Origin of the sequence: Flavobacterium sp. LC2016-12, from assembly GCF_015351595.1 — a bacterium.
Taxonomy (GTDB): Bacteria; Bacteroidota; Bacteroidia; order Flavobacteriales; family Flavobacteriaceae; genus Flavobacterium.
Genome location: NZ_JADKPT010000001.1, coordinates 230,685 through 287,867 on the forward strand (window position 1 = coordinate 230,685; position 57,183 = coordinate 287,867).

General features: G+C 32.5%; 59 protein-coding genes and 1 pseudogene (2 of these 60 running past the window's edge). 28 read left to right on the forward strand and 32 right to left on the reverse strand.

The window, feature by feature from the left end; genetic code table 11:
• The 6 genes from IRZ99_RS00995 to IRZ99_RS01020 all read left to right on the forward strand — a co-directional run.
• A protein-coding gene (locus IRZ99_RS00995) for an NADPH-dependent FMN reductase (RefSeq protein WP_194655498.1) crosses the window boundary here: on the forward strand, positions 1-520 show its 3' portion. It extends 5 nt beyond the left edge of the window; only the last 520 of its 525 coding nucleotides appear in the window; its start codon lies off the left edge, out of view; it ends in the stop codon at positions 518-520.
• An 88-nt stretch (positions 521-608) separates the two neighbouring features.
• Positions 609-1,505: a transglutaminase domain-containing protein gene (locus IRZ99_RS01000; protein ID WP_370527651.1), complete on the forward strand. Its 897-nt coding sequence runs from the start codon at positions 609-611 to the stop codon at positions 1,503-1,505.
• A 90-nt stretch (positions 1,506-1,595) separates the two neighbouring features.
• Positions 1,596-2,774 carry a nicotinate phosphoribosyltransferase gene (gene pncB, locus IRZ99_RS01005; protein ID WP_194656124.1) on the forward strand — a complete coding sequence of 393 codons (1,179 nt, stop codon included), beginning with the start codon at positions 1,596-1,598 and terminating at the stop codon, positions 2,772-2,774.
• 158 nt (positions 2,775-2,932) lie between these two features.
• Positions 2,933-4,807, forward strand: a complete 1,875-nt coding sequence (locus IRZ99_RS01010; RefSeq protein ID WP_194655500.1) for a DNA topoisomerase IV subunit B — start codon at positions 2,933-2,935, stop codon at positions 4,805-4,807.
• An 80-nt stretch (positions 4,808-4,887) separates the two neighbouring features.
• Entirely contained in the window at positions 4,888-5,487 is a 600-nt protein-coding gene (locus IRZ99_RS01015) for a hypothetical protein (RefSeq protein WP_194655501.1), read from the forward strand.
• Positions 5,488-5,535: 48 nt separating this feature from the next.
• Entirely contained in the window at positions 5,536-8,259 is a 2,724-nt protein-coding gene (locus IRZ99_RS01020) for a DNA gyrase/topoisomerase IV subunit A (protein WP_194655502.1), read from the forward strand.
• A 57-nt stretch (positions 8,260-8,316) separates the two neighbouring features.
• Here IRZ99_RS01020 and IRZ99_RS01025 read toward each other — a convergent pair.
• Positions 8,317-8,970, reverse strand: a pseudogene (locus tag IRZ99_RS01025) (AAA family ATPase); the annotation flags it as partial.
• Here IRZ99_RS01025 and IRZ99_RS01030 point away from each other — a divergent pair.
• Complete coding sequence (locus IRZ99_RS01030; RefSeq protein ID WP_228518986.1) at positions 8,901-9,773, forward strand: hypothetical protein; 873 nt, start codon at positions 8,901-8,903, stop codon at positions 9,771-9,773. The pseudogene IRZ99_RS01025 and the gene IRZ99_RS01030 sit on opposite strands and share 70 nt — an antisense overlap.
• 56 nt (positions 9,774-9,829) lie before the next feature.
• On the opposite strand, the gene IRZ99_RS01035 is transcribed toward IRZ99_RS01030, so the two are convergent.
• From IRZ99_RS01035 to murQ, 11 genes are all read right to left on the reverse strand, one after another.
• The gene (locus IRZ99_RS01035) at positions 9,830-11,614 is read right to left on the reverse strand and encodes a cytochrome-c peroxidase (RefSeq protein ID WP_194655503.1); all 1,785 of its coding nucleotides are present in this window, start codon (positions 11,612-11,614) and stop codon (positions 9,830-9,832) included.
• Between the two features lie 70 nt (positions 11,615-11,684).
• Positions 11,685-13,163: an alkaline phosphatase PhoX gene (locus tag IRZ99_RS01040; protein WP_194655504.1), complete on the reverse strand. Its 1,479-nt coding sequence runs from the start codon at positions 13,161-13,163 to the stop codon at positions 11,685-11,687.
• A gap of 175 nt (positions 13,164-13,338) precedes the next feature.
• A complete protein-coding gene (locus IRZ99_RS01045; protein WP_194655505.1) occupies positions 13,339-13,965 on the reverse strand; it encodes a PolC-type DNA polymerase III in 627 nt (208 codons plus the stop codon).
• 2 nt (positions 13,966-13,967) lie between these two features.
• Positions 13,968-15,887, reverse strand: a complete 1,920-nt coding sequence (locus IRZ99_RS01050) for a DUF294 nucleotidyltransferase-like domain-containing protein (protein WP_194655506.1) — start codon at positions 15,885-15,887, stop codon at positions 13,968-13,970.
• A gap of 94 nt (positions 15,888-15,981) precedes the next feature.
• Positions 15,982-16,353: a DNA topoisomerase IV gene (locus IRZ99_RS01055; RefSeq protein ID WP_194655507.1), complete on the reverse strand. Its 372-nt coding sequence runs from the start codon at positions 16,351-16,353 to the stop codon at positions 15,982-15,984.
• A gap of 281 nt (positions 16,354-16,634) precedes the next feature.
• Positions 16,635-17,210: a DUF1572 family protein gene (locus IRZ99_RS01060; protein WP_194655508.1), complete on the reverse strand. Its 576-nt coding sequence runs from the start codon at positions 17,208-17,210 to the stop codon at positions 16,635-16,637.
• A 223-nt stretch (positions 17,211-17,433) separates the two neighbouring features.
• On the reverse strand, positions 17,434-18,006 hold the full coding sequence (locus IRZ99_RS01065) for a pentapeptide repeat-containing protein (protein WP_194655509.1): 573 nt from the start codon (positions 18,004-18,006) through the stop codon (positions 17,434-17,436).
• A 50-nt stretch (positions 18,007-18,056) separates the two neighbouring features.
• Positions 18,057-18,257, reverse strand: coding sequence for a hypothetical protein (locus tag IRZ99_RS21275; protein WP_370527653.1), 201 nt, complete (start codon positions 18,255-18,257; stop codon positions 18,057-18,059).
• Positions 18,258-18,293: 36 nt separating this feature from the next.
• The gene (locus tag IRZ99_RS01070) at positions 18,294-18,524 is read right to left on the reverse strand and encodes a hypothetical protein (RefSeq protein ID WP_194655510.1); all 231 of its coding nucleotides are present in this window, start codon (positions 18,522-18,524) and stop codon (positions 18,294-18,296) included.
• A 27-nt stretch (positions 18,525-18,551) separates the two neighbouring features.
• Positions 18,552-18,770, reverse strand: coding sequence for a DUF6095 family protein (locus tag IRZ99_RS01075; RefSeq protein ID WP_194655511.1), 219 nt, complete (start codon positions 18,768-18,770; stop codon positions 18,552-18,554).
• Positions 18,771-18,939: 169 nt separating this feature from the next.
• Positions 18,940-19,752 (reverse strand): N-acetylmuramic acid 6-phosphate etherase, encoded by an 813-nt coding sequence (gene murQ / locus IRZ99_RS01080; protein WP_194655512.1) that lies wholly within the window; start codon positions 19,750-19,752, stop codon positions 18,940-18,942.
• Positions 19,753-19,858: 106 nt separating this feature from the next.
• Here murQ and IRZ99_RS01085 point away from each other — a divergent pair, with 106 nt between their 5' ends.
• Positions 19,859-21,001: an AraC family transcriptional regulator gene (locus IRZ99_RS01085; protein WP_194655513.1), complete on the forward strand. Its 1,143-nt coding sequence runs from the start codon at positions 19,859-19,861 to the stop codon at positions 20,999-21,001.
• A gap of 153 nt (positions 21,002-21,154) precedes the next feature.
• Entirely contained in the window at positions 21,155-23,542 is a 2,388-nt protein-coding gene (locus IRZ99_RS01090) for a TonB-dependent receptor domain-containing protein (protein WP_194655514.1), read from the forward strand.
• Between the two features lie 166 nt (positions 23,543-23,708).
• Here the strand turns inward: IRZ99_RS01090 and IRZ99_RS01095 are convergent, their stop codons facing one another.
• Complete coding sequence (locus IRZ99_RS01095; RefSeq protein ID WP_194655515.1) at positions 23,709-24,377, reverse strand: ZIP family metal transporter; 669 nt, start codon at positions 24,375-24,377, stop codon at positions 23,709-23,711.
• A gap of 93 nt (positions 24,378-24,470) precedes the next feature.
• Complete coding sequence (locus IRZ99_RS01100) at positions 24,471-25,235, reverse strand: bifunctional 2-polyprenyl-6-hydroxyphenol methylase/3-demethylubiquinol 3-O-methyltransferase UbiG (protein WP_194655516.1); 765 nt, start codon at positions 25,233-25,235, stop codon at positions 24,471-24,473.
• Positions 25,236-25,370: 135 nt separating this feature from the next.
• Here IRZ99_RS01100 and IRZ99_RS01105 point away from each other — a divergent pair, with 135 nt between their 5' ends.
• The 3 genes from IRZ99_RS01105 (at position 25,371) to IRZ99_RS01115 (ending at position 27,571) form a co-directional block, all read left to right on the forward strand.
• Positions 25,371-26,534: a class I SAM-dependent RNA methyltransferase gene (locus tag IRZ99_RS01105; protein ID WP_194655517.1), complete on the forward strand. Its 1,164-nt coding sequence runs from the start codon at positions 25,371-25,373 to the stop codon at positions 26,532-26,534.
• A gap of 93 nt (positions 26,535-26,627) precedes the next feature.
• Positions 26,628-26,864, forward strand: coding sequence for a hypothetical protein (locus IRZ99_RS01110; RefSeq protein WP_056185923.1), 237 nt, complete (start codon positions 26,628-26,630; stop codon positions 26,862-26,864).
• Positions 26,865-26,878: 14 nt separating this feature from the next.
• Positions 26,879-27,571: an aspartate/glutamate racemase family protein gene (locus IRZ99_RS01115; protein WP_194655518.1), complete on the forward strand. Its 693-nt coding sequence runs from the start codon at positions 26,879-26,881 to the stop codon at positions 27,569-27,571.
• A gap of 72 nt (positions 27,572-27,643) precedes the next feature.
• Here the strand turns inward: IRZ99_RS01115 and IRZ99_RS01120 are convergent, their stop codons facing one another.
• The 3 genes from IRZ99_RS01120 to rlmD are packed head-to-tail and all read right to left on the reverse strand — an operon-like array spanning position 27,644 to position 30,413.
• Positions 27,644-28,459, reverse strand: a complete 816-nt coding sequence (locus IRZ99_RS01120; protein WP_194655519.1) for a DUF6048 family protein — start codon at positions 28,457-28,459, stop codon at positions 27,644-27,646.
• Entirely contained in the window at positions 28,431-28,988 is a 558-nt protein-coding gene (locus IRZ99_RS01125; RefSeq protein WP_194655520.1) for a DUF6452 family protein, read from the reverse strand. The genes IRZ99_RS01120 and IRZ99_RS01125 overlap by 29 nt, the downstream gene beginning before the upstream one ends.
• A 12-nt stretch (positions 28,989-29,000) precedes the next feature.
• Entirely contained in the window at positions 29,001-30,413 is a 1,413-nt protein-coding gene (gene rlmD / locus IRZ99_RS01130) for a 23S rRNA (uracil(1939)-C(5))-methyltransferase RlmD (protein WP_194655521.1), read from the reverse strand.
• Positions 30,414-30,572: 159 nt separating this feature from the next.
• Here rlmD and IRZ99_RS01135 point away from each other — a divergent pair, with 159 nt between their 5' ends.
• Positions 30,573-31,622, forward strand: a complete 1,050-nt coding sequence (locus IRZ99_RS01135; protein ID WP_194655522.1) for a sensor histidine kinase KdpD — start codon at positions 30,573-30,575, stop codon at positions 31,620-31,622.
• Here IRZ99_RS01135 and IRZ99_RS01140 read toward each other — a convergent pair.
• The 5 genes from IRZ99_RS01140 to epsC all read right to left on the reverse strand — a co-directional run bounded on the left by IRZ99_RS01140 (position 31,619) and on the right by epsC (position 35,539).
• Entirely contained in the window at positions 31,619-32,065 is a 447-nt protein-coding gene (locus IRZ99_RS01140) for a hypothetical protein (protein ID WP_194655523.1), read from the reverse strand. The genes IRZ99_RS01135 and IRZ99_RS01140 overlap by 4 nt on opposite strands.
• Before the next feature lie 93 nt (positions 32,066-32,158).
• Positions 32,159-32,566, reverse strand: coding sequence for a hypothetical protein (locus IRZ99_RS01145; RefSeq protein WP_194655524.1), 408 nt, complete (start codon positions 32,564-32,566; stop codon positions 32,159-32,161).
• 152 nt (positions 32,567-32,718) lie between these two features.
• Positions 32,719-33,705: an aldo/keto reductase gene (locus tag IRZ99_RS01150; protein WP_194655525.1), complete on the reverse strand. Its 987-nt coding sequence runs from the start codon at positions 33,703-33,705 to the stop codon at positions 32,719-32,721.
• 153 nt (positions 33,706-33,858) lie between these two features.
• Entirely contained in the window at positions 33,859-34,746 is an 888-nt protein-coding gene (gene cysM / locus IRZ99_RS01155; protein WP_194655526.1) for a cysteine synthase CysM, read from the reverse strand.
• A 1-nt stretch (position 34,747) separates the two neighbouring features.
• Entirely contained in the window at positions 34,748-35,539 is a 792-nt protein-coding gene (epsC, locus tag IRZ99_RS01160; protein ID WP_194655527.1) for a serine O-acetyltransferase EpsC, read from the reverse strand.
• Between the two features lie 191 nt (positions 35,540-35,730).
• Between epsC and IRZ99_RS01165 the strand changes: the two genes are divergently transcribed.
• Positions 35,731-36,432 carry a DUF1003 domain-containing protein gene (locus IRZ99_RS01165; RefSeq protein ID WP_194655528.1) on the forward strand — a complete coding sequence of 234 codons (702 nt, stop codon included), beginning with the start codon at positions 35,731-35,733 and terminating at the stop codon, positions 36,430-36,432.
• Between the two features lie 11 nt (positions 36,433-36,443).
• Here the strand turns inward: IRZ99_RS01165 and IRZ99_RS01170 are convergent, their stop codons facing one another.
• Positions 36,444-36,710: a DUF2752 domain-containing protein gene (locus IRZ99_RS01170; RefSeq protein WP_228519012.1), complete on the reverse strand. Its 267-nt coding sequence runs from the start codon at positions 36,708-36,710 to the stop codon at positions 36,444-36,446.
• Between the two features lie 123 nt (positions 36,711-36,833).
• On the opposite strand from IRZ99_RS01170, the gene IRZ99_RS01175 reads away from it, so the two are divergent.
• The gene (locus IRZ99_RS01175; protein ID WP_194655530.1) at positions 36,834-37,019 is read left to right on the forward strand and encodes a hypothetical protein; all 186 of its coding nucleotides are present in this window, start codon (positions 36,834-36,836) and stop codon (positions 37,017-37,019) included.
• Positions 37,009-37,560 (forward strand): Smr/MutS family protein, encoded by a 552-nt coding sequence (locus tag IRZ99_RS01180; protein ID WP_194655531.1) that lies wholly within the window; start codon positions 37,009-37,011, stop codon positions 37,558-37,560. Before IRZ99_RS01175 ends, IRZ99_RS01180 begins: the two co-directional genes overlap by 11 nt.
• A 148-nt stretch (positions 37,561-37,708) precedes the next feature.
• Here IRZ99_RS01180 and IRZ99_RS01185 read toward each other — a convergent pair whose 3' ends face one another.
• Positions 37,709-38,698 (reverse strand): hypothetical protein, encoded by a 990-nt coding sequence (locus IRZ99_RS01185; RefSeq protein WP_194655532.1) that lies wholly within the window; start codon positions 38,696-38,698, stop codon positions 37,709-37,711.
• An 87-nt stretch (positions 38,699-38,785) separates the two neighbouring features.
• Here IRZ99_RS01185 and IRZ99_RS01190 point away from each other — a divergent pair, with 87 nt between their 5' ends.
• Entirely contained in the window at positions 38,786-39,910 is a 1,125-nt protein-coding gene (locus IRZ99_RS01190) for a cysteine desulfurase family protein (protein ID WP_194655533.1), read from the forward strand.
• Between the two features lie 85 nt (positions 39,911-39,995).
• On the opposite strand, the gene IRZ99_RS01195 is transcribed toward IRZ99_RS01190, so the two are convergent.
• Both IRZ99_RS01195 and IRZ99_RS01200 read right to left on the reverse strand, forming a co-directional pair.
• Positions 39,996-40,568 carry an L-threonylcarbamoyladenylate synthase gene (locus IRZ99_RS01195; RefSeq protein WP_194655534.1) on the reverse strand — a complete coding sequence of 191 codons (573 nt, stop codon included), beginning with the start codon at positions 40,566-40,568 and terminating at the stop codon, positions 39,996-39,998.
• A 35-nt stretch (positions 40,569-40,603) separates the two neighbouring features.
• Positions 40,604-41,680, reverse strand: a complete 1,077-nt coding sequence (locus IRZ99_RS01200; protein WP_194655535.1) for a DegT/DnrJ/EryC1/StrS aminotransferase family protein — start codon at positions 41,678-41,680, stop codon at positions 40,604-40,606.
• Positions 41,681-41,941: 261 nt separating this feature from the next.
• Here IRZ99_RS01200 and IRZ99_RS01205 point away from each other — a divergent pair, with 261 nt between their 5' ends.
• The 6 genes from IRZ99_RS01205 to IRZ99_RS01230 are packed head-to-tail and all read left to right on the forward strand — an operon-like array spanning position 41,942 to position 46,713.
• A complete protein-coding gene (locus tag IRZ99_RS01205) occupies positions 41,942-42,172 on the forward strand; it encodes a phosphopantetheine-binding protein (protein WP_194655536.1) in 231 nt (76 codons plus the stop codon).
• Between the two features lie 4 nt (positions 42,173-42,176).
• Positions 42,177-43,232 carry a 3-oxoacyl-ACP synthase III family protein gene (locus IRZ99_RS01210; RefSeq protein WP_194655537.1) on the forward strand — a complete coding sequence of 352 codons (1,056 nt, stop codon included), beginning with the start codon at positions 42,177-42,179 and terminating at the stop codon, positions 43,230-43,232.
• Complete coding sequence (locus tag IRZ99_RS01215) at positions 43,229-44,317, forward strand: aromatic ring-hydroxylating dioxygenase subunit alpha (protein WP_194655538.1); 1,089 nt, start codon at positions 43,229-43,231, stop codon at positions 44,315-44,317. Before IRZ99_RS01210 ends, IRZ99_RS01215 begins: the two co-directional genes overlap by 4 nt.
• On the forward strand, positions 44,317-45,060 hold the full coding sequence (locus IRZ99_RS01220) for an SDR family NAD(P)-dependent oxidoreductase (RefSeq protein WP_194655539.1): 744 nt from the start codon (positions 44,317-44,319) through the stop codon (positions 45,058-45,060). Before IRZ99_RS01215 ends, IRZ99_RS01220 begins: the two co-directional genes overlap by 1 nt.
• Positions 45,035-46,078 carry a 3-oxoacyl-ACP synthase III family protein gene (locus IRZ99_RS01225; protein WP_228518987.1) on the forward strand — a complete coding sequence of 348 codons (1,044 nt, stop codon included), beginning with the start codon at positions 45,035-45,037 and terminating at the stop codon, positions 46,076-46,078. The genes IRZ99_RS01220 and IRZ99_RS01225 overlap by 26 nt, the downstream gene beginning before the upstream one ends.
• Positions 46,078-46,713 carry an acetyltransferase gene (locus tag IRZ99_RS01230; RefSeq protein WP_194655540.1) on the forward strand — a complete coding sequence of 212 codons (636 nt, stop codon included), beginning with the start codon at positions 46,078-46,080 and terminating at the stop codon, positions 46,711-46,713. The genes IRZ99_RS01225 and IRZ99_RS01230 overlap by 1 nt, the downstream gene beginning before the upstream one ends.
• 35 nt (positions 46,714-46,748) lie before the next feature.
• Here IRZ99_RS01230 and IRZ99_RS01235 read toward each other — a convergent pair whose 3' ends face one another.
• Genes IRZ99_RS01235 through IRZ99_RS01245 form a run of 3 tightly spaced genes read right to left on the reverse strand, consistent with a single transcriptional unit; the run spans position 46,749 to position 49,513 of the window.
• Positions 46,749-47,558, reverse strand: a complete 810-nt coding sequence (locus IRZ99_RS01235; protein ID WP_194655541.1) for a glycosyltransferase — start codon at positions 47,556-47,558, stop codon at positions 46,749-46,751.
• Between the two features lie 10 nt (positions 47,559-47,568).
• Positions 47,569-48,540 carry a hypothetical protein gene (locus IRZ99_RS01240; RefSeq protein ID WP_194655542.1) on the reverse strand — a complete coding sequence of 324 codons (972 nt, stop codon included), beginning with the start codon at positions 48,538-48,540 and terminating at the stop codon, positions 47,569-47,571.
• A gap of 4 nt (positions 48,541-48,544) precedes the next feature.
• Positions 48,545-49,513 carry a hypothetical protein gene (locus tag IRZ99_RS01245; RefSeq protein WP_194655543.1) on the reverse strand — a complete coding sequence of 323 codons (969 nt, stop codon included), beginning with the start codon at positions 49,511-49,513 and terminating at the stop codon, positions 48,545-48,547.
• A gap of 459 nt (positions 49,514-49,972) precedes the next feature.
• Here IRZ99_RS01245 and IRZ99_RS01250 point away from each other — a divergent pair, with 459 nt between their 5' ends.
• Both IRZ99_RS01250 and IRZ99_RS01255 read left to right on the forward strand, forming a co-directional pair.
• Positions 49,973-50,758 (forward strand): DUF5672 family protein, encoded by a 786-nt coding sequence (locus IRZ99_RS01250; protein ID WP_194655544.1) that lies wholly within the window; start codon positions 49,973-49,975, stop codon positions 50,756-50,758.
• Positions 50,759-50,776: 18 nt separating this feature from the next.
• Complete coding sequence (locus IRZ99_RS01255; RefSeq protein ID WP_194655545.1) at positions 50,777-51,544, forward strand: Kdo domain containing protein; 768 nt, start codon at positions 50,777-50,779, stop codon at positions 51,542-51,544.
• Here IRZ99_RS01255 and IRZ99_RS01260 read toward each other — a convergent pair.
• From IRZ99_RS01260 to IRZ99_RS01270, 3 genes are all read right to left on the reverse strand, one after another.
• Complete coding sequence (locus IRZ99_RS01260; protein ID WP_194655546.1) at positions 51,525-52,310, reverse strand: glycosyltransferase family 2 protein; 786 nt, start codon at positions 52,308-52,310, stop codon at positions 51,525-51,527. The two genes, IRZ99_RS01255 and IRZ99_RS01260, sit on opposite strands and share 20 nt — an antisense overlap.
• Complete coding sequence (locus tag IRZ99_RS01265) at positions 52,307-53,383, reverse strand: glycosyltransferase family 9 protein (RefSeq protein WP_194655547.1); 1,077 nt, start codon at positions 53,381-53,383, stop codon at positions 52,307-52,309. Before IRZ99_RS01265 ends, IRZ99_RS01260 begins: the two co-directional genes overlap by 4 nt.
• 105 nt (positions 53,384-53,488) lie before the next feature.
• Complete coding sequence (locus IRZ99_RS01270) at positions 53,489-54,304, reverse strand: 2,3,4,5-tetrahydropyridine-2,6-dicarboxylate N-succinyltransferase (RefSeq protein WP_026982140.1); 816 nt, start codon at positions 54,302-54,304, stop codon at positions 53,489-53,491.
• Positions 54,305-54,587: 283 nt separating this feature from the next.
• Here IRZ99_RS01270 and IRZ99_RS01275 point away from each other — a divergent pair, with 283 nt between their 5' ends.
• From IRZ99_RS01275 to IRZ99_RS01285, 3 genes are all read left to right on the forward strand, one after another.
• A complete protein-coding gene (locus IRZ99_RS01275; RefSeq protein ID WP_194655548.1) occupies positions 54,588-55,217 on the forward strand; it encodes a PAS domain-containing protein in 630 nt (209 codons plus the stop codon).
• A gap of 119 nt (positions 55,218-55,336) precedes the next feature.
• On the forward strand, positions 55,337-55,753 hold the full coding sequence (gene ruvX, locus IRZ99_RS01280) for a Holliday junction resolvase RuvX (RefSeq protein WP_194655549.1): 417 nt from the start codon (positions 55,337-55,339) through the stop codon (positions 55,751-55,753).
• A 122-nt stretch (positions 55,754-55,875) separates the two neighbouring features.
• On the forward strand, positions 55,876-57,183 hold the 5' portion of the coding sequence (locus tag IRZ99_RS01285) for a malate:quinone oxidoreductase (RefSeq protein WP_194655550.1). Its footprint extends 192 nt past the window's final position; the window shows 1,308 of its 1,500 coding nt (coding positions 1-1,308); its start codon is at positions 55,876-55,878; the stop codon falls past the right edge of the window.

Genomic DNA, 57,183 nt, shown 5'->3' on the forward strand with positions numbered 1-57,183 from the left:
AATAATAGCCTTTGGAGGAAGTAATAGTACGCAGTCAATCAATAAACATTTAGCGACTTATGCAGCAAGTTTATTCGAAAATGCAGAAGTTGAAATTTTAGATTTAAATGATTTTGCGATGCCTTTATTCAGTGTTGATCTTGAAAAAGAAGTTGGGCAGCATGATCTTGCAAAAGCATTTCTGGCTAAACTGGGAAGTGCAGATATTTTAGTAGTTTCTCTGGCAGAGAATAACAATAACTATTCGGCAGCATTCAAAAATCTATTCGATTGGTGCTCCCGAATTGCGAAAGAAGTTTTCCAGCAAAAGCCTATGTTGTTATTAGCGACTTCACCGGGCTCAAGAGGAGGTGCTTCTGTTTTAGAAATCGGACGTAACGCTTTGCCACGATATGGTGCAGATATAAAAGCGACTTTTTCATTGCCTGCTTTTAATGCCAATTTTGATTTAAATCAAAATAAAATCACAAATGCTGAGTTAGATAAAGAACTCAGAAACCTTATTAAAGAATGTTTCTAATCCCATGAAAATAAAAAAGATTTTTTTTCTGTTCCTTTTTTTGAGTGTATTTTTCCTCCAGTATTCTCACGCGCAAAAATATAGCGCTGTGGATAAGGCTGTTTTAAAGTATCCAAAAAGTTTTGATTCCACCGAAGAACTAGCGCAGAGAATCGATAAAGATTTTAATTCAGATTATGACAAAGCGAGGGCTATTTACAGTTGGATAGCCTTCAATATTAAATATGATTTTAATGCTTATCTTAATCCTCCAAGAACACAAAGCTTTTCTTATCGCAATGAGGCTGAAAAGCAGAGAAAAATACAAGAATTGAATGATAATATGCTTCAAAAAACATTCAAATCTCAGAAAGCTGTTTGCGAAGGATTCACACTTTTATACCAGCATTTGGCAGCCTTAGTTGGAATAAAATCCGAAATTATTCGTGGCGATTCCAAAATCAGACTCGCAGACATTGGTCGAAAAAATACCACCTCAAATCATGCCTGGAATACCGTTTTAATTGATGGGAAATGGCGTTTGGTTGACGTTACCTGGGGGCAGGGTTATTATGATAATTCTAAAGGCAGAATGGTAAAAGATTTTGAATCTGCCTATTTCGATACGGAACCAGATTACTTTTTTGCAAAACATTACCCGGATTCTGGCTCTTATTTAGGCCATAGATTAAGTAAAGATGATTTTCTGGACGGACCTTTAATTTATAATAAAACAATAGCCGGAGATAATAAAATTATTGCTCCTGAAACTGGAATTATTGAAGTTAATAAAGGGCATAAAATCACATTTCAGATAAAAAATATTTCAAAATCTAGTCAGTTTTTTTATTTGAACAAAAGAAATCAGGCTGTTAGAGTTGTGAATGCAAAAGAAAAAAGAGGAGGTTTGGAATTTCAAATTACGTTTGACAATACGATAGGAGATTATATCACATTTTTTCTGGATACCAATAGTATTGCTTCTTTTAAAGTAGTTTCGAAATAGATCGTCTTCACATCTTTGCTTAGACAATTTTATTATTTTGTGAAATTGGCGTATATTAGCATTCACTGAAAAATGAAAGAGAACTGGCTTATGGAAACAACTTTTTTGAAATCAATCTTAGATAATGATTTCTATAAATTTACGATGCAGCATGCTGTAATCAGGCTTTTTCCTAAGGCAAAGGTTCGTTATGGTTTCATTAATCGTGGTAAACACATTTTTCCAGCTGGTTTTTCAGATTTACTTCGGAAATCGGTAGATGCAATGGCCGATTTACGATTAACAAAAGACGAAAAACATTATTTATCACATCATTGTCCTTACCTTGATCCTACTTATTTAGATTTTTTGCAAGGATATAGTTATGATCCGTCTGAGGTTCATATTTCTCAGGAAGGTTCTGAAATAAAAGTTATAATTGAGGGTTTTTGGTACCGTACTATTTTATGGGAAGTGCCTTTAATGGCTTTAATATCTGAACTTTTTTACAAATCAAATCATTTAATTCGTTTAAATGATGAAGCAGTAAAAGAACTGACGAAAAACAAAATTGACAATTATAATAAAATTGGAGTTTCTATTTTAGAATTTGGCACAAGACGCCGCCATTCTTATGATGTTCATGTTTTGGTGAACGAAACTTTAAATACATACGGTTCTCAAAGTTTTATTGGTACAAGCAATGTACATTTTGCCATGGTCAATAATAAAAGACCTTTAGGTACCCATGCACACGAATGGTTTATGTTTCATGCTGCACAATATGGTTTTAAGATGGCAAATTTAATGAGCCTGGAACATTGGACGCAAGTATACGGCGGCGACCTCGGAATTGCCTTAACTGATACTTATACTACTGAAGTTTTCTTCAATCAATTTGATAAAAAATATTCTAAACTTTTTGACGGCGTGCGACATGATAGCGGCGATCCGATTGAATTTGCCCAAAAAGTGATTATGCACTATACAAAAATGGGAATAGATCCAAAATCTAAGATTATTGTTTTTTCGGATTCTCTTAATTTTGAGAAAGTAAAAACGATAGCTGATTTCTGTAAAGACAAAATTAAAATGTCCTTCGGCATCGGAACCAATTTTACTAATGACGTTGGGCTTCCTTCTATGAATATGGTTATTAAATTAACCGATACAAAACCCGATAATACACATTGGCAAGGCGTTGTAAAACTCTCTGACGAAAAAAATAAAAATACGGGAACGCCCGAAATGATTGCTTTGGCAAAAGAAGTACTCGGAATCAAGTCGTAATTTTTTGTTTTAAAACTGATTTTTTCTACTTTTAAAGCTTGTATTTTTTTAAAATCAATTTAAATAGAATTAAAAGCTGTTATTATTCATAACAAAAAAAAAATACGCTTTTATTTTTTGTGTAGAAATGGTACATTAGCCAAAAATCCAATTCATTTATGCTAGAGCAAAATCAATATAACGAAGATAATATCCGATCACTCGATTGGAAGGAGCATATTCGTATGCGTCCTGGAATGTACATCGGGAAATTGGGAGATGGATCTTCGCCGGATGACGGTATTTATATTCTTTTAAAAGAGGTTTTAGACAACTGTATCGATGAGTTCGTAATGGGCTCGGGAAAAACTATTGAAGTGACTATCAAAGACAAAACGGTTTCGGTTCGTGATTACGGACGTGGAATTCCGTTAGGAAAAGTAGTTGATGTAGTTTCGAAAATGAACACCGGTGGAAAGTACGATTCTAAGGCTTTCCAGAAATCAGTTGGTTTGAACGGTGTCGGAACAAAGGCGGTAAATGCTTTGTCCAATTATTTTCGTGTAGAATCAGTTCGTGATGATAAACAAAAAGCAGCTGAATTTTCAGGTGGAAATCTGGTTTTAGAAGAAGATGTAATCGAAACAACAAAGCGAAAAGGAACAAAAGTAACTTTTACGCCAGACGAAACGATCTTCAAAAACTACAAATTCCGTATGGAATATGTAATTAAAATGGTTAAAAACTATTGCTACCTAAACAATGGTTTGACGATTATTTTTAATGGAGAAAAATATATTTCTGAGAATGGTCTTCGTGATTTATTAGAAGAAACCATCAGTGAAGAAGATTTAGAATATCCAATCATTCACTTGAAAGATCATGATATTGAAATCGCTCTAACGCACAGTAAAACACAGTATAGTGAAGAATATCACTCTTTTGTAAATGGTCAGAATACAACACAAGGAGGAACTCACTTAGCCGCTTACAGAGAAGCACTTGTAAAAACTATTCGTGAGTTTTACAATAAAAACTTTGAAGCATCTGATGTTCGTAAATCGATTGTGAGTGCGATTAGTATAAAAGTGATGGAACCTGTTTTCGAATCTCAAACGAAAACCAAATTAGGTTCTACAGATATGGGTTCTGATGATGGGACACCAGCAGTTTCAGTTCGTACTTTTGTAAATGATTTTGTGAAGAACAAACTAGATAATTATTTACATAAAAATCCGCAGACTGCAGAAGCTTTATTGCGTAAAATTCTACAGGCCGAAAGAGAGCGTAAAGAGTTATCAGGAATTAGAAAACTCGCAACAGATCGTGCTAAAAAAGCGAATCTTCACAATAAAAAATTGAGAGATTGTCGTGCACATCTTCCGGATACTAAGAATCCCAGAAACTTAGAAAGTACCCTTTTTATTACCGAGGGAGATTCGGCTTCCGGATCGATTACAAAGTCGCGTGACGTAAATACACAAGCCGTGTTCAGTTTGCGCGGTAAGCCTTTGAATTCCTACGGAATGACGAAGAAAATCGTGTATGAAAACGAAGAATTCAATTTATTGCAAGCTGCATTAGATATAGAAGATGGTTTAGAGAAATTAAGATATAACAACATTGTAATTGCAACCGATGCCGATGTCGATGGTATGCACATTCGTCTATTGTTGATTACATTTTTTCTTCAATTTTTCCCAGAATTAATAAAAGAAGGGCATTTGTATATTTTACAAACGCCACTTTTCAGGGTTCGAAATAAAAAAGAAACCATTTACTGTTATTCTGAAGAAGAAAGAAAAGATGCAATCGAAAAACTAAAACCAAAACCTGAAATTACCCGATTTAAAGGTTTGGGAGAGATTTCGCCAGATGAGTTCAAGAATTTCATTGGAGAAACCATTAGATTAGACCCAATTATGATGGATAAAAACACTTCAATTGAGCAGCTTTTGTCTTTTTATATGGGAAAAAACACTCCGGACAGACAAGAGTTTATTATCAAGAATTTGAAGGTGGAGCTGGATGCAGTTGAAGATGTTGCTATTTAAAAAATAACATTAAAAAAACCGCATCCTCTGATTGCGGTTTTTGAAATTTATGCTTTTATAATTAGAAATTGAATAACTATATGAAGAGAATACTGTTTTTGATCATAATGTTAGGTTTAATTTCGTGTAATAAGAATAAAGATTCTGAGGGAAATGTTGAAGTTGACCAAATAATAGATTATTCGGATAATATTGATTTCGAGCTTGAACAAATTCAAAAGATAGAAATATTTTCTTATCCAGACAGATTATCATGGGATACACTGAGGCATAGGGAAGAAATTATTAGAAACAATAAAATTGATTTTGATACTTCAATGATTAATGAAAAAATAACATTATTGAAGAAACCAAAAATCAAAGAATTATTTGATTTGATAAAAAATCATTGTAAAATTGAAGGGGATGTTGCTCCTTACTCTACATGCTATATGCCTAGAAATTTGATGCTTTTTTATAATAACAAAAATGAAATAATTGCTCATATTGAACTTTGTTTTACGTGTGGAACCTCAAGTAGTTCTAATAACTTAAAAGAAAATTGGGATTATTGTAAAGATGATTTAAAAGTTTTTTTGAAAAAAGAAGGAATCAAATATTTTGTTGATACCGAAGAATTGGAGAAAAAAGAAATATTATTTTTAGATAGCTTAAAAGCAAAGAAGAAAATAGTTGACTAAATAATATAAAGTTATACATATAAATACTGAAATAATTCAGCATATAAAATGAAAGACGAAGAAGACGATAACATAATTCCAAACGACGACGAGAATAATTCAGATGAAAATCCGCTTGATGAAAATCAGGAAGGAGATGATAGTGAAGAAATTATCAACGTAGATGCTAAACATTTTGAAGGACAGCATTTTTACGAAAATCAGGAAGAAGAAGGTGAAGACGTAATTACGAAAGTAACCGGGATGTACAAAGACTGGTTTTTGGATTATGCTTCGTATGTAATTCTGGAACGTGCAGTTCCGGCGATTGAAGACGGATTCAAACCGGTTCAGCGTCGTATTATGCACTCTTTAAAAGAGCTAGATGATGGTCGTTATAATAAAGTTGCCAATGTTGTAGGTCACACCATGCAGTATCACCCACACGGGGATGCCAGTATTGGTGACGCCATGGTGCAAATTGGTCAGAAAGACTTATTAATTGACTGCCAGGGAAACTGGGGAAATATTTTAACAGGCGATGGAGCGGCAGCTTCTCGTTACATTGAGGCACGTTTATCTAAATTTGCTTTGGAGGTTTTATATTCTCCAAAAATTACCGATTGGGGAGTTTCATACGATGGTCGTCGTGCAGAACCAAACAATCTTCCGGTAAAGTTTCCGTTGCTTTTAGCACAAGGAGCTGAGGGAATTGCGGTTGGTTTATCGACTAAAGTTTTACCGCACAACTTCAATGAATTAATTGATGCTTCTGTTAAAATTTTAAAAGGAAAGCCATTTACATTATATCCTGATTTCATGACACAAGGTATTGCCGATGTGTCCAATTATAATGACGGATTACGTGGTGGACGTGTGCGAGTGCGTGCGAAAATTGCCCAATTAGATAAAAATACATTGGTAATTACGCAAATTCCGTTTTCGACCAATACAACGACTTTGATTGACAGTATTTTGAAAGCCAATGATAAAGGCAAAATCAAAATCAAGAAGATTGAAGACAATACCGCAGCTGATGTAGAGATTTTAATTCATCTTTTTCCAGGCGTTTCTCCAGATAAAACAATTGATGCTTTATTTGCTTTCACTGCCTGTGAAACTTCTGTAGCGCCGTTAGGTTGTGTTATTGAAGACAATAAGCCATTGTTTATTGGAGTTTCTGAAATGTTGAAAATTTCGACTCATAGAACTGTTGATTTACTTAGACAAGAATTAGAAATTCAGTTAGAAGAATTAAAAAACAAATGGCATTTCTCTACTTTAGAGAAAATCTTCATTCGTGAAGAAATGTACATCGATTTCAAATTATATTCTGATAGAGAATCGCTGTACAAATATTTATACGATCGTTTTGAGCCTTTCAAAAAATCATTTGTCAGAGAAATTAACGATGATGATTTACAAAGACTGACTCAGATTCCGATGATTCGTATTACCCGTTTTGACTCTGATAAAGCCGATGATTTTATCTCTAAGTTAGAAGAGGAAATGAAAGAAGTCGAGCATAATTTGGCTAATTTAACCGATTTTGCGATTGCTTACTTTACTAAATTAAAAGAGAAATATGGAAAAGGCCGCGAACGTCAGACAGAACTTCGTGTTTTTGATAATGTTGAAGCTACAAAAGTAGTTTTAAGAAATACAAAACTTTACGTAAATCGCGAAGAAGGTTTTGTTGGAACAAGTTTGAAAAAAGACGAATATCTTACTGATTGTTCTGATATTGATGATGTAATTGTGTTCTTGCGAGATGGTAAAATGATCATTACTAAAGTAGATGCGAAGACGTTTGTAGGGAAAGATATTATACACGTTGCGATTTTCGATAAGAGTGATAAACGTACGATTTACAACATGATTTATCGTGATGGAAAATCAGGACCTTCATACATTAAACGTTTCAATGTAACGGGTGTAACGCGTGATAAGCCATATGATTTAACAAATGAAACTGCTGGTTCGCAAGTAGTTTATTTTTCTCATAATCCAAATGGAGAGGCTGAGGTAATTACTATTTTATTGCGTCAGGTGGGAACGATCAAGAAATTGAAATTCGATATTGATTTTGCCAAGCTAGCCATTAAAGGACGTGCTTCAAAAGGAAATTTAGTTACCAAATATCCAATCAAGAAAATCGAATTAAAAGAAAAAGGAATTTCGACCTTATTGCCAAGAAAAGTTTGGTTTGATGATACCGTAAAACGTTTAAATGTTGATGCAAGAGGAGAATTACTTGGCGAATTTAAACCAAGCGATAAAATCTTAATCATCAATCAAACAGGAAAACTGAAAGTTATAATTCCGGAATTATCGACTCACTTTGATGAAGATATGATTGTGCTGGAAAAATGGAATCCAAAGAAACCTATTTCGGCAATTTATTATGACGGAGAAAAAGAACGTTATTTCTTAAAACGCTTCTTAGTTGAAAGTGAAGGAAAGGAAGAAAGCTTTATTACCGATCATCCAAATTCGCAATTAGAAATTGTATCGACAGATTATCGTCCGTTGGCACAATTGGTTTTTGCAAAGGTAAAAGGAGTTCAAAAAGAAGATTTACACATAGATGTTGAAGATTTTATAGCTGTAAAAGGTTTTAAAGCTTTAGGAAATCAACTAACAGCCGATAAATTAAAACAAGTTAATTTACTAGAGCCATTGCCATATGAAGAACCTGTTGAAGAAGTTCCGGAAACACCAGAGTTTTCAGATGATGATTCAGTTGAAACAGAATTAGATGATGACGGGCAAATTGGGCTAGTTTTAGAATAAAAAAGCAAAAACCGCTAGGAGAATTTCTTAGCGGTTTTTTTAGCTCATTTTTTAAATTTAATGATCAAGTAAAACTTCTTCTTTAATCCATTTTATGATATCATTTTCAATTGTAACGATCATTTTATCTCCATCTTTTACTTCTCCTGAAATGATTTTTTTAGCCAACGGTCTTCTCAAATGACTTCTTATGATACTCTTTATTGGTCTTGCCCCGTATTGAGCATTGTAGCCATTTTGAGCTAAATAAAGCTTGACTTCCATCGGAATATCAACTTCTATATTAATGTTTCTAAGCAAGTCTGTAAATTCTTTTTTAAGATGTATTTCAAAGATCTTCAAGGCATTCTCTTTGCTGATAGGCGCAAAGGGTACAGTCTCAGTCAATCGTCCTAAAAATTCAGGTCTAAAATAATTTCCCATAATTTCCATTAAGGAATTTGAATTCGGAATTTGACCATTATTAAATGTTTTTACAATATGATCGGCACCAATATTAGAGGTAAAAAGAATTATAGCATTTGAGAAATCGCCTTCTTTCCCAAGTCGGTCATGTAGTTTTCCTTCATCCATAATTTGAAGAAATACATCGAAAACAGAAGGGTGGGCTTTTTCTATTTCGTCGAATAAAACAATTGAATATGGTTTTTGGCGAATTTTATTTACAAGAACGCTGCCTTCGTCATAGCCTACATAGCCTGGCGGTGAACCGGGATGTTGACTCTGTCGTTGATTTCTTAAACTACCATTATGAAATAAAGGAGTTTAAGGATGATATTAGTGAAGAAGGATGTGCTGTTTTGAGAACAGGAGGAGTTTCAAGATTTGATTCAAGAAGTGCTTCTGAACTCCTGCAAAATGTACTTGATTTGCTAAAAGATGAGAGTTCCGCATTTTCTGGTTTAGGGAAAGATTTTATGAATAGTTCTTTGAACCAAATAAACCAACTACTTTCTTCTATTCAACAGCAAGCTAAAGAGAATAGCTTTTCTAAAAATAATGATCCTTATTTAACGATAAAACCCAAAAATGATGAAACTGTTGGTAAATCATTTACAATAAATTATTGGTCAACTTGTGCAGAACAAGCAAATGATATCAAAACCGGAACTATTTTAGAATCGAAGGATGATCTGTTTTTTATAAGTCAGACGCTTACGTTAATGACAAATACCGTTGGAGGTTTAAGTAAACAGAATAATAAAGACCGAATTTTAGCTTACAGAAATGCACTGTTAACAAGAGGCAGAATCGTAACTTTTGCCGACATTAAAGCATTTGGCTATGATCATTTTAAAAACTCAATTTTAAATATTAAAATACAAAAAGGAACGCGAAAAGAAATCTCGGTAAAAGCTGGTTTTAGTCGAACTGTGGACATCTTTCTTGCAAGAAACCCTGAAGAAATTGGACATTTGTCAAAAAATGAGTGGAATTATTTATGTGATAGCTTTTTGAAAAACCTTAAAAATAGATCTTCAAATGTATTTCCCTATCGAATATTTGTAGAGTAAAATCAAAAATGCCAGAAAATTTTAATTCTGGCATTTTTAATTGCATTTATTTGGTTTTACTGGTATTGTTTGTCCGTTAACGTTTTCATAAATGCAACAAGGGCTTGTTCTTCTTTCACGGTTAAATTTAACTTATCAAAAGGTAATGTTTGATTTTCTACTTCATAACCTAAACCTTGCCCACCTCCTTTATTGTAAAAGGAAACAACTTCTTCTAACGTTTTAAAAACTCCGTTATGCATGTATGGAGCAGTTACAGCTATATTTCTAACTGTTGGTGTTTTGAACGCACCAACCAACTGTGGCATTTTATTGTATAGATATCTTCCCAAATCAGGACTAAGTTTTTTGCCTGATGCTTCGTTCGGAGTTCCTATAACTTCATGCTCGGTTTTAGAATAACTTGGCGGAACAGTTCCATTAAATATTGGTGTGAAATGGCAGGTAGCACATTTCGCTTTTCCCATAAAGAGATTCATTCCTTCAATTTCCTGATTATTCAGAGTGCTTTTTTCTCCTCTCATATAAATATCGAATCTGGAGTCGAAAGAATTCAGAGACCGCACATAACTTGCAATGGCATTTTGAATTTGCCAGGCTTCTGTTTTTGTAGTTTTCGGGAAAGCTTTTTTAAATAGTTTTATATACTCCTTATCTACTAAAATTTTAGCGTGAATATTTTCCATTGATCCATGCATTTCGTCTTTGTTCTGAATTACATCAACACTTTGTTTTTCTAAATCTAATTGACGCATATCCCAAAACTGTGCATTCTGCAATGAGGCGTAAGATAGAGTAGGAGTGTTTCTTGCTAAATTAGATCCGGTTAAGGAAACATTTGTTTTTAAACCGTCTGTAAATGCTTTTTCAGGGTGATGGCATGTCGCACAACTTCTGTCATTATTTTTAGAAAGACTTTTGTCATAAAACAATTTTTCTCCTAAAAGAGATTTATCTTGTGTAAAATTATATTCATCTGAAAGAACAAAGCCATTTACGTCAAAAGCATTTTTATCAAATAAAGTTTCAATAGTTGGTTTTAACGGACTGTTTTTCTTTACGTTTTTAATGTTTTCTTCTTTCTGAAAAGCTTTTATTTTTTTCGAAATAGGATTTAAATACTCGGTTATAAAAAAGGCTCTGTTAAAAGCATTGAAATTATTATTATCAGCACAGTAGGCTTGTGCTTTTTGTGTCAATTTTTTTATGTCGGACAATGATTTGTTCTTAGAATTGATTTTTTCCAAAGATTCAGGAATCGCAATCAGACTTTCGCCAGCTTCTAAAATCGAAGATTGTAAAATTGGACTATCAAAACCTGTAATTCCTAACGATATAACTCTGAAAACATTTTGCTGTATTGCATCCAGAACATAATCATCACTTATTGTTATTACTTCAAAAGTGGTTGTGATCTGCTTAATATTCGATTGAAAAATATGTAGTTCTCTGATCATATTTTCCTTATTTTCGATTGGATACTCTGGATAAATCATTTCTTCGATAACCTGAAAACCATGAGGTTCAAAAGATTTATTTTCTTCTAATTCCATTTCATCCAATGCTGGCCCATTCATAAAACGAGCAGTTTCCGGAATAAAATATTCAATTGCCCATTCGACTTTTTTATAAGCTAATCGTGACTTCTTAAATTGAGTTAAAATTTCTTTTTGTGATGAATTGCTATTTACCAACTTTTCAAGCTGAGTAATTTCATTATTTAGCTTGGTTAAATCAATCAGTAAATCTTGTTTAATCGTTGTTTCTGAAACTTCATTTTTTTGGCATGAAAAGAAAAAACAAAGCGTTAAAAGTAGGAATGTAAAGTGTTTTAATTTCATAATAAATTGTAATAGAAGCAACCCTTATTGAAAAATAAGGGTTGCTTTTAATTTTATTTTGGCTGAATTATTATCGTTGTACGTTTCTAATAATTACAGTTTGACCACCTTCTTTATTAGTGTTAATTCCAGAGCCATCAGCATTTTTAAATGCATCAGTTTGCCAGGTGTGTGGGTGAATATTTACTGTGAATGTATCTGGAACACCAATGATATCTGAAATGTCCTGCATTGCACCAAATTCCCAGCTTCCGAATCTCATCTCACCAGTCTGATTATATAACGTATTCCAAGCAGTATCCGTTCTTTTATGGTTCATGTTTAACCATGGCTTATTTTGTTTTGTTGCGATGTTAAATTGCCAGATATATGAATCATGTTTAGCATCAGCATAATAACTGTCACCGTCTTCCTGAATATAAACGTAGTTCTCAGTTACACATAAATTATCTGGATTAATGATTCCCGTTCCAGGAGTACTATCTCCTTCTACAGCTAATTCTAAAGTACCTTTAAGAGGGTCATTAGCATCCATTTTTAACCTGTAAACACGTCCCCACATAGTGTAACCTTCAACAGGTGCATTTGAAGTTGCTTGTCCTGTAGCGGTAAAGTAAATTTCTCTATTATTGCTTGCGCTTCCTTTTCTGTAATCAACATCTTCAACTCTTGAAAAACGAATCGCTCCTAAAGTGTTTACAGTTGTATTGATAACAGCACCAGTTAAATTTTTGGCATCTGGAATTTCAACAAATGAAACAGGATATGAGTTGTTCAATTTCATAGTTGTTTCTACTTGGTTTCCGTCTGTTCTTTTTAAAGCGTATAATTTTCCATTAGATAAATCTCCAACAGTGCTCATATACATAATCAATTGTCCAGCACTTGCGTGAGAAGTTGCATAGGATTGATCTTCTCCAATAAGAATAACAGTTTTTCCAGGATATGCTTCTTTTGGAAGCGGAACCGCATTTTCCATACTTGCTTTTCCTAGTGCTGGTAAAACCCTGTCGGTTTTACTTTTATCAGCTGATGAACCTAAAGGATTAATCCCATGTACCATACTTTCCTGACCACTTTCTCCAGCTGTTAAGAAAAGTGGACCAAATCCGTGTACTGCAGGAGTTGCCAAAGTTGCAGAACACAAACGTGTCAATCCACCAATTCCGTCAACAAGATAGTCTCCTTTTACAGGTTTGAATGTTTTATCAAGATAAACTCTTGAAACAGATTGCAAAATTTCATGGTTGGTAATCAAAATATAACCTTCTCCACTTGGGTTTTTCATAAGTCCGGCTCCGTCAGGCTGAGCTCCATAAACAAATGAAGGAGAATCTGGCAATACATCTGCACTCGTAATAAGTGTACTGATTTTTAGGCTTTCGAACCCCGTCATTGGATAAACAAAAGCAGGTACTTTTGAATGTGATGTAAAGTCAATGTCAGCATTAACATCTTTTGAAGAATCTTTGTCATCATTTTGACAACTAATTACAGAAAGACCTGTAATACCTAACAATGCGATTGATTTGAAAAAATTAAGTTTCATAACTGTTTTTTATTTTTTTGATTAGAGCAAAGCTATCTCTCAAAAACAAAATGCATGTTATGCTAATCTTTTAAAATTGCTAACAAATAATAAGGGATGTATTACTAAAAAGTAAATTTTGTAGTCTAAATGTAAATTTAAGCTTCATAAATAAATCTTAAAAACCATTTTTCATTTATTTAAATAATGAATTCAAGTTAACCTCTTTTTTCTCCCTCAGTTTTTTTATAATTTTCAAGAAAGCAATTGCAGTTATATAAGCATCTCCCAAAGCGGTATGTCTGTCTTTTTTAGAAATATCAAATTTGTCAGCAAGATCGTCTAATGTATAATGATCTTTTCTTTCAAACAAATGAGATTTTATTAGGGTCTTTTTATACAAAAAAGCAGTGTCTAATGTATGGTTTTCTATTTGAGGAAGGCCGTTTCGCTCCAAGGCCTTATTAATCATGGTTAAATCAAAAATAGTATGATGGGCAATAATAATAGAATCTCCTAAAAAAGCTAAAAATTGTTCCAGAGCTTCTAGTTCACTAGGTCGTTTTATAATAAATGCTTTTAATATTCCATGAATTTGCGCGGTCGATTTATCATAGTGGTCTTGTTCAATATAGACTTCTAAACTATTTTGAATGGAGATTACACCATTTTGCAATACAAGTGCTCCAATGCATAAGATCCGGTCATTTTCATAATCAAAACCTGTCGTTTCAGTATCTAAAACTACAAAACGAGTTTCTTCAATCGAGATATTTTCATCGAACAGATTTTCCTCTTTTTTCCAAAAATTAAGTAAGCTCATAATTATACTACGTTTGAAACATTAAATCTTACGCTAATTAATTCCTGTAGCTCTTTTATGGTTTTAAAAGTTCTTTTGAGCTTTATTTTTTCCATTTTTGATAAAGATTCTAAGGCAATAAATTGTCCTGAATCATGATGTAAAAGCCCTTGTTTTGTTCTGAACTTTAATAATGCTTTAAAGGAATAGGAACACGATAAATACAATTCACTATTCGTAGGTTCCAGTTCGGCCAATTTCTCAAAACGTTCGGCTGTGTTACTGATCCCTTTAACAGAATGAGATAGAATCAAGACACGTGCTGCATCTGTTAAAGGCATTAAAGCTCTTCTTTTAATATCAAAATTGTCTTTATTGGCTCCGTCTTGTTCTACTAAAAATTGTCTAAAAAAGCCTGTTGGCGATGGACTTTGTAAAGCACCGCTAACCAAATGAACATAAAAAATCGGGTTTGCTTTTACATCTTCAAAGATAGAATCAGATAATTGACTAGCAATCTCTGTGTCGCCATAAGTTACACTATAATCAAAAAATATGAACGACAATAAAACTTCATTTTTCCCCGGATTTGTAATCCAATGATGAACCTGGCTTTTCCATTCATCCAGACTCATACACCATTTTGGGTTCGAAGCCATCATTTCGGCTGGACAATAATCATAGCCAATTTCAAAAAGTCCTTTGTTAATAAGACCGGCAAATTTCAAAAAGTATATTCGGGTTTCATCTCTAAAAACCTCAGAAACGTTTTCATATACAATTGCATTATCCTGATCGGTATGCAGCATTTGCTCACTTCGTCCCTGACTGCCCAATGCTAGCCACGCAAATTTCACTGGTGGCGGACTGCTCATTTTTTCGATACACATTTCTATAACACGAGTAGTACAGGCTTCATTTAATTCGGTTATGATTTTAGAAATCAATGTCATCGGAATGTTTTGATCTAAATATCCCTGAAGTAACTGCATTATTCTGTTCCGGATGGGTTTTATTTCTTTGATTTTTTTTGCTCTTTTTAAAGCTTTAATCAAAACAGCAGGATTATTCCCCAACGCAACCATTACATCATGTTTTGACAGAATTCCAACTGCTTTTGTATTGATAGTGCCATCTTTCGTTAAACACAAATGACTAATATTACTTTTCATCATTGCCATTTGAGCCTCCGTAACTGTCATTTTCTTAGGATAGGTAACAACCGGTTTTGTCATAATTGTTTCGGCCGTTGTCATGATGGAGTATTCTCCTGTTACGATTTTATTACGCAAATCTTTATCAGTCAAAATTCCTATCGGAAGCATTTCATCAACAATCAATATAGCTCCAACTTTCTTCTTGTTCATGATTTTCGCTACATCTCTTGCGGTGGTTGATGGCGAACAAGTAACAATTTTTTTTGAATATTTGATAGGAGTTAAATCAAAGGAATTAGTGTCTGGCTGCATTGTATTATGCGTCAAATCATCGCCATATAATTTATCTTTATGAATATCAGAATAAGGGTTTTTAGTGTTTGAAGCATAACTCTCAATCAGGAAATTCCCAACTGTTCTATTCTCTAGTGCATAAGGTTTGAATACAGCAATCGGAATGGCATATAAAATACTCTCTTCATGCGCTACAGCTTCCATTATATAATTTTCCTGTGCCAAAAGCGGACGCAATCCAAAAATATCTCCTTCGTCACACATGTCCAGAACGATGTTTTTGGTACTTTTCTTTAAAGCCACAGCACCTTTATGAACAACATAAAAAGAATCATGTGTTTTTTCATTTTCAGCAAAAATCACAGCATCTTTATCTTTGTAGATAATCGAAATTTGTTCTGATAGCTTTTCTAAATCCATTTTGTGTAAAAAGCTAAAAGGAGGGAAGTCCTTTAGAAAGTCGGCAACTCTATGTGATATGGTATTTTTCATTATGTTAGATTTGCGTTTTGCCACAAAGGCACAAAGACACTAAGATATAAAAAATTGCGCCTTTGTGCCTTTGTGGCAGAATTAGTAGCTTAGTTTATTCAACTTTAAAAACTTTCCCGCGTTGCTTTTCTTCAGAACCCACCATTCCGAATTCAAAAGTATACGAATCTTTAGAAGTTGTTAGAATCTTCATACTGATTGCTTTTTCCTCAGCCATGTTTTTTGGATGTTTCTTCTGTAGAATATATTCACAATCGCTTACCCAGCGTACTGTTGAGGTATCGGTTTTTCCATCAAAAGTTTCGATTTCAATATTGTCTTTTCGTTCAAAATAAGTTGTTTTTTTTACCCCATTCACTTCAAATTCAAATTTGAATTTGCCATTTTTAAAGTCTTTGCAGTTGTGTTCTGCATTATAACAAGAGAATAATGTGATTAACGGTAAAAGGAATATAATTTTTTTCATGTTTAAATTTAAGATTATTATTTAGGAGCTGAATCCCGCTGTCCTTCCAAATCTTTTGTGCCGAACCCCGGCACAAAAGGATTTTCCCTCCCATCGGGGCTAGGAGAATCTCGTATTCAGAAGAAATATTGTTACAATAGAGGCAATGAGGATATTAAGAAAACTTAAAAAATATAAATTTCGTCTTCTGTTTTTGTCAGACTGTTCATCGGCTAATTTTGTTCTGCAAAACCGAATCAGGATCCACCACCAGAGACCACCAAAATAAGCATGAAATTCAATCATTTCAACCTTTTTAATTCATCATCTGTAAAGTTCTTAATTTCTTTTTCTTTGGCAAACTTTTCGGCATTGTAATTTCCGGATTTATTCTTCGGAATTGATAAACTTTCCCAATCACTATTTTTCAATTGCTTGGCATAGAAAACAATTTGTCCAACATGATAAGGATAATGTGCCAGTTGGCGATTTATCGCTTCAATAACGGTATGGCCTTCATTTCGGATATAAATAATATCCGAAAGCTGTTCCGCTTTTAGGCTATTTAATGTATTAATAAATACATCCCAGCCTTTATTCCAAACTTCAAGAACTTCTTCTTTTGATTGTAAATCATTCTCAAATTCGGCATCACGATTGCGCCATTCTTTTTCTCCGTCAGAAGTTAAAAAGTCTGTCCAACGCGACAGCATATTACCTGAAATGTGTTTTATAATGGTTGCGATACTATTGGTATCTTCATTTATTGCAACAAAAAGCTGTTCAGGTTCTAATTGATTCATCGTTTTTTCTCCCAACATTTTGTAATACAAAAATTGCTTTCTAACGCTTTCTAAATATGATTCGGTAGCTTCCATGTTTTTTTGCTCTTTGATGCCGCTATATTATGTCGCTCCGAGGGAGCTATTAGTAAATGGATTTATTGTTTTCTATAAATATATTGCCCCGCTGGGGCAGCATTAATTAGTTGATTTTTAAAATGTAAATAATTTGTAAAAACTCCTTTAGGAGTGTAATATTTATAGAAATTATTTATTTCAACTGGTTTTAGCCTTATAGAGGCGACATAACGCAACATAATCAAACAATTTTAATGTCATACTTATCTAAAAGCCCCACAATTCCCTGATTCGAAAATTGCGCTTTTCGCATCGGATTAAATTCGGGATCAATTTTATAATTGTAAGCCGTTCTAAAATCAACAGCTGCCAATTGGGTTTCATTAAAAATAGCGCCGTCCAAATCACAATTATCAAAAACGGAACTTGTTAAATTGGTTCCTATAAAAGTAACTTCCCTAACTGAACAATTTATGAATTTAGTTTTCGGCATTTTTTTATTGGAAAAAACAGCATAATCTAAGGCAGTTTCTTCAAAATAAACCTGAAATAAAAAGTCATCACATTCGTTAAAAGCAATTCCTAAAAGTTTACAGTTTTTAAAAGTAACATTCTTTAAATTGGTGCCCGCCAAACTGGTCATCGACAAATTACAGTCAATAAATTCGCAGTCTAAAAAAGTATTGTAAGCAAAATTGCTATTAGAGAAATCACAGTTTTTAAAAACACAATCCTCAAACTCCCGATTGTTTATTTTTTTGTCAATATAAATGACTTTCTCGAATGTTTTCTGAATATGAATTATACCTTCCATGAATGTTTTTTGGATTTTCGCGCGTTGTGACGTACACGAAGAATATAGATTTAATTGTTATTTATTTGATATGAAATGCTATAATCATAAATACTGTAAACTCTAAAACTTCCATCATTGTTAGTTTTTTGTTTATCAAGTTTGTAAATTTCTGGTTGTTTTTTTAGTATTTCAGTGCTTTCAAAAATGGTATTAACTACTTTATCTGCTATTGTAATAGACTTACTTTCAAAGAAAATATAAAAATGAATGTCTTCTAATTAATCTAAAAGCATCTTTTGACCAAATTATTTTCTTCCCCATTTTTTAGCAATTTCTTTGGCTTCGTCTTCAGTATAAAAATTTCCTTTTTTGATGTTTTCTAAAGCATTTTCAATGTCTAAATTATATGAAGCATCTGAATCAACTGTAGAATTGTTGATTGATTGTAAAAGATGTTTTAATTTTTCTACAAAAGAAGGATCTTTTACTTTATCAATTTCTTGATGAATCCAATTTATTTCTACTTGAATATCCATAATTCTGAATTTTAGTAAAGATACAAATTAGTCGTTAAACAAACCTTTCATAATGATTTTCAATCCATAAAAAATCAAAAACATAGCACTTAAACAAGCTACAATCCCGATCCCTAAAACTAGATAATGCCAATTCGTATGCTGATTCATAAAAGCATTATAAATCAACGAAGGCCCAATAAATAATAGAGGCAACGAACCTGATAAATATTTAATTCCTTTTCCTAATAATTCTTTATTTGCCATTTTTTTGTTTCAAGTTTCAAGTTTTTCTTGTTTCAGGTTTCAACTTAGTGATCTTAAAAAACTTGTTTTAAATTTTATCCAGGGCTTTGCAAACTTTGCGAAAAACCTTTGTGAACTTTGTGGTGAAAATTATGTATCAAACCATATTTTACATTTCACAGAAAACTTTTTACTTTAAATAATTGTCGACAGCATTTCTCACACTGCCATATTTTTTCAATAATTCCGAAGCCTCATCATACGAAACCGGAATTTCTCCCATAATCATTTTCACACCACGATCGACCAATTTGATGTTGCTCAATTGCATATCGACCATTTTGTTTCCTTTCACTTTTCCAAGTTGAATCATCGCTGCAGTCGAAATCATGTTTAAAACTAATTTCTGAGCTGTTCCGGCTTTCATTCTGGAGCTTCCGGTAACGAATTCCGGTCCAACCACAACTTCAATAGGAAATTGCGCTGTCAAAGCCAACGGGCTTCCAGCATTATTTGTGATACATCCCGTAAGGATATTATTTTGATTGCAAGTTTCTAAACCGCCAATTACATAAGGTGTAGTTCCCGAAGCAGCAATACCAATTACAACATCATTTGCACCTATATTATTCGCTTGTAAGTCGATCCAGGCTTGTGTCGCGTTATCTTCTGCGTTTTCTACAGCACGACGAATAGCAGTGTCTCCACCGGCAATGATTCCGTTTACCAAATCAAAAGGAACTCCAAAAGTAGGTGGACATTCTGAGGCATCAACAACGCCTAAACGGCCTGAAGTTCCCGCTCCGATATAAAATATTCGTCCGCCTAGTTTTAATTTTGCCACAACCTGAGCTACTAAAGCTTCAATTTGTGGTATTGCTTTTTCAACTGCGTTCGGAACAGTTTTGTCTTCATTATTGATATTGGTAAGCAGTTCATGAACTGACATTTTTTCTAAATGTTCGTATTTTGATGCTTGTTCTGTAGTTTTTGTAAAGGTCATTTTTCGTAGTTATAGAATAGCCCAAAAATACTCATTTTTATTGCAATTTTTAAAACCTTTTTGAAAGAACTAAAAATATTATATTTGTTAAAATATTAAAAAATAAATGGATAAATTAAGCTTATTGCAAGGGATTGGTAAGATCTCTGTTTTTGTTTCTTTACTGCTGGCCTTTTTTTTATTAACGGTTAAAACCGAAAATAAATTGGCAAACAGATTATTTGCCTGGTTTTTTATTTTCTCTGCTGTCGATCTTAGCGGATTTTTTATCGATGCTGTAACGCGAACCGGACTAAATTGGGAGATTTTTAAGTCAACTGCCTGTTTATTTGAAATGCCTTTGTTTTACCTTTTTGTGTTGGCGGTTTGTTATTCTGATTTTAGATTACAATGGAAACATTTAATTCATTTACTGCCCTTTGTCGTTGTCAATTTAGTTTTCATTCCTGGAATTTATTTAAACCTTGACACAGATAAAGATACTTTTCTTTCAACGTTTAATAAATTGCCTGAGATTTATTTTATCCAGATTTTAATTGAATTTCAATATGCCTTTTACATTGTCAGTGTATTTTTGATATTGAAAAAGTATAGAGAAATCTATTTAGAAAATTACGCAAATCCAAGTACGGCGACTTATAAATGGCTTTTTCAGATAACTTGCGTGTTTCTTACTGCACATTCAATTGTGGCATTAAAAAATGTATTGCGCTATAGTGGCTTTAGAGAGGTATTTCTTTGGGCAAATGTTCTTGTAGGAAGCATCGCTTTGTTTATAACCTGCTGGTTTATAATGAAAGCATTGAATCATCCCGAACTTTTTAGAGGAGTGAATTCTAAATTGAAACTAACAAAAGAGATTCTGCCAGAAGTGGAAGATAAATCCGCTTCAACCAATGTTCAAAATGATTTGATTAACAACCAAATTTCGACTTTAAAGCAATATATGGCTGAGAAAGAGCCTTTTCTTGATCCGTCACTTACTATTCAGGAATTGGCCAATCAAATTGAAATTCCTGTTCGGGATTTGTCTGTTTTGATTAATCATAAAATGGATCAGCACTTTTTTGATTTTGTGAATGAATATCGCATCCAAAAAGCAATGAATATTTTAAAAGATGAGTCTAAAAATCAACTTACCGTTTTAGAAATTTTATACGAAGTTGGTTTTAATTCAAAATCTTCATTTAATACTTCTTTTAAAAAATACACCAATTTAACGCCTACAGCTTACCGAAACGCTTCATAATAAGGTTTTTGTAAAAAGTCGTACTTCGTGCCTTATAAAGTCGAACCAATTTCTTCAATAGAAAATGGTTCGACTTTTTTTTGTCGGTCGCACAGGGAAAATTTCTAAGGCAACTTTGCTTCAAATTAATCGAACAAGTTAAAACTAGAAATCATGAAAACATCAAACCTCCTTATCTTTTTATTATTGCCATTTTTTTGCTTAGCACAATCAACCTTTAAATTAAAAGGGAAAATAACAAGCGAAACAACATCTTTAGAATGGGCAGATATTTCAATCTTAAATTCAGAAGGGAAAATTGTTGACGGAACTACAACAAAGCAAGATGGAACTTTTGGAATAAATCTTAAAAAAGGTTCTTATAAAATAGGCGTTAGTCTTTTGGGATTTGAAGAATACGAAAAAGAAATTGCAATAGAAAAGGATTCCGATTTAGGAATCATTATGCTAAAAGAAAATGCAACTAATTTAGTTGAAGTTGTTGTTCAATCTAAAAAGAAAACAATCGAACAGAAAACAGATCGTTTGGTTTACAATCTGGAAAATAATGTTACAAATGTTGGAAGCGATGCTTTAAGTGCCATTAATACAGCTCCTGGAGTTGTAGTGAAAAATAATACCATTACTATTTTAGGAAAAGGAACTTCCCGTGTTATGATTGATGGAAGAATGATTGAATTGGCTGGAGAGGAATTAAATAACTTTTTGAAATCAATATCAGCAAGTGATATTAAAAACATTGAAATTATCAGCAATCCGCCGGCGAAATATGAAGCGGAAGGAACTGGCGGACTGATCAATCTTATCATGAAAAAAGGAGTTCGCAATTCATGGAAAAATACCACAACAGCTTCTTATGATCAGAATAAATATGGAATTGTTACTTTGAGAGATAATTTCTTTTACAATAAAAATAAGTTTCGTTTTTCTGCCAGCGTTAATGCGAAAACAGGTTATTTGAATGCTACAGACGATTTAAAAATGTATTTCCCTGATGGACTTTCGCACATGAATAGCACAACAAAATTAAAAACTGAAAACCTTTCGGGAAAAATAGCTTTGGATTATGATTTCTCTGAACGCACGACAGTTGGTTTTCAATTTATGAATGACAGAAATAATCCAGATTTTAGATCGGATATTTCGATTAATAACTACAATGCTCAAAATCAATTGGACAATATTACCCTGAATAAAAGTAATACCGACAGAGGATCGGGTAATCAAACTTATAATGCACACTTGATTACCAAACTTGATGACTTAAAACGAAAATTATCTTTTGATGTGGATTATTTTAATTACGATTCTAAATTCGACAGAAGTTTTATCGCAAACAATTATACGCCAGATATGATTTTTGTGGATGTGAATCAGGCGGGAAGAAATGTTTCGAATCAGGATATTGACAACTGGAGTTTTAAGGCCGATATGGAACATCCGTTTCAGGCGATCAATTTGTCTTATGGCGCCAAAATGAGTTTTACAAATAGTATCAGCGATGTACTTTATTACAATACAATTTCAGGAACTCCGGTCTTAGATCCAAATCAGTCAAACCGATTTATATATACCGAAAACAATCAGGCGATTTATGTGAATGCAGATAAAAAACTAAATGAAAAATGGAATTTTCAAATGGGATTAAGATTGGAAAATACCCAAACAAATGGGTTTTCTGAAACGCTGAATCAAAATACAGAAAACAATTATTTGAAATTGTTTCCAACGTTTTATGCATCTTACAAGAAAAATGAAAACAATAGTTTCAGTTTGAATTACGGAAAACGAATCAACAGACCACGTTTCGATTTATTGAATCCGTTCCGAATTTACATCAGCAGTAATAGTTATTCTGAAGGAAATCCTTTTTTGAAACCTTCTTTTAGTGATAATTTTGAGTTTGCGCATTCTTATAAAGAAATCCTGAGAACTAGCGTTTTTGTCAATTCTGTTGCAAATGGTTATGGCGTTTTATTTAGTGCAAACCCGGAAACAAATACACAAATTGTAACACGTGAGAATTATTTTAAAAATTTAAGTTATGGAGTTGGAGAAAGTTATTCAGCAACTTTTGCAGATTGGTGGCAGAGTGAAAATTCACTATACTTTTTAGGAGCAAAAACGGAATTTATTAAAGACATAAATGCAACTCCTTCAAATAGTTTGCAAATAGATTTTTCTACAAATAACACTTTTGTATTGGGGAAAACAACAAAATTACAAATCGATTTTTCGTATACTCCACCTTTTAAAAGTGGTCTGTATGAAGTAGGGTATGCTTCAAGTTTTGATATCGGTTTCAAACAGGATTTGTTTAATAAAACCATGCAGATTGCATTTTTGGCGAATGATATTTTTAATACGGCTTATTTAAAAGATTTTACTTCGGTTGTAAATGGCGTAAAACAGGTTTATAGTCAAACGGAAAGTAACAGATTTGTACGTCTATCTGTGGTTTATAATTTTGGAAATAAGAAGATAAATGTGAAAGAAAGAGCTTTTGGAAATCAGGATGAGAAAAAGAGAACGGGGAATTGATTAGATAATTAGAAAATTAATCAATAAGATAATTTTTGTAGTATCCTAACAGGTTTTTAAAACCTGTTAGGTGTTTTTTTTTCACGATCTACAAATTGATACCTAACAGGTTTTAAAAACCTGTTAGGATATTTATACGCCTTTTGTGAATTTGGGTACGCCCTAATTATAACAAGAATGCTAATAAAATTCCAAGAACGATCATGGAAACTTTGGCAACATTAAATTTGTGTCCTTCACTACTTTCGAAAATGATAGTGGATGAAATATGGAATAGAATTCCGATGACAACGGCTGTTATTTCGGTGTAATATGCGTTTAAAATAGGTAGATATTCAGATGCGATTGTACCAAGCGGTGTCATAATGGCGAAAGTCAGCATGAAAGCAAAAATCGCTTTTTTGTTGAGATTTGCGTTGATGAAAAACGTGGTTAAAATCACAGCAATTGGCAAATGATGAATCGCGATTCCGAGTGCTAGACCATGATGATGACTTACCGGAAAACCTTCTAAAAAGGCGTGAATGCATAAGCTGATAAAAAGCAACCACGGAATCTGAGACATTTGCGCATGCCCGTGAACATGCCCGTGTTCGGCTCCTTTTGAGAAAAATTCAAGGATGATCTGGAATAAAATCCCGACCATTATGAATAAACCAATATTATGATTGTGAGATTCGTAAACCTCAGGCAACAAATGCATTACGGTTAACGATAATAAAAATGAACCGCTAAAAGCAAGCAATAATTTTAGATTGGTTTTGTTTTTTGGTTTTATAAATAAAGCCACAGCATAACCTAAAAGTACAGAAAATAAGGGTAGTAAGTAGTTCATTATTTTGTTTAATCGGTTTTTGTTTAATCGTTTAATCGGTTTTTGTTAGTTTGCTTAAAACGATTAAACAAATTAACAGTTGAACAATTAAACCTATTTAAAAATCATGATTAATCGTTCGCTTTCGGTTTTATGGAATTTTTTGAGTTTGTAATCTCCAAAAATATCTAAAAGAAAAATTCCGGCTTCGGCCATTAATTCTTCAAAATCTTTTAGAGTTAAAGCTTTTACTTTTTCCGTAAAATGATATTTATGTCCTTGATCTTCAAAATCTATTTCTTTAAAAATATGTCCATCTTCAACATATCTTTTGATTTTAAAATCGATTCCGTCAACGGTTTTTACTTCTTCAGGAACCAAAGTTTCGATTACCTGAGTCACATTCATAAAATCAATTACAGCAAAACCATATTCCGATAAACTTTCTTTGATGGCTTTTAAAGTCGTAAGATTATCGTCGTCATTTTCGAAATAACCAAAACTTGTAAACAGATTAAAAATAGCATCGAATTTTTCTTCGAATGGCTCGCGCATATCGTGAACTTTAAAATGCAGGGTTTCGTTGCTGTTTTTGCTTGCTTCGGCAATACTGTTTTCAGACAAATCGGCGCCTAAAACATCAAAGCCAAGTTGGTTTAAATAAATAGAATGACGTCCTTTTCCACACGCTAAATCCAATACTTTTGCCTTTTCTGGAAGATTTAGATAATGCGTAAGATTATCCATGAAAATCTGAGCCTCTCGGTAATTTCGGTCTTTATAAAGAATGTGATAATACGGAGTATCAAACCATGAAGAGAACCAGTTTTCGGTGTTACGCTCCTGATTTGGTGTTGATGAGTTTGGTGCTTCAGACATTTATTCTATTTCAATTAATTCAAAGTACCGCAAATTTAGTGTATTTTTGCCGAAAAATAACTATTTCGCAAGGATACCTATATAATTGGTAATATGCATTTGCGATTGGAGTTGTTTTTTTAAACAAAAATAAAGATGGAAGAAAATTTTAGAATGATAGCCAAATGTTTTTTTGGTTTCGAAGAAATATTAGAAAAAGAATTACGTGATCTTGGTGCTCAGGATGTCGAAAAAGGAGTGAGAATGGTAAGCTTTAAGGGCGATAAAGGTTTTATGTACAAAGCCAATTTATCGTTGCGTACGGCACTTAAAGTTTTAAAACCAATTTACTCGTTTAGAGCAAACAACGAACAGGCATTATACAAAGGGATTTCAGGTGTAAACTGGTCTAAACTTTTGAATGCCAACCAAACTTTTGTAATTGATGCAACAGTGCATTCGACTTATTTTAATCACTCAGAATTTGTTTCTCAAAAATGTAAAGATGCGATTGTGGATCAGTTTAGAGAAAGAACGGGTCAGCGTCCGAGTATTGATAAAGCTTTTCCAGACTTAAGAATCAACGTTCATATCGATAAAGATCAGGTTTCGGTTGCATTGGATACTTCAGGGAATTCATTGCACCAACGTGGTTACAGAACGGCTACGAATATTGCACCAATCAATGAAGTTTTGGCGGCAGGAATTCTGTTGTTGTCAGGTTGGGAAGGTCAAAGTCACTTTTTGGATCCAATGTGCGGATCTGGAACTTTTTTGGCGGAAGCAGCGATGATTGCGTGTAATATTCCGGCAAACATCAACAGAAAAGAGTTTGCGTTCGAAAAATGGAAAGACTGGGATAATGATTTATTTGATCAGATTGTAAACAGTTTGATGAAAAAAACAAAGGAATTCCACTATACCATAAAAGGTTTTGATAAAGCGCCAAGTGCTGTAAACAAAGCGAAGGATAATATCAGAAATGCAAATCTGGAAGATTACGTTACAATTTCAGAAGATAACTTTTTTGACACTGAAAAAGCAGTTGAAGGAAAACTGCATATGGTTTTCAATCCGCCATACGATGAGCGTTTGGATATTCATATGGAAGAATTCTACAAGAATATCGGAGATACTTTAAAGAAAAGTTACCCGGGAACAAACGCCTGGTTTATCACAGCAAATCTTGAAGCTTTGAAATTTGTTGGGTTAAAACCTTCAAGAAAAATCAAACTTTTCAACGCAAGCTTAGAAGCACGTTTGGTAAAATACGAAATGTACGAAGGAAGCAAGAGAACGAAATTTCAGATTAATGAATAAATAGGTACAAAGAGGCAAAGGTTCAAAGGTGCAGAGGTTTAGGTCCTTTGTCCCTTTGAACCTTTGTAACTCTGAACCTTTAAAAAGAAAACAATGACAAAACTACAAGTAAGAGGTTTTTTATATCAATTAGGATGTTTCGCGATTTTATTTATTGCAGGCAGATTTGTAATTGCAAACTATACACAATTAACCGGAATATGGATTCCAATGACGGCTTTTATTGTTGCCACTTTGATTGCGCCTAAATTTCAGGCAGTAAAAACTAAAGATGGCGAGAAGCTTTTCATGAAATGGATTTTTATAAAAGGAATTAGAGAAATTGGATAATTAAACTATTTTATATGAGGAAAATTGGGCTTATAGGTGGTATTAGCTGGGTTTCTACAGCAGATTATTACAAACTTATAAACGAAGGAATAAACGAAAAATTGGGAGGATTAAACTTCTCAGAATGCCTGATTTATTCGTTCAATTATTCTGACATAAAAAAGAATAACGAAACCAATAATTGGGATTTGACTTTTGAAATGCTTTTTAAAGGCTGTCAGTTCTTAAAATCGGGCGGGGCAGAAGCGATTGTTTTATGTGCCAATACCATGCACCTTATAGCTGATAAATTGGAAGAAGCAATTGATTTACCTCTTATTCATATTACAACGGCCACAGCTGTTGAAATTCAGAAACTGGAAATCAAAAAAGTTGGTTTGTTAGGAACTAAGTTTACAATGGAACTCGATTTCTTTACAGATAAGTTGAAAGCAAAGGGAATAGAAGCTATAATTCCGGAAAGTCAGGAAGATAAAGATTTCATTCACACTACAATTTTTGAGGAATTAGGAAGAGGACTTGTAACAGCGGAAACTAAAAAACGTTATTTAGAAATTGCAAATCAGTTAATAGAAAACGGTGCTGAAGGAATTATTTTAGGCTGTACCGAAATTCCTTTGGTAATTTTGCCAGGAGATCTTTCTGTTCCGATTTTTGATACAGCCTTGATTCATTCAAATGCTGCGGTTGAATTTCAGTTATCGTAATAACAAATTTAAAAATATAAAAAAAGCCTCAAATTTCTTAATTTGAGGCTTTTTGATTTATCTGTAAAAATGCTATTTTTTGGGCTGCTCTTTTGTAATTGCAGGAATAACTATTTTCTTCTTATAAATTGGGATGAAGTAAGAAACGGTATAATTAAAACCGATTCCGAAACTTCCGTCATAAGTTCTGTTAAATCCAGGTATATAAAGATTATCAAAACCATCTGGTTTTGTGTTGGCAACCAGCATTTTTAGTTGAACACCAAAGCCAACAAATACGTTATTAAAAACTTTCGCTTTTATTCCCATGGCAACTTCAAGCCATCCGGCTGTAAGTCCGTTATATTTTTTGTCAGCAATAATTGAAGGCTGTTCTCCCCAATATGGGTTTGGATTGTAAATTTTGTAACTATTCAAATCCTGACTAAAAGTACTAAAACCACCTCGTAAACCTATTGTGATTAAGTTCTCCATATCAAGCCAGTTTTGATACAAATTATAATCAAAACCTCCTTTAATGTATGTTCCTGTTGCGGTAGAATTTAACCTGTCGTCGTCTGTCGTTTTATCCTCAAATCCAAGCTCTGCAGCGATATAGTATTTTTTTGTTAGACGAAAGTCTCCGGTAATTTCGATTCCTTTATAATCTTTGTCATACAGACCACGTGTCAGTTTATACAAATCAACTCCAATACGAAGACCGTAACGATCTGTTTTTATACTGTCTGGTTTAGCAGCTTCCTGAAGTTCTGGTTTGACACTTTCCGTTTTCGGTTTAGCGGGAACAGTTTCTTTTGTTACTGTTGTAGTTGATGTTTCCTGGGCCTGAACCAAAACCATTGAAAACAGTAAACAACTACTAAAAAAATACTTTAAGGTGTGTTTCATTTTCGTTTTCAATGTTAGGTTTTATTACAAAAACTTCCTGCATCCAAAGTCCGTTACCATCAATATCAGTTTGAACAAAAGGAAGGCTCAATGGAGGGCTGGTTGAGAGCGGGTCAAGCACAAAAGTGGTTTTAAAACCGCAGGCTCTGGAAACATACACATCCTGATGCGTGTAATTGAATCTTATAGCATCAGTATTTATAGCCGCGGGATTATCATTTTGCGAATCTAAAACAAAGGTATAAGTTGTTGAAAGCGCATTTGTTTTTAACGGAATAGAAACAGTACTTCCGTTAGCTAAATATTTTGTTGTATCCGTTGCGGTTTCATTAAAAATAATTCCAGCCTTTTCATCTTCGCCAATAACCATTAAATCAGTTACAGTTTTAAGAACTGAAGGATTATTAATATCATAAAATGTAATTACTAAACGCGGAGTGGTGGGCGTATCTGGATCACAAATATCATCTTTCTCGCAGCTTGATAAGCCAAAAGTAAAGACTAATAAAAGAGAAATTATTTTTTTCATTTATAAATTTTGTTATCTAAGTTCTAAAAGTACAACATTTTCAACATGGTGCGTCTGCGGAAACATATCAACTGGTCGAACGCGGGTAACTTTGTATTTTTCATCCATTAAAGCAAGGTCTCTTGCTTGTGTAGCTGAGTTACAACTTACATATACTACTTTTTTAGGAGCAATTTTCAGGATTTGATCAATAACAGCTGCATGCATACCATCTCTTGGCGGATCTGTAATGATAACATCCGGTTTTCCATGCTGTGCAATAAAACTTTCATTGAATACTACTTTCATGTCTCCAACAAAAAACTCGCAATTGGTAATATTATTGCGTTCTGCGTTTGCTTTAGCATCTAAAATAGCTTCAGGAACACTTTCTACACCAATTACTTTTTTTGCTTTTTTAGAAACGAATTGGGCAATTGTACCAGTTCCTGTATATAAATCATAAACCGTTTCATTACCTGTAAGTCCTGCAAAATCACGTGTTATTTTGTACAATTCATAAGCCTGATCAGAGTTGGTTTGGTAAAAAGATTTAGCATTGATGCTGAATTTTAGCCCTTCCATTTCTTCAAGAATATAATCTCTACCTTTATATAGTTTAATATCCTGATCGTAGATCGTATCGTTTTGTTTTGAATTTACAACATATTGCAATGAAGTAATTTGTGGAAATTTTTCGTAAAGATGATCTAAAATCAATTCGCGATTTTTCTTGTCATTTTCGAAAAACTGAATCAGAACCATGATTTCACCAGTCGAAGCAGTACGAATCATGAAAGTTCTTAACAAACCTGATTGCTCTCTCGGGTTAAAAAAGGCTAAATTATGTTCGTTAGCAAAATCTCTGATTTCATTTCTGATAGCATTTGATGGATCTTCTTGAAGATGACATTTTTGAATGTCAAGAATTTTATCCCACATTTTCGGAATATGAAAACCTAAAGCATTTCGATTACCTAAATCCTCAGTGCTTCCAATTTCTTTTTCTGTTAACCAACGGCTGTTTGAAAACGAAAATTCCATCTTATTTCTATAGAAAAATTGTTTTTCAGAACCCAAAATAGTTTCGAATTCAGGAAGCTCAACTTTTCCTATACGCTGTAAATGGTTTTTTACTTCATTTTGTTTGTAATACAACTGTTGGCTGTATTTCATATTTTGCCATTTACATCCTCCACAAACTCCAAAATGTTCGCAAATTGGTTCAATGCGATGTTCTGATAATTCGTGAAATTTTACGGCTTTGCCTTCATAATAGGCTTTTCTTTTTTTGAAAGTTTGTACGTCAACTACATCACCCGGAACTACATTCGGAATAAAGATTACTTTTCCGTCTGGAGCCTTAGCTACTGATACTCCTTTTGCTCCAGCATCAAGAACCTGGATTTGATGAAAGACAACTTTGTCTGTATTTTTTCTTCCCATAGCGCAAAAATAAGGGTTTGTAAACTTTTATAAATTTAAATTTTAAAATATTTTATCAAATTGTTGAATTTATTAGTTTAATTAAGTTTAAAAGCTAACTTTGTTTTAGTATTATCCCTAAATTCTACATTTCTAACCAGTCGTTTTTGTTATGTTTTTATGAATTTGTATCACAATCTTTCACAAATAAGCTTTCTGAAAAAAAGTTATGCATTCAAATTTCTGTTTGTTGCTTTTATTGGTATTCATATTCCTTTAATCGGAATTTTATTTTTTGTGCTATTTTACTCGCATAATATTTCACCCACTTCTATTTTAGTTTTTGCTTTAGTAATGACGTTATTAGCAACTGCAATTACGCTTTTAATCCTGAATCAACTGATAAAACCTATTTCGATAGCTTCAAAATCATTAGATGATTATCGAAATAATAGAAAACTTTCAGTTTTGCCGACTGAATACACTGATGAAGCGGGTTTGCTAATGTGCAATATTCAGGAATCTATTTATGAGGCAGAAAGTTTTATAAACGAAAAACAAGATTTGATTTATATGCTTTCACATGATTTGAAAAATTTTGCAGGAAATCCGCAAGGATTGGCAAAATTGATTCTCACTGAAAATCCATCAGAATCAATTAAGCATTTAGCTGATTTAATTTGTGAATCTACCAATTTGCAGTTTCGCTATATCGAGAATTTTATAAAACTGTTAAAAGAACAAGATCAGGTTGCAAAATTTAATCAGGAACCCCGGGAAATAATATTCCCTAATATTCTACCTTTTATTAATGAGCAGGTAGAGCAGCGTTTAATTGATAAGAATATTAAATTAAGTCTGAGTTTAGAAACGGAGTCGGCTGTTCTTAAAATTGATGAAGGTTTATTGATTCAGGTAATGGTCAATCTAATAAGCAATGCGGTGAAATTTTCTTATTTTGACAGTGAAATTAAGGCCAGAATCTATAAGGAAGACTCAAAATTGATATTTACAGTGGTAGATAAAGGAATTGGTTTTGATAAAAATCAGATTGAAGAATTGTTTAAAAAATTCACCAAAATGAGCCGTTTAGGAACTGCAAACGAATCTTCGACAGGAATTGGTTTGTATTTGTGCAAGAAAATTATTGAAAGAAATAAAGGAACTTTAAGCGCTACCAGTGAAGGTAAAAACAGAGGTGCTGAGTTTAAGATTGAATTTGATATTTAGTTTTCTTTCTTTTTGATAATCTCGTAATTGACAATCGTAAAAAAGTAAAAGCATAAATCGGCAGCTATTTTTCCAAAAATAATTCCGAAAAAATAATTCCCAAATAAAATAGGCATCCAATACATACAAAAAGGACGAATTACCAAAAAGTCTAAAAAAGCAGGATAACCAAATTCTAAAACTAAATTTTTCAGTAGTAAAACAATTTCTTTAAAAGTAGTAATTTTATTTAGTGCTTTATTTTGCTGAACCAATTTTTTATAAGAAGAAATAAAAATGACGCTGTAAAAAGCCAAATATTCTGAAAAAGTAATAATATAGGCTGTCGTTAATCCACTATAAATTTTACTAAAAAGAGAAGAAGTAAGTGCGGCACTTGTACTTGCTAATTCAGCATATTTATAACGATCAAACCATTCTTTAAATTTTGATTTTTTAAGCATTCTTTTTAAGTAACTAAGATTCTAAGTTGCTAAGTTACTAAGTTTCTTTTTTAGAATTTATTGTTTTACTGCTTTAGGTTTCAATGGATGAAATTATTTTTCAGATACTGTGATATAAGAAAGTTTAGGTTTTCCATCAATACATTCAATGCTGGTTGGTGGTGATACGACATCGCAAGTTGAGACTACATTCCATTTTGTATTAAAGGCAGCCTCTGCGTCTGTATAAGTTTTTACTTTAGCGAGAAATTCAGTTTTATCAATTTTTTTTGAATAAGCAATATAACCTGCAGATCCACCACAAGCTTTAGAGCCAATTGCAGTAAAATCCCATTGGTCAGAATCTGTGCAAAGCTCTGAATTAATTTTAGAAAGCGAGAGTATCTCCCGGTACATCTTTCCTAAATTTTGATAATCTCTTTCTCTGTCGGCACTATCATCATTGCTACACGAAACAAATACCAGACAAATTGTACAGATAATAAAAGTCAGTTTTTTCATCTTTAGTGAAATTATAGGTTGTTTTATTATCAGATGCTTTAACAAGAAAAAGGTTGCGTTCAAAAGAGACTAAGTTTCTGAGCTGCTAAGATTCTAAGTTTTTTGACTTTGAATATTAGAAACTTAAAATCTCAGAAGCTTAGCATCGTAGGTTACCACAAATGCTGGACCGAAGGTTTTATATATTCTTCATAAATCGCGTTCATGGATTTAATTTTTTCCGGAGTCAATTTAGGTAAATCATAAACCGATAAATTTGACATTACATGATTTGCTGTCGAAGCTCCAGGAATTATACAACTGATATCCTGAAAACTCAAAATCCATTGTAAAGCAATAGGGGCGAGGTTAGTTGTTTCAGGAAATAACGATTTTAGTTTTTCAACAGCTTCTAGCCCTAGGTTATAATCGATACCTGAAAAAGTTTCACCTTTATCAAAAGCATCTCCATTACGATTAAAATTGCGATGGTCTTGGGGTTCAAAAGTCGTTTTGGCATCAAATTTACCTGTTAAAAGGCCACTTGCTAAAGGAACGCGGGCAATAATTCCGATGTCTTTTTTTCTCGCTTCAGAGAAAAACAACTTTGAAGGACGTTGACGAAATAAGTTGAAAATAATTTGTACCGTCGTTACATTCGAATATTCGATTGCTTTTAATGCTTCTTCTACTTTTTCGACACTCACACCAAGGTTTAAAATTTTCCCCTGATCTTTTAAACGATCAAACATTTCAAAAATCTCAGGTCTGTAGTAAACTTCAGTAGGAGGGCAGTGCAGCTGAATTAAATCCAGTGTTTCTAAATTCATTCTTTTCAAACTGTCTTCAACAAATTTCTGAAGAACTTTTGGCTGGTACCCCTCATTAACATGCGGATTAATTTGACGCCCACATTTTGTGGCTACATAAATTCGTTCTGATCTTGAACGAACAACTCTTCCGACAGCAGTTTCGCTTAAGCCGTTTTCATAAACATCGGCAGTATCAATAAAATTTACGCCATTATCAATTGCAGCGTTTAAAAGTTCGTCTGCTGTTTTATTATCAAAAGCAGATCCCCATTTTCCTCCCACCTGCCAGGTACCAAGTGAGATTTCGGATATATTAAAGTTTGTTTTTCCTAGTTTTCTGTAGTTCATTTTTTTCTTTTTGAGGTGCAAAGGTTCATAGGAACAAAGGTTCAAAGGTTTTTCTAAAAAGGTTCAAAGCTACAAAGGTTCGAGGCTGCAGAGGTTTTTCGGGCAAGTTAATAAAACTTTGAACCTTTGTCTCTTTGAACCTTTGTACCTTCCTTAGTCAAACAAATCCGAAGAAAGATATCGATCGCCGCGATCGCAGATTACAGCTACAATAACGCCTGATTCTAATTGTTCGGCGATTTTTAAGGCTACTGCAACAGACCCTCCGCTACTCATTCCGGCAAAAACACCTTCTTCAAGCGCTAGTCTTTTGGTCATTGCTCTGGCTTCTTCTTCGCTTACATCAATAACAGTGTCAACTTTTGAAGCATCAAATATTTTAGGTAAATATTCCTGAGGCCATTTGCGAATACCGGGAATTTGAGATCCGTCACTTGGTTGTGCTCCCACGATTTGAATCGCCGGATTTTTTTCTTTTAAATAAGTCGAAGTTCCAATGATTGTTCCTGTTGTTCCCATTGCCGAAACAAAATGCGTTACAGTTCCTTCAGTATCATTCCAGATTTCTGGTCCGGTAGTTTTATAATGCGCTTTCCAGTTGTCATCATTCGCAAACTGATTTAACATCAAATAACCGCCTTCTGCGACTTTTTTGTCGGCGTAGTCACGTGAACCAATAATTCCTTCGCTAGCAGGCGTTAAAATCACTGTAGCGCCATAAGCACGCATGGTTTGAGTTCTTTCTTTTGTAGAATCTTCCGGTAATACCAATTCAATCTCTATTTGAAATAATTGAGCAATCATGGCAAGGGCAATTCCGGTATTGCCACTTGTTGCCTCAATTAATTTATCTCCTTTTTTAATGTCGCCTCTCTCAAGTGCAGATGCAATCATGTTGTAAGCCGCTCTGTCTTTTACGCTTCCTCCGGGATTATTTCCTTCAAGTTTCAGCAAAAGCTTTACGTTTTTATTTTTAACCAAATTGACAGTTTCCATTAATGGAGTATTTCCAATTAGGTTTAGCAATTTCTGTGGACCCATTTTATTTTTTTTCTTTTATTTTAACTTCAGTTGTAGTGGTGTTCAAAACGATAGAATCGGCGGGTATGGATTTGGTAATCCAGGCATTTCCTCCAACAATACTATTTTTTCCAATAGTAGTTTCGCCTCCCAAAATTGTTGCATTTGCATAAATACAGACATTTTTTTCTACTGTAGGATGTCGTTTTGCATTTTTCATTTCTTTGCTTACACTCAAAGCTCCAAGCGTAACACCCTGATAAATTTTCACATGTTTTTCAATAACGGTAGTTTCACCAATTACAATTCCGGTAGCGTGATCGATAAAAAATGGTGAAGCAATTTTGGCACCTGCGTGAATGTCAGTTCCAGTAATTCTATGTGCGTATTCGCTCATTAATCTTGAAAATAATAATAAATCAAGTTGATACAGCTCATGGCTTAATCTGTAAATAGCAATCGCGTAAAAACCAGGGTAACCTAAATACACTTCATCAATACTGTTTGATGCAGGATCATTTTCTAAAATATATTCGGCATCCTGATTTAATTTTTCCAAAACTCCAGGAAGTTTTTCCAGAAAACGATCCCAAATAGATTCGCATAAGTTTTCTGGTTTTTTACAGGCTAAAACCGCAATTTCCTTAAAGCGTATTTCGAGTTCGTCTATGCTTTGATCTAAGGGGGCATTTGAATCAAAAAGGGTATAGAAAAGCTTTTCGGTAAAATCTTCTGTTTTAGTTTTGATTCCGTAGTTAATATTGGAATGGCTTTTTAAAGCTTTTATATTTTGTATGATGAGATTTCTGGACACAATTATAAAATTGAATGGATAAATTTGAAACGTTAAAAGTAAGGTGTTTTTTGTAAATAAAGGCACGAAATGCCTAAAGAAATTTTGTTCTGAGAATTCGATTTGTGATAATTAGAGGAATTTTTGAAACATGTGAATTATGTTATTCCTAAAAAGTTAAATGCGTAAATTAGCCAGTAAAATTTATAAAAATGAAAAACAATTCAACTTTTAAAAGTGCTATTTCTGATATTGAGTTCCCGGAAAGTGAAAAAATTTATGGAAAATCAATACATGATCCTGTTTTAGGGCTTATTATTAAAGATTATCCATCATTTTGTGATACTGACTGCATTGGGGTTCAGGAATTAAATGTGTATCGACAAAAATACATTTCTAATTATTTATCTGCAGAAATGGGGGCACTGTCAGATCTGGAAAAAAATGTAATTACATCTTTAAAAGAAGATAAATCGATAGTAAGTATTGTTGAAGATGAAGAAGAAACAAGAAGTTTTGGTCAAAAAATAGCAGATAAGGTTGCTGATTTTGGCGGAAGCTGGACTTTTATCATTTCGTTTTTAGCTTTTATTGTAGTTTGGATTGGTTCGAACGTTTATATTTTGGTAAACAAAGGTTTTGATCCGTACCCGTTTATTTTGCTGAATTTAATTTTATCCTGTATAGCAGCTTTACAAGCTCCGGTAATTATGATGAGTCAAAATCGTCAGGAAGAAAAAGATCGCACTCGAGCAAAAAAGGATTATATGATCAACCTGAAATCAGAATTAGAGATCAGAATGATTCATGATAAAATTGATCATTTGATCATGCATCAGCAACAAGAATTAATCGAAATTCAAAAAGTCCAAATTGAAATGATGAATGATATTTTGAATCAGATCAAAAAATAATTCTTACAAAATTACAAATAGAAATGTTTGTAATAATAGCCGCCAAGCATAAAAACGATATTTATGATCGCCATATTCCAGGCCATTTTTTTTCGGGTCTGCGATTTGTTTAAAAAATAAAAAAACAAAAAAATAAAAAATAGGAGGGTCGAGTAGAGTGCCGGATACATCTTAAAAGCGGCTAAGAATTCACCTTTAAAAAGTAAGAATACAGAACGTTGAAAACCGCATCCTAAACACTCAATTCCGAAGAGTGTTTTGAACAGACAAGGCAGCATATACTTCTCTAAAACCACAGCGTTTATTTTTTACAATTTTACAAAAAAAATATTGATAACAATTCGGGAGTTGGAAACTGCTATTTTAAAGTTTCATACTTTTGAACTCTTATACTTAAATATATGAAAGCTTTTAAAATTTTAATAATGATTCTTGCGATTTCGGTTGCGTTATATGAGCAGGTTTCAGAAGATAAAAATATCTATATAATGGTAATTGCAATTGCAGTTTTCATGTATGGAATGATGCAGTTAAGTGCAAAAACACCAAGTAAAAATCAAGATAAAGAGGAGCAGGATGTTGACTAAAGGAGATAAGGTTTCCGTCTTAGACGAAGCCATAAACGGAATAGTGGTTTCAGTGAAAAACAATGAAGTTTTGATTGAAACTGAGGACGGATTTATGATGACATTTTTTGTCAATGAATTGGTTAAAATTCAGGATTCCAGTAATTTAATGAATTCTATTAAAAGAATTGATTTAGATGCTGTTTCAAAAGAGAAAGAAGAGCCAAAAGCAAGGAGTTTTGTGAAAGAAAAGAAAGATAAGCGCGAAATTTCGGCTCCTGAATTTGATTTGCACATCGAAAAACTGGTTCCAAATAAACGCGGAATGTCCAATTATGATATTTTGACTTTGCAAACAGAAACAGCAAAAAGACACATAGAATTTGCGATTAGAAATCGAATTCCGAAAATTGTTTTTATTCACGGTGTTGGCGAAGGAATTCTAAAAGCAGAACTTGACTTTTTATTAGGTCGTTACGACGGAGTAGATTTTCAGGATGCCAATTATCAAAAATATGGCCTAGGTGCAACAGAAGTTTATTTTAGGCAAAACAATAAATAGTAGTAATTTTTGCGTTTAGAATAGCTGTTTTAAGGGCATAAAAAAACATCCATTTTTCGCCCTGAATTTGCAATAAAATCAGTTTTTAAAAATGGATGTTTTTGTAAGAATTTAAATTTGCTTTTAATGCTCGATATAATAGTGTGTTTTACGGTTCAATAGTTGTAACTGTTCCTAATATAAAATTAGTAGCAAGTTTAAAAGTACTGTTTCCTTTTTTGAGTGTTACGTTTTTAAGAACAATCTGATGTTTGTAAACCTTAAGACTGTGTGATGTTGTAACTTCGATAATACCACTTACATTTGTTACTCCTGCTACACCAACCCAGGTATCTTTTACAGTTGGATTAGTTGGTGTTTTTTCCAGACAATAATAATTTTCATTTGCAGCTAAAGGAAGGTTTCCGTTATAGGTTCTGTAAAAAAGATTGTTTGTTGTAGCGTTCAAATTAATCAGACTCGTTCTTGGTGTTCCGGTTGGAGTATCTTCATTTTTAATTAAGGTTGCTCCATCAAAATTTTCAATAACCAATGAATTGGAAGTATTATTATTGAAGACTTTTTTGAATTGAGGACAATATTTTGCATTGTCTGGTTCTAAAAAACTTACAATTACAGGTGTAACCTCGGTTTTAAAATCACCAAAAGGATATTCTGCTTCAACTTGTGGTCCGGAAGGCTTAGAAAAAGTTATGTTTTTAAAAACAATGTTATGGTTATAGCCAACGATTTCAGTATGTCCGTCAGTTGGTGCAGGTGTTTTATAAACTGCTCCTGTAATAATTTGAATTTGTCCGCCTGTTCCTACCCATTCTTCCGTTACACTCGGTGTTTTTGGTGGTATTGCACCACAAATATTTTCTCTTGAAACTTCACCATTGTAAGCTCTGTATAAAACGCGGTAGGTTGTGTTATTAATATCGTAAACGATAGTGTCCTTATCTTCGTTTATAATTGATTTAGGAAGCATTTGTAATAATAATGCTTCTTGAGATTTTAATTTATAAACTAAAGTATTGGTTGTGTCACAGCTTGTAGAAGTTACTTCATCAAAATCGATCGTATCAACTTTTAAATCACCATCATCGCAACCGTTTAGTAATAGCGCAAATAATAGAAGGCTTGCATATTTTTTCATTGTAAATTTTATTTGGCTCAAAAATAGTGAAAAATTTGGCAAATGATATTTAAGATTTGACAATTGATATTTCTTAACTTTGCAGTAATGAAAAAAGTATATCTCGATAACGCCTCAACAACAGCGATGCGTCCTGAAGTGATTCAGGAAATGACTAAAGTTATGATGGAAGATTTTGGTAATCCGTCTTCTACACATAGTTTTGGACGAAATGGTAAGACTATTTTAGAACTTTCCAGAAAAAGCATCGCAAAACATTTAAATTGTTCTGCCCAGGAAATAATTTTTACTTCTGGTGGAACTGAAGCTGATAACTGGATCCTTCGTTCAGCTGTCGAAGATTTGGGTGTGGAGCGCATAATTACTTCTAAAATCGAACATCATGCAGTTTTATATACCGTTTTAGCATTGCAGTCTGATTATAATATCCAGGTTGATTATGTGAAAATAAACCATGATGGAAGTATTGATTTAACTCATTTGTCAAATTTATTATCTGATAAAAAAAAGACAATAGTGAGTTTGATGCACGTTAATAATGAAACTGGGACTATTTTAGACTTGGATCGAGTTAGTGTAATCTGCAAGCAATATAATGCTTTATTTCACTCAGATACTGTGCAGTCAGTTGGTAAAACTGAGATCGATCTGCAAAAAAACACGGTTGATTTTATAGTGGCAAGTGCACATAAATTTCACGGCCCAAAAGGAATTGGTTTTGCTTTTGTTCGTAAAAACTCGGGTTTACAGCCTTTGCTTTTTGGAGGAGAACAGGAAAAGGGCCTGCGTGCCGGAACCGAAGCAGTACACCAAATAGCTGGAATGGCTAAAGCTTTGTCTGTTTCTTATGAGAATTTGGATGTAGAAAGAAAATACATTTCGGATCTAAAAACGTACCTTATTGAGCAACTTGAAATTCATTTTCCGGATTTTAGAATCAATGGAAAAAAAGAAGATTTTTATAATATCATAAATATCATTTTGCCTTTTTCTTCAGATAAAACTTCAATGTTATTGTTTAGCTTGGATATGAAAGGAATTGCAGTTTCAAGAGGAAGTGCCTGCCAATCCGGAAGTATCAAACCTTCGCATGTCTTAAAAGAAATGCTTTCGGAGACGGATCTAAAATTACCAAATCTCCGAATTTCATTTAGTCATTATAACACCAAAGAAGATATTGATTGGCTTGTTGAGAGTTTGAAAACTCTTTAAAGGGACTAAGGTACTAAGTTGCTAAGGTTCTAAGTTTTTTTACAGATTTTAAATTAATCTAAAATCTAAAATCTGCAATCTAAATTTATTTACGTATCACTTTCACCTGTGAATCATTCGTTAATTTTATGATTGTTGATGGTTTTCCGGCAACTTTATCGCGATATAAATTCACTACATAATCAACTCCCTTAACAATTTCAGGATTAATATCCTTGAATGCGATTGGCGTTGGTTGTCCTGAAATATTAGCCGAAGTTGAAACCAAAGGCTTTTTCATTCGTTCTAATAATTTAAAGCAAAAAGGTTCTTTTACTAAACGTATTCCAAGAGAGTTATCTGTTGCAATGATATTGGCAGCCACATTTCTTGGTCCGTCCAATATTAATGTTGTTGGTTTTTCGGATAAATCTAAAATCTGCCATGCAACTTCGGGAATATCTTTAAAAACATTATACATCATTTTTTCTCCATTCATCAAAACAATCATGCTTTGTGTTTCGGCACGTTGCTTTAGTTTGTAGATTTTTGCAACAGCTTCCGGATTTGTTGCATCACAACCAATTCCCCAAACGGTATCAGTAGGATACAGGATAATTCCGCCTTCTTTAATAACTTCGTAAGCGTTGTGGATTTCAGTGTTTATGTCTTGATTCATAATGTTAGAAATATTTGATTAAAATGAAACAAATACTATAAGGTGTGAGTATTAATAATATCGACTATCTTTTTTAAAGTTTCCGTCGTAATCCCTACATACAGCGGTAAACACAATATTCGTGAAGCAATAGATTCAGAAATTGGCATTTCATCACCTTTTACATAATCAATTGTATTTAAGGAAGGATAAAAGTAGCGTCTTGGCAGAATGTTTTCTTGCAATAAGGCTACCTGAACTTTAAATAAAGTAGTTTCTGAATTAAATATTACAGGATAATAGCTATAATTCCATTCTGTATTTTCTCTTATTTTTATCGTACTTACAGTTTTGAAATCTAAATTTTCATTATAAAAATTTACTACTTTTTCCCTTTCAGTAATAATATGGTTCATATAAGGAAATACAGCCAGACCCATCGCTGATTGTAGCTCAGAAATCTTTGCATTAATTCCTAATCCATGAAATTCTAATGGTCCGTTATGTCCAAAATTATGACTATAAAATAATTGATGATAAATATCTTTATTGTTGCAAAACATTGCGCCGCCCTCGCCAGTATGAAATAGTTTGGTCGCATGAAAACTACAGGTGCTTACGTCTCCAAAGTTAAATACTGATTTATTGTTGTATTTCACCCCAAAACAATGCGCTGCATCATAAATGACTTTTAGGTTATGTTTCTTTGCAATGCTTTCAATAGCCTCAACATTACAGGGATTTCCAAAAACGTGAGTGGCTAATATAGCAGTTGTCTTTGCCGTTATTGCGCTTTCTATTTTAGTCTCATCAATAGTTAAATACTCTGAATGGATATCGACAAAAACAGGTGTGCAGTTTTCCCACACAATTGCTGCAGAAGTTGCGACATAAGAAAAAGGTGTTGTGATGATTTCTCCACCTTTACCAAATAATTTTAATGCAATTTGAATAGGAATTGTACCGTTATTAGTAATTATCAGATGAGAGACATCAAGATAGTTTTTTAGTTTGTCTTCTAATTCTAAGGTAAGTTCACCTCGATTTGTGAGCCAAGCTTTATCCCATGCACGTTTTACAAAAGAATTGTATTCTTCTTGTGGTGGTAAAAAGGTTTTGGTTACAGGAATCATTTAATTATTTGATTAGTGAGTTTAATTTACCTTAAAAGGGCAAACTATTGTTATATTTGTGGGGTAAAAATAGGAAAAGAAACCTTAATTTTCGACATAAGTACGCATTATAACTATATGTGAAAGAATATTAATAACTGACATGTTTGAATGACAGTATTTTAAGGTCATTTTTTTCTTATCATCAAATGAATATTTTTTATTTGATTTTTTTTACAAAACTAATTTAAATAATAAACTCAAAATAAATTTAAGAATACTATGGAAATCAACACTTTTTTGCGAAATTTTGCAGACATTTTAGATGATACGGACCCGGCATTAATTACACAAGAAACTGTTTTTAGAGATTTAGACGAGTGGAATTCCTTAACTGCACTTTCATTAATTGCTATGGCTGATGAAGAATATTCTGTGAAATTGACAGGAGATGATATTAAATCTTCTAACTCGTTAAACGATATTTTCGAAATCATTAAAAATAAAGGATAATTAAATGGCAGCTTTTTCAGTAAATGATATTGCAATACGAGGTATTTCTTGCTGTGTCCCTAAAAATAAGGAACGTAATATTGATTTGGAAATATTAACGCAGGAGGAAATTCAAAAATTCATTGAAGCAACCGGAGTTGAAGAACGTCGTATTGCGACAAAAGAAATTTGCACCTCTGACTTATGCTGCGAGGCTGCTGAAAAATTAATCAAAGATTTAAATTGGCAGAAAGACGAAATCGAAATCCTGGTTTTTGTTTCTCAGACTGCCGATTATATTTTACCAGTTTCTGCTGCAATACTTCAGGATCGATTAGGTTTTTCTACAGACTGTATTGCCTTTGATGTTCCCTTAGGATGCTCTGGTTATGTATACGGAATTTCTATTATTGCGGGAATGATGAAAGCGACAGGTCTAAAAAAAGGGATACTTTTAGCCGGAGATACCAGCAGTAAATTGCTTTCCAAAACAGATAAGAGTACAGTTCCGCTTTTTGGTGACGGAGGAAGTGCAACAGCATTTGAATTTGATGAAAATGCCGAAAAATTATTGTTTGACTTAGGTACAGACGGTTCAGGTTATAAAGCGATTATTATACCAGATGGAGGATCAAGAAACAGAATAAATGAAGATTCTCTTAAAGTAATAAAAAACGAAGAGGGAATTAGTCGTAATTCCTGCAATTTGGTTCTTGACGGAATGGATGTTTTTGGCTTCGGAATTTCACAAGCTCCAAAAACGGTAAATAAACTTATTGAGAAATTTGAAATTGATAAGGATGTCATAGATCATTTTGTATTTCATCAGGCCAATTTAATGATGAATAAAATGATTGTTAAAAAATTAAAATTGCCAGTTGAAAAAGTTCCGTATTCATTAAAAGAATTTGGAAATACTTCTTCTGCTACAATTCCTTTGACTATAGTTTCTGAATTGAAAGAAAATTTGACACACACTTCTAAGGATTTGATAATTTGTGGATTTGGAGTTGGCTTATCATGGGGGACAGCTAAAATCAAGCTGAATAATGTTGTGATTTCAGATTTGATAGAAATATGATAAAGAATTTAGATTATATAGAGGAAGAGGTTTATTCAAAGGAGAAATCTTTGTTTTCTAATGAATCATGGATTTTAGCAGGACACAAAAATGAATTATCAAATAATAATGATTTTTTGACTTTTGAATATTATGGAAATAAAATTTTCATTCAGAATTTTAATGGTACAATAAAATCTTTTCAAAATGTGTGTCTGCACAGGTTTAATACCATACACGAGGAACCTTGTGGAAACAGAGTTTCGTCATGCTTGTATCATAACTGGACTTACGGAAAAAAAGGGAATGTTGTTGGTTTAATGTGCCGAAATTCATTTGAAAAAGATCATATAAATGAATTAAGGCTTAAAGAATATGAAATTGCCTTTTGCGGGGATTTTATTTTTCTGAAATTAAACACTGAATTTGATAAAAGTTTAGTGCAGTATTTAGGAAATATATATGCTCCGCTCAAAGAGATAAGTTCACATTTTGGAACAAAGACAATAGATTATACTATCGAACATAAAGCAAATTGGAAACTTTTGGTTGAAAATGTTTTAGAGTGTTATCATTGTACTTCTATACATGAAAATTCATTTGCAAAAATGGGATTTGGTTCTGTGCCTCCTGAAAAATTTGATTTTTTTGAAGGACATAGCTGGTGTGAATTCCCAAAGAGAGAGGATGTAAAGCCTAATAAAATTATCGAAAAATCTTTGTCAAACAGAACCTTAAAAATACAAGGATATTTGCATTTTTATATCTATCCAAATGCATTTATAAGTTCTGTAGAAGGAAAAGGATTTTACTTTGGATTTATGCTTCCAGAATCTCCTTCTAAAACAAATTTAAGAGTAAGATATTTTTCTTCAAAATTTGAAAAAGAGTTAAACGAATCAGAACAAAATATTATTGATTTTATTAATAATAGCTCTAATGATTCTCTCGATTTAGTTTTAAATGAAGATAAAAAAATTGTAGAAAATATTCAGTCCAATCTTATCAATTTTAAGAATCACTCTCCAATATTTGGTGATGAAGAATTTCGAATTTTAAAGTTTTACGAATATTTTAATAAACAAAAAGAATTAAAAAATATATAATGAATCCATTTGATTTATCAGGAAAAAAAATACTTGTAACCGGAGCTTCTTCAGGAATTGGTTACGAAACCTGTCTGGCAATTGCAAAACAAGGTGGTACTTTTATAGCGGTAGCCAGACGTAAAGATTTTTTGGAAAAACTAGTAGAAGAATGCGGAACGGGACATAGTTTTATAACCGCAGATTTATCTAAAATGGAGGATATTAAAACTATTGTTGATACAATTGAAAATATTGACGGAATTGTTCATTCTGCAGGAATTGTTTCTTTGGCTCCTGTTAAGTTTTATTCAGAAGAATTAATGAATGAAATGAGAAGTATAAATTTTGATTCAATTGCCTATTTGATAAACTTAATTTTCAAAAAGAAAAAAATTAATAAAGGCAGCTCAATTGTTTTAGTTTCTTCAATTGCAGGTTTGTTTGGAATGAAAGGAAATGGAATTTATGCTGCAAGTAAAGGTGCATTAATTGCTATTTCAAAAGTTTGGGCAAGTGAGTTTGCAGTAAGCAAAACCCGTGTAAATTGCGTTTCACCAGGAATGGTAAAAACGGAGATTACTTCAAAATCAATAGAGGATTTATCTCTGGAAGTTATTCAGCAGGATGAAAAAAAATATCCTTTAGGATATGGTGATCCGGTTCAGGTTGCCAACCCAATTGTATTTTTATTATCGGAAGCAAGCAGCTGGATTACGGGGCAAAATATAGTTTTAGATGGAGGAAGAACTTCAACAATATAATTTAAAGATGAAAGCGAGTATAAAAGCCATTTCATATTATCTTCCTGAAACTGTTTTATCTAATGATTTGATCAATCAGGAATTTCCGGAATGGGATATTGAAAAAATAAGTTCAAAAACAGGAATCAGTTCACGCCATATAAGTGCAGGTGATGAATTTTCATCTGATATGGCTGTTTCGGCCGCTGAAAAATTATTTGCAGAACATAATATAGATCGGTCAACAATTGATTACTTGTTGTTTTGTACCCAAAGTCCAGATTATTTTTTACCAACAACAGCTTGTATTATTCAGGAAAAATTAGGATTAAACACCTCAATTGGAGCTTTGGATTTTAATTTAGGATGTTCTGGTTTTGTTTATGGATTGAGTTTGGCAAAGGGGCTTATTGCTGGTGGAATGGCTGAAAATATTTTATTAATTACTTCAGAAACCTATTCAAAATTTATTCATCCGAAAGATAAAAGTAATAAAACCATTTTTGGTGATGCAGCAGCAGCCACTCTAATAACCAGTGAGAAAGGTTTTTGCTCTATTGAGAATTTTGTTTTTGGCACCGATGGAAAAGGGGCAGAAAATTTGATTGTAAAACAAGGTGGAATGCGTTTTCCGGTTTCTAATGAAAATGAGGATATTAAAGATGAATATGGAAACATTCGAAATGACAAAAATTTGTTCATGAACGGAACAGAAATCTTTAATTTCACAGGAGAATTTGTTCCAAAACTTACAGAGTCAATTCTGGAAAAATCTAATTTATCAAAAGACGATATTGATTTGTATATTTTTCATCAGGCAAATAAATACATGCTTAATCATTTAAGAAAGAAAATAAAAATACCTGAAGAAAAATTCTTTATTGCAATGGAACATTGTGGTAATACAGTTTCCTCAACAATTCCAATTGCACTTTATGAAGCTCAAAAACAAGAAAAACTGCACAATATTAAAAATTTAATTCTGGCAGGTTTTGGAGTAGGGTATTCTTGGGCAGCATGTAATTTAAAAATAGAGTAATGAAAAATCTGATAATCATAGGGGCAAGAGGTTTTGGGCGTGAAGTTTATGATCTTGCTATACAATGTTCAGGATATAATATCGAATATGTTGTTAAGGGTTTTTTAGATGATAAAATTGATGCCCTTAATGGTTTCGAAAATTATCCTCAAATAATCTCTTCTGTTGAAGATTATGAAATTCAGGAAAATGATATTTTTGTCTGTGCATTAGGAACTGTAAAGTGGAAAAAACATTATGCAGAGTTAATTTTAGAAAAAGGTGGCAGATTTATTAATTTAATCCATCCTTCGACAAAATTAAACACTAATGTTTCTGTTGGAATCGGTTTAATTGTTTTTATGTATGCTAATATTAGCAATGATTGTATTATTGAGGACTTTGTTACAATTCAGGGTTATGTAGGCTTAGGGCATGACACTAAAATTAAAAAATGGGCACATTTGAGTTCCTATTCCTTCACCGGTGGATTTGTTATTCTTGAAGAAGAATCCACACTTAATACCCGTGCTACAATACTGCCGCATATAATAGTTCGTAAAGGCGCGACAGTTGGTGCCTCGAGTCTGGTTATCAAAAATGTAAAAGAATATACTACAGTTTTTGGAGTTCCGGCAAAGAAACTTGAATTTTAAGTTCATCTTAACAATTATATAAAATAAAGTCTCTGTTAAAACAGAGACTTTATTTTATATAATTGTTTTTCCAGAAAAGACATATCTTTTGATTTTATCTTTAAAATTTGTCGATCTAATAGCTTTTGAGTGTCCTGATCAAAATATGTTTTTAATTTGGTTAGAAAATCAATCATAATTACTCTCTGTTCAGCTTCTTTCTTAGAAGACCAGTATGAAGTATTATGAATTCTATATACAGACATAATTTTATCCATATATTTTATTTTTCCATGTTGCGCATTTAACATGTGCAAAAAGTAATCTCCAATTGGTGCTTCACTAAAATATTTAGGAAGTTCAAAAAGGTTGTTTCTATACATTACACTTGGTGTATGAATGTAATTATTTTTTGCAAGGTCTTTTATAGTGGTAATTTCAGGTATTTTTTTTCTGGGATTGTCTTCTTTAAATTCAGTTCCTGTCAACAGATATACATTATGAAAACAAAGGCTAAAATCAGCATTGTTTTCTAAAAAATCTACTTGAATCTGGAGCTTTTGATCATCACACCAATAATCGTCACCTTCGCACAATGCAATATATTTTCCCGAAGCTTTCTCTAAAGCAGAAACAGAATTTGGCATCATACCCAAATTGACCTCATTGTTATAATATTTAACTTTATAGGCATTTGGATTAGAAGCTAAGGTTTCTCTAATAATAGCATCAGTTTCATCAGTAGATTTGTCATTAGAAATAACAAGCTCAAATTCAAAATTAGTTTTCTGTGATAAAATACTCTCAATGGCTTGTTTAATATAAAGAGCATGATTATAGGTAATCATTACAACGCTTACAAACATAGGGTCTAAGTTAGTTTTTATTAAAAAGTTGTTTCACATCTTCGATCATTCTGTCTTTTTCAGTCATAACAAATGTTCTAAAAGATGAAAACTCTTCAAAAACCTGATCGTAATTAGTCATTAAATGATTTATTAGCGCTGTTACTTTTTCAGTCTGCATTTCATCTGCATGAAGTTTATATCTTTCAGGAATTCCTAAATCTTCTTTAAAACCAGATGTTCCATCGCGTCCTGTCAGTAGGCATACACTAGAAATTAGTGCTTCTCTCGGAATTTTATCACGTCCAGGAAAATAGCCAAAATCAATATGAAGTTTGGTTTTTCGAAGTGTATCTCTCATTTCTTCTCTCGTCATATTAGACAATGGTGTCCACGTATATTGAGGAAGAAGTTTCATGTATTTTTCAATCTTGTCCAATCCTTTTTTAGGATTATAGGTAATGATGTTTTCTTTTGGAAAATGACCAGGCTCGGGAAGATTTTCAAAGAAAAGTTCCGTCACATAATCACATAAGTAAGCAATATCATTGTCAAGTTTTTTGGTTAATAAAAACTCCTTTGTTCTTTGAGATTGATACCAATGCGTAACAGTTTTATTTGGTTCAAAACGATATTCAGTATGTTTATAGGGGACAAATATTTTTCGAATCCAATTTTTTTTCTCTTCTCGGCTGTTCATTAAAACCTCATAAAAATCAAGACTTAACCACCATACTTTTTTTTCTGCCAAAGGATACTTAGCAATAAGATTGGTCATTGATTCTGGTACTATTATTACATTTTCAGCACTATCCTTTATTTTCATAACATAAGGAACGTTATAAGATTTGTAAAAAGGATGTACGGGATCTTTTTTATATTTAGAGTATAACATTTTGGCATTGTATCCTAATGAATTAAGGATGTAGCCTAATTGATGTAAAGCTTCCGGCCCTCCGGTTGCCTTTTTTGGAGGACATATAATATAGATATTTTGAGTCATTTTTTTAATTAATTACTGGTAGTGAATTATATACAACATTTTCAATCCATCCTTTTAGTGTATACTTGTTATATACTTTCTCAGGTATTTCTTCGTACTCTTTTTCGAAAAACGAAACGGGAATATCTGGATTGTTTTCGTCAATGACCAATATATTATTAGGATTATAAAAATCGTAATTAACGATGTCTGCATTTGTGGTAATTAATTTCTTTTGAAGTCCAATACTTTCAAATACACGAAATGTCAGTCCACTTTGATTTTTTCGATTGATATCGAGGAGTACTTGTGAACGATTTATATATTCTTCAATTTCAGGCAGAGAAATATGATTTGTAATAAATTCAATTTTTGCTTTTTTGGATTTGTTTTTCTTGTCGTAGACTAAAATTTTATGACTGATATTTTTTGATTTTAAGTTTTGGACAATTTTACATAAAATAGGAAGTCTTTTATCCTTTGAGATAACATTGAAAACCTGAAATTCAATCGGTTTTTTATCTGGAACAGAAGTGAAATTGTAAATCCAATTCGTTGCAAATTTTAAATTATATTTATCGCAGTCATTTTTTTCGAACGAAAAAACTTCATCAAAATTAGGAATTACTCTTATTATTTTAGGGCATTTATAGGTGTTGTCGTTAAAATATGCAATTGTTTTCTTTCCAAACCTTTTTAATTTTAAGACACTTTCAGGATCAATAAAATCTCCTTTGATAACAAGTATAACATCTTGCATCTCGTTAGTTTTTTCAAGACTTTCTATTATTTTTTTTCCAAAATGCATCGTTTTTAAATTCTTCTGGAAAAAAGTTTTTAAAAAGAAGTTATATATTCTATAGAATGCATTAGGATATTTAAAATCAAAATTATTAAAATCAATATGATTTACATTATGTCCTTCCTGTTTTAAAGTTGTTGCAATATGTTTATTAAACCCCCAATTATCAAAACTTATCAAGGTAATGCGCATTGTGTCCGTTTGTGTTAAAATATGATGTTAATTATTGAGTTATTTAACTACTTAAATAATTTATAAATTTCATTCATATACGTTATCTAATCTACTAGTAATTACGTTCTTTGAAAGAATTTATTGTGTTTTTTTGAAAATATTTTCTTAACTATGTTTAATAATCAGATGATTATAAAATTCATTTTTTATTAAGCACAATCTATCTTAATTAAGATCGCATACTTTGTTAATGGTTGCGTGTCTTAAAAATATTTTTTTCTACATTCAAATTTGTAGGCAAATATAGATTTTTTTATGTGTATATGATTTCTTTCATTTAATTTTAGATTTTTTTTTTATTTATCGACTTTCTTGTTATTAATAAGTTTATTTTTGTTTCTTTTAACATAGAAAAAAAACAAAATATCTATGTTTGCTTAGATTCTTGATTATTTAGATCTAATTATAAAGTACCACATGCCTAAAAATTTTGTAAAAATAGTTATTCCAGTATACAAGGAATTTTTTGGTGAGCTTGAAGAAAAATCTTTTCTTCAATGCTGTAAAATATTAAAAGACTACGAAATTGTAATTGCACATCCAGAAGGATTAGATCATTCGTATCTATCTGGAAAATTCGATAATGTTAGTTCAAAAAGTTTCCCTAAGCGTTACTTTGATGATATTGAAGGTTACAATGAGTTATTGTTGTCTTCTGTTTTTTACGAAAGTTTTTTAGACACAGAATATATTTTAATCTATCAGTTAGATGCTTTTGTTTTTAAAGATGCTTTAAAAAAATGGTGTGAGAAGGGATATGATTATATTGGAGCTCCTTGGTTAGCAACTTTTACCAACTCTACATGCAGGAATTTATATTATAAAATTACGAGATTATTTAGATCGAAAAAGAAAAGGGCGAGAGAAGCAATATTCTTTAAAGTTGGAAATGGAGGATTTTCATTACGAAAAGTAGAATCACATTATAAAATTTCAAAAGAGTATAAAGAATATATCTTTGATTTTTTAAATGAAAAAGACAAAAAAATTTATGCTATTGAAGATGTTTTTTGGTCTTTAAAAGCCCCAGAATTAGATTTAAATTTTAAAATTCCTAATTATACAGAAGCTGTATATTTTGCAATGGATAGAAAACCTAATCTTGCAATGAAATTAACTCATAATGAATTACCATTTGGCTGTCACGCTATTAATAAGCCCAAAGTAATTGATTTTTGGAAACCAATAATTGAAAAATATTAAATCAATTTTACATTAAATATGATTGCAAAATTTAAATTTTCTTCAGCTATAAAAAGCTCAAAAGATATACTACCTCTTATTCAAAACTTTAATACTGAAGGAGAGCTTTTTGGTAACGGAGATAGAAATAAAATAAAATTATTCGATTTAAACGGTAAAACAATCAATATTAAAGCATTCAAAATTCCAAATCTTGTAAATAAAATTGCTTATAAATATTTTAGAAAATCAAAAGCCAGACGATCTTTTGAATATGCTACAATTTTACTGGAAAAAGGAATAGGAACTCCCGAACCGATCGCATTTCTTGAAAATTTTAATGCACTTGGCTTAAAAGATAGTTATTATGCAAGTGAACATTTGGTAACCGAATTAACATATAGGGAGTTGGTAGAAATTCCTGGTTATCCCGATCATGACAATATATTGAGACAATTTACCAAATTTACTTTTGATTTGCACGAAAAAGGAGTGGAGTTTTTAGATCATTCGCCAGGAAATACTTTAATAAAAAAAGTAGATGACAAATACGATTTCTTTTTAGTTGATTTAAACCGAATGAATTTTCATGATTTTATGAGTTTTGAACAACGAATGAATAATTTCAGCCGTTTGACTCCGCAAAAAGGTATGATTGCGATCATGAGTAACGAGTATGCAAAGTTTTATACAGATAAGTCCGAAGCTGAAATTTTCGAAAAAATGTGGAAAGCTACAAGTGATTTTCAAGAAGAATTTGCCAGAAAGAAAAGACTGAAAAAGAAGCTTAAATTTTGGAAAGCTTAGCTTTTATTCGAATTTTTTTAAGTTCCCGAAACCGAACAGCGACACTTAAAGCATTTAAATAGCAAATTATAATGCCTTTTCGTCCATCTAAAATCCCGAATCTTAATAAATATTGATTTAAGAACTGATATGCAGGACGAATGTAGAAATGAAAAGCATTAGGCCTAGTGTTTCTTAGAAACTCTTCCTTCGCTTTTAATTGCCCATAAAAAATCATTTTTTGTTTGTAATCTTCAAAATTAGAATATGAATAATGGGTTAGTTTATTATTTAATTTGCCTATTTTTCCTTTTACAATTAATTTTTCATGAACAATTTTCTCATGATTATAAATAGCAGTTTCTTTTCTAAAAAGGCGAATAATTTTATCGGTTTGCCAGCCACTAAAACGTAATTTGCTATTTTGAAACATAAAGTTTCTTCGAACAAAATAGGCTGAAGCGCTATTTTTTTGATTGATTACAAAGGTGATTTCCTTTTGAAGTTCTGTAGTTAATCTTTCATCAGCATCAACGAAGAGAATCCATGAATTGGAAGCCAGACTCAAAGCAAAATTGCGTTGAGAAGCAAAGTTATCAAAAACACGTTGTGTCACTTTCACATTTTTAAATGTTGAAGCGATTTCAAAAGTTCCATCAGTACTAAAAGAATCAACCACAATGATTTCATCGGCGAAAGCCAAATGATTAAGAACAGTTTTGATGTTTTGTTCTTCATTATAGGTAATAACTAAAGCAGTTAAAAGTTGTGTACTGGACAAAATCATTTTATGGATGCGCTTAGATTTTGACTCAGAAATAATTCTATTTTGTCCTTAAAAAGGTCAGGTTGGAACTCCTGATACAATGATAAAGCTTCTTTTTTGAGCGTTTTCTCCGCCTTGTGATCAAATAATTCAGGATGATAATCTTTTAAATGTACAGAAAGATGATGAATTCCATCTTCAAAAGTAGCCCAGATTTTCTTTTCTATCCAAGGAGAAAAAATAATGAAAGAAGGTTTTTCAAGTGCTTTTGCCATATTGATTGCGCCTCCATCATTTCCAATAATCAAATCACATTGATTTACCAGACCAATAAAGGAACGTAAATCCCCTCCTAACAAATCAAAATAAACTTTTTCCTGAGTTGAAGATTTACAACCATTAAAAACGGTTTTAGCCTCTTCAATTTGTTTGGGAAAATAATTAAATAGAATATTTACATCAGCATTATCCGCAATATAATCAACCACTTTAGACATAAATTCTAAAGGATACGTTTTTAATGTTTCGCTTCCTAAAAGGCTGATCATAACAGTTTTTCGATCTTTTCGGACATTATGTTTTTCAAAAAGAGTAATAGCTTCCTGATTTTCTTTTTCAGAAACAAATAATTTGGGTATTGGATCTATTACTGTTTTTAAATTCAATGGTTCTAATAACGAAAGTCTTCTCTCGATTGCAAGCCCTAAATTGGTTTTAGGAAAAGATTCAAAAGGAACAGTATCAGTATATAAAAAGGTTCTTCCTGGTTTTTTATAGGAGATTTTTCTTTTGGCGTTACTTAATAAAACCAAAATCCAGCTTTCTAATTTTGAATAGGCGTCAATTACCAAATCGTATTTTTCATTTCGAATTTGAAACCCCAGATTTAATAATTCCTTTTTGCTTTTTCGATGTTTTTCTTCAAATAAAATAATGTTATCAATACTTGAATTACCTTCTAAAACTGGTGTTGTCGAGGCATAAACCAAATAATCGATTTGAGCATCAGGATAGGCAGTACGCAAATTATTGCATATGATACTACTGATTAAAACATCGCCAATCATTTTTTGCTGAATTACAAGTATCTTCATATAGAAAACGGAATCTTATTTGTTGGTTACAAATTGAAGCAAAAAAAATCCAAATTCCAATTTAATGATTGGAATTTGGATTTTTTAATTTGGATTTTTTAAAATCTAAACAGCAACGTCGTATTCACGAAGCGCATTGTTTAATGACGTTTTTAAATCTGTGGATGGTTTACGAGTACCAATAATTAAGGCACATGGAACCTGAAATTCACCAGCAGCGAATTTTTTAGTATAACTTCCAGGAATTACAACTGAACGAGCAGGAACAAAACCTTTCATTTCAACAGGCTCGTCACCAGTAACATCGATAATTTTTGTTGAAGCAGTCAAACAAACGTTAGCACCAAGAACAGCTTCTTTACCAACGTGAACACCTTCTACAACAATACAACGAGAACCGATAAAAGCACCATCTTCAATAATAACCGGAGCAGCTTGTAATGGCTCTAAAACACCACCGATTCCAACTCCACCACTTAAGTGAACATTTTTACCAATTTGAGCACAACTACCAACCGTTGCCCAAGTGTCTACCATAGTTCCTTCGTCAACATATGCACCAATATTTACATAACTTGGCATCAAAATAACTCCGCTTGAAATGTAAGCTCCATAACGTGCAACAGCGTTTGGTACCACACGAATTCCTTTTTCAGCATAACCTCTTTTTAGCAACATTTTGTCGTGATATTCGAAAATACCTGACTCCCATGTTTCCATTTTTTGAATTGGGAAATACATTACAACCGCTTTCTTAACCCATTCGTTTACTTGCCATTTGTCTCCAACTGGTTCAGCACAACGTAATTTTCCTGCATCAACCAATTCGATAACTTCTCTAATGGCATCAGTTGTAGTAGTTTCTTGTAATAAAGCTCTGTTTTCCCAAGCTTGTTCAATTATAGTCTGTAAAGAATTCATAAGTTTTAATTTTTGGCAAAGATAACGTATTTGTGGAAAAGCAGAAAAGTAAAACCTTTTGAAAATGTTATATATGTAACTTTTTGTTGTGAATTTGATAAATATTTTTAGCCATTAAAGATTTAATGTTAGAAAAAATACCCCCTAAAAGTTTTTTTACTATCAGAATATGACAAAAGTCAGATTTTGAGTTTTTTCTTCGCTTTAATTTCGCTTTATAATTCCAAAAGCATTCCGGAATTAAAAATACCATTCCAAAACTAAACTATATAAGCAGTAAAACATGAATCAGGAAAATCAGCTTCAGAATCGAAATACAGTAATTGACAAAGAAGTTACTTGGGACAAAACGCAAGTAATTATGAGTAAAACAAATGCTTTTGGTATAATTGAATATGCCAATGAAGTATTTGTTGATGTTTCAGGTTACGAAGATTACGAATTAATGGGGCAACCACATAATATTATTCGTCACCCCGATATGCCAAAAGTTATTTTTAAAGTGCTTTGGGAAAATTTGAAGCAAGGAAAAAACTTTCATGCTATTGTGAAGAATTTAGCTAAATCAGGAAGATATTATTGGGTTATAACCGATTTTGAAATTGCAAAAGATGAAAATGGTGTGATTGTTAATTATTTTGGAAGAAGACAATCTGTTCCTCAGGAAGTGATTTCATTACATATAGAACCATTGTATAAAAAGCTTTTACAGATTGAAGCAGCAAGTGGGGTTGAGTTTAGCGAAAAATATTTGATCGGATTTCTGGAAGAAAAAAAGAGGTCTTATGTTGAATACATTAAGGAGTTGATATATGAACATGAAAAAGCTCAATCTAAGTTTGCGCAATATGAAGGGCAAGAGGAGCAGGAAGAGGAGGAAAGAGGCTTTTTCAAACGTTTATTTAATAGATAATATTTATTTTTTTAGGTTTTAAATATTTAGAGTAAAAATCCGTTTTGAATTCTCGAAACGGATTTTTTATTGCTTAGAATTGGAAAATTAAAATAGTTATCTTTGTCAAAAAATATAAAATGCCAAGAATTCTTTCTATAGACTACGGACAAAAGCGTACCGGAATTGCGGTTACTGATGAGATGCAAATTATTGCTTCAGGTTTAACTACGATCCCGACAAACACTTTAATTGATTTTTTGAAAGATTATTTTGCAAAAGAAAAAGTAGAAACGGTCTTAATTGGTGAACCAAAACAAATGAATGGACAGCCTTCAGAAAGTGCTTCTATCGTTAAAGGTTTTGTGACTCATTTCTCTAATATTTTTCCAGATATGAAAGTTATTCGTGTAGATGAACGTTTTACTTCAAAAATGGCATTTCAAACGATGATCGATAGTGGTTTGAGTAAAAAACAGCGCCAAAATAAAGGATTAATTGATGAAATTTCCGCTACAATTATGCTTCAGGATTATCTTTCAGCAAAAAGGGTTTAATTTTTTTTAACCTACAATGGTATAGCCTTTTATTTTTTAGAAAAACATAACTTTTATCATAGAAAATTAGTTTTTTTTTGCAATTATAAAAAGTACCTTTGCATTTTAAATAAAATACTGTTATGCCTGACGAAACAATACGTTCAAATAGTGAAGTAGTACTCATTGGAGCTGGAATTATGAGTGCCACTCTTGGAGTAATTTTGAAAGAATTACAACCTGATATCAAAATTGAAATTTACGAAAGACTTGATGTCGCTGCAGCCGAAAGCTCAGATGCCTGGAATAACGCCGGCACAGGACACTCTGCTTTTTGTGAATTAAATTACACTCCCGAGAAGGCAGACGGAAGTATTGACCCTAAAAAAGCGATAAGTATTGCAGAATCATTCGAGGTTTCTCGTCAGTTTTGGTCATACTTAGTACAACAAAACAAAGTACCGTCTCCAGATAATTTTATTAAAAGTGTTCCTCATATGAGTTTTGTATGGGGAGATAAAAACGTAAAATACCTTAAAAAACGTTTTGAAGCTTTACAAAGCAATCCAATTTTTTCTCAAATGGAATTTAGTACCGATTTTGAGCAACTAAAAAAATGGATGCCGCTTGTAATGGAAGGCAGAGAATCCAGTGATAAATTAGCTGCAACTCATATGGAAATTGGTACCGATGTAAATTTCGGGGCTTTAACCAGAAGCATGTTTAATTATTTAGAAAAGCTTGATGGTGTTACTTTGCATTTTAATCACGAAGTAACAAAGTTAAAACAGCGTGAAGATAAAACCTGGAGAATTAAAATCACTGATTTGTCTACAGGGCAAAAAAGAAAGGCATATACAAAGTTCGTATTCATTGGTGCTGGTGGAGGTTCATTGCCTTTACTAGAAAAAGCAAATGTACCTGAAGGAAATGGTTACGGCGGTTTCCCGGTTAGTGGTCAATGGTTAAAATGTACAAACCCTGAAGTTATTGCTAAACATCAGGCAAAAGTTTACGGGAAAGCTAGTGTTGGTGCACCTCCAATGTCTGTTCCTCATATTGATACTCGTGTAATTGATGGTGAAAAAGCATTACTTTTTGGGCCATTCGCGGGGTTTTCAACTCGTTTCCTGAAAAATGGTTCTTATTTAGATTTACCATTATCGATAAAAGCTAATAATTTAATTCCGATGTTATCAGCGGGATTCCATAATATTCCATTAACGAAATATTTAATTGAGCAAGTTCGTCAAAAACCAAAAGACCGAATGGCTGCTTTACGCGAATATTTACCATCTGCACGCTCTAAAGATTGGAAATTAGAAAAAGCAGGACAACGTGTTCAGGTAATTAAGAAAGATGAAAAAGAAGGTGGGGTTTTAGAATTTGGAACTGAAGTAATTAATACACATGATGGAACTTTAGCGGTTTTACTAGGAGCTTCTCCCGGA

Bases quoted from the DNA above. Each gene is read 5' to 3' on its own strand.
- IRZ99_RS01075 (WP_194655511.1), bottom strand. From the start codon at position 18,770: ATGGCAAATAAAGAATTATTAGGAAAAGGAATTAAATATTTATCAGGT.
- IRZ99_RS01045 (WP_194655505.1), bottom strand. From the start codon at position 13,965: ATGAGCTTACTTAATTTTTGGAAAAAAGAGGAAAATCTGTTCGATGAA.
- IRZ99_RS01070 (WP_194655510.1), bottom strand. From the start codon at position 18,524: ATGGATATTCAAGTAGAAATAAATTGGATTCATCAAGAAATTGATAAA.
- IRZ99_RS01030 (WP_228518986.1), top strand. From the start codon at position 8,901: ATGGTTTTTGGCGAATTTTATTTACAAGAACGCTGCCTTCGTCATAGC.
- pncB (WP_194656124.1), top strand. From the start codon at position 1,596: ATGGAAACAACTTTTTTGAAATCAATCTTAGATAATGATTTCTATAAA.
- IRZ99_RS01170 (WP_228519012.1), bottom strand. From the start codon at position 36,710: ATGCTGCCTTGTCTGTTCAAAACACTCTTCGGAATTGAGTGTTTAGGA.
- IRZ99_RS01210 (WP_194655537.1), top strand. From the start codon at position 42,177: ATGGCAGCTTTTTCAGTAAATGATATTGCAATACGAGGTATTTCTTGC.
- IRZ99_RS01100 (WP_194655516.1), bottom strand. From the start codon at position 25,235: ATGTCTGAAGCACCAAACTCATCAACACCAAATCAGGAGCGTAACACC.
- IRZ99_RS01240 (WP_194655542.1), bottom strand. From the start codon at position 48,540: ATGACTCAAAATATCTATATTATATGTCCTCCAAAAAAGGCAACCGGA.
- IRZ99_RS01265 (WP_194655547.1), bottom strand. From the start codon at position 53,383: ATGAAGATACTTGTAATTCAGCAAAAAATGATTGGCGATGTTTTAATC.
- IRZ99_RS01040 (WP_194655504.1), bottom strand. From the start codon at position 13,163: ATGAAACTTAATTTTTTCAAATCAATCGCATTGTTAGGTATTACAGGT.
- IRZ99_RS01010 (WP_194655500.1), top strand. From the start codon at position 2,933: ATGCTAGAGCAAAATCAATATAACGAAGATAATATCCGATCACTCGAT.
- IRZ99_RS01230 (WP_194655540.1), top strand. From the start codon at position 46,078: ATGAAAAATCTGATAATCATAGGGGCAAGAGGTTTTGGGCGTGAAGTT.
- cysM (WP_194655526.1), bottom strand. From the start codon at position 34,746: ATGGGTCCACAGAAATTGCTAAACCTAATTGGAAATACTCCATTAATG.
- IRZ99_RS01205 (WP_194655536.1), top strand. From the start codon at position 41,942: ATGGAAATCAACACTTTTTTGCGAAATTTTGCAGACATTTTAGATGAT.
- IRZ99_RS01060 (WP_194655508.1), bottom strand. From the start codon at position 17,210: ATGGAAGCTACCGAATCATATTTAGAAAGCGTTAGAAAGCAATTTTTG.
- IRZ99_RS01125 (WP_194655520.1), bottom strand. From the start codon at position 28,988: ATGAAAAAAATAATTTCTCTTTTATTAGTCTTTACTTTTGGCTTATCA.
- IRZ99_RS01105 (WP_194655517.1), top strand. From the start codon at position 25,371: ATGGAAGAAAATTTTAGAATGATAGCCAAATGTTTTTTTGGTTTCGAA.
- IRZ99_RS01275 (WP_194655548.1), top strand. From the start codon at position 54,588: ATGAATCAGGAAAATCAGCTTCAGAATCGAAATACAGTAATTGACAAA.
- IRZ99_RS01110 (WP_056185923.1), top strand. From the start codon at position 26,628: ATGACAAAACTACAAGTAAGAGGTTTTTTATATCAATTAGGATGTTTC.
- IRZ99_RS01215 (WP_194655538.1), top strand. From the start codon at position 43,229: ATGATAAAGAATTTAGATTATATAGAGGAAGAGGTTTATTCAAAGGAG.
- IRZ99_RS01260 (WP_194655546.1), bottom strand. From the start codon at position 52,310: ATGATTTTGTCCAGTACACAACTTTTAACTGCTTTAGTTATTACCTAT.
- IRZ99_RS01255 (WP_194655545.1), top strand. From the start codon at position 50,777: ATGATTGCAAAATTTAAATTTTCTTCAGCTATAAAAAGCTCAAAAGAT.
- ruvX (WP_194655549.1), top strand. From the start codon at position 55,337: ATGCCAAGAATTCTTTCTATAGACTACGGACAAAAGCGTACCGGAATT.
- IRZ99_RS01195 (WP_194655534.1), bottom strand. From the start codon at position 40,568: ATGAATCAAGACATAAACACTGAAATCCACAACGCTTACGAAGTTATT.
- IRZ99_RS01035 (WP_194655503.1), bottom strand. From the start codon at position 11,614: ATGAAATTAAAACACTTTACATTCCTACTTTTAACGCTTTGTTTTTTC.
- IRZ99_RS01055 (WP_194655507.1), bottom strand. From the start codon at position 16,353: ATGAAAAAAATTATATTCCTTTTACCGTTAATCACATTATTCTCTTGT.
- IRZ99_RS01145 (WP_194655524.1), bottom strand. From the start codon at position 32,566: ATGAAAAAACTGACTTTTATTATCTGTACAATTTGTCTGGTATTTGTT.
- IRZ99_RS01220 (WP_194655539.1), top strand. From the start codon at position 44,317: ATGAATCCATTTGATTTATCAGGAAAAAAAATACTTGTAACCGGAGCT.
- IRZ99_RS01020 (WP_194655502.1), top strand. From the start codon at position 5,536: ATGAAAGACGAAGAAGACGATAACATAATTCCAAACGACGACGAGAAT.
- IRZ99_RS01065 (WP_194655509.1), bottom strand. From the start codon at position 18,006: ATGGAAGGTATAATTCATATTCAGAAAACATTCGAGAAAGTCATTTAT.
- IRZ99_RS01185 (WP_194655532.1), bottom strand. From the start codon at position 38,698: ATGAAAAAATATGCAAGCCTTCTATTATTTGCGCTATTACTAAACGGT.
- IRZ99_RS01085 (WP_194655513.1), top strand. From the start codon at position 19,859: ATGGATAAATTAAGCTTATTGCAAGGGATTGGTAAGATCTCTGTTTTT.
- IRZ99_RS01120 (WP_194655519.1), bottom strand. From the start codon at position 28,459: ATGAAACACACCTTAAAGTATTTTTTTAGTAGTTGTTTACTGTTTTCA.
- IRZ99_RS01050 (WP_194655506.1), bottom strand. From the start codon at position 15,887: ATGAAAAATACCATATCACATAGAGTTGCCGACTTTCTAAAGGACTTC.
- IRZ99_RS01175 (WP_194655530.1), top strand. From the start codon at position 36,834: ATGAAAGCTTTTAAAATTTTAATAATGATTCTTGCGATTTCGGTTGCG.
- IRZ99_RS01135 (WP_194655522.1), top strand. From the start codon at position 30,573: ATGAATTTGTATCACAATCTTTCACAAATAAGCTTTCTGAAAAAAAGT.
- IRZ99_RS01235 (WP_194655541.1), bottom strand. From the start codon at position 47,558: ATGTTTGTAAGCGTTGTAATGATTACCTATAATCATGCTCTTTATATT.
- IRZ99_RS01015 (WP_194655501.1), top strand. From the start codon at position 4,888: ATGAAGAGAATACTGTTTTTGATCATAATGTTAGGTTTAATTTCGTGT.
- IRZ99_RS01150 (WP_194655525.1), bottom strand. From the start codon at position 33,705: ATGAACTACAGAAAACTAGGAAAAACAAACTTTAATATATCCGAAATC.
- IRZ99_RS01180 (WP_194655531.1), top strand. From the start codon at position 37,009: ATGTTGACTAAAGGAGATAAGGTTTCCGTCTTAGACGAAGCCATAAAC.
- IRZ99_RS01115 (WP_194655518.1), top strand. From the start codon at position 26,879: ATGAGGAAAATTGGGCTTATAGGTGGTATTAGCTGGGTTTCTACAGCA.
- IRZ99_RS01140 (WP_194655523.1), bottom strand. From the start codon at position 32,065: ATGCTTAAAAAATCAAAATTTAAAGAATGGTTTGATCGTTATAAATAT.
- IRZ99_RS01090 (WP_194655514.1), top strand. From the start codon at position 21,155: ATGAAAACATCAAACCTCCTTATCTTTTTATTATTGCCATTTTTTTGC.
- IRZ99_RS01270 (WP_026982140.1), bottom strand. From the start codon at position 54,304: ATGAATTCTTTACAGACTATAATTGAACAAGCTTGGGAAAACAGAGCT.
- IRZ99_RS01225 (WP_228518987.1), top strand. From the start codon at position 45,035: ATGGAGGAAGAACTTCAACAATATAATTTAAAGATGAAAGCGAGTATA.
- IRZ99_RS01095 (WP_194655515.1), bottom strand. From the start codon at position 24,377: ATGAACTACTTACTACCCTTATTTTCTGTACTTTTAGGTTATGCTGTG.
- IRZ99_RS01200 (WP_194655535.1), bottom strand. From the start codon at position 41,680: ATGATTCCTGTAACCAAAACCTTTTTACCACCACAAGAAGAATACAAT.
- murQ (WP_194655512.1), bottom strand. From the start codon at position 19,752: ATGACCTTTACAAAAACTACAGAACAAGCATCAAAATACGAACATTTA.
- IRZ99_RS01165 (WP_194655528.1), top strand. From the start codon at position 35,731: ATGAAAAACAATTCAACTTTTAAAAGTGCTATTTCTGATATTGAGTTC.
- rlmD (WP_194655521.1), bottom strand. From the start codon at position 30,413: ATGGGAAGAAAAAATACAGACAAAGTTGTCTTTCATCAAATCCAGGTT.
- IRZ99_RS01245 (WP_194655543.1), bottom strand. From the start codon at position 49,513: ATGCGCATTACCTTGATAAGTTTTGATAATTGGGGGTTTAATAAACAT.
- IRZ99_RS01190 (WP_194655533.1), top strand. From the start codon at position 38,786: ATGAAAAAAGTATATCTCGATAACGCCTCAACAACAGCGATGCGTCCT.
- IRZ99_RS01250 (WP_194655544.1), top strand. From the start codon at position 49,973: ATGCCTAAAAATTTTGTAAAAATAGTTATTCCAGTATACAAGGAATTT.